Source organism: Bacillus pfraonensis, from assembly GCF_050768835.1.
GTDB classification, from domain to species: Bacteria; Bacillota; Bacilli; order Bacillales; family Bacillaceae_G; genus Bacillus_A; species Bacillus_A pfraonensis.
In genome coordinates this window covers 1-56943 of record NZ_JAHCDO010000023.1, presented here as the reverse complement: position 1 = coordinate 56943, position 56943 = coordinate 1, and the positions used below count along the sequence as shown (strand labels likewise).

Genomic DNA, 56943 nt, shown 5'->3' with positions numbered 1-56943 from the left:
TGATGTTTGGAAGATTTACAGAACGAGCACAGAAAGTATTAGCTTTATCTCAAGAAGAGGCAATTCGCATTGGACATAATAATATTGGGACAGAACATATTTTACTTGGGCTTGTACGCGAAGGAGAAGGAATTGCAGCTAAAGCGCTAATTGCCCTTGGATTAAGTCCAGAGAAGGTACAAAAAGAGGTAGAGGGATTAATTGGTCGTGGAACAGAGATGTCTCAAACTGTTCATTATACGCCACGTGCAAAAAAAGTAATTGAGTTATCGATGGATGAGGCTCGTAAGCTTGGTCATTCTTATGTCGGAACGGAACACATTTTACTAGGGTTAATCCGTGAAGGAGAAGGTGTTGCAGCGCGTGTTTTAAATAATTTAGGTGTAAGTTTAAATAAAGCAAGACAACAAGTATTGCAGCTCCTTGGAAGCAATGAAGCTACATCAGGCCATCAAGGTGGTGCATCAGCCAATGCAAATACACCAACACTTGATAGTTTAGCGCGAGATTTGACAGTTGTTGCACGTGAAGGACGTTTAGATCCTGTTATTGGCCGTAGTAAAGAGATTCAACGTGTTATTGAAGTATTGAGCCGCAGAACGAAGAATAACCCAGTATTAATTGGAGAACCTGGAGTCGGTAAAACAGCAATTGCTGAGGGCTTAGCACAACAAATTGTAAATAATGAAGTTCCGGAAACGTTACGTGATAAGCGTGTTATGACATTAGATATGGGTACAGTGGTTGCTGGTACAAAGTATCGTGGTGAATTTGAAGATCGCTTAAAGAAAGTGATGGATGAAATTCGACAAGCGGGTAATATTATCTTGTTTATCGATGAACTTCATACATTAATTGGTGCAGGTGGTGCAGAAGGTGCGATTGACGCATCTAATATTTTGAAACCGTCATTAGCACGTGGTGAATTGCAATGTATTGGAGCGACAACATTAGATGAGTATCGTAAATACATTGAAAAAGATGCAGCGCTAGAAAGACGGTTCCAACCAATTCATGTTGACGAACCAAGCTTAGAAGAGTCCATTCAAATTTTAAAAGGGCTACGTGATCGTTACGAGGCGCATCACCGAGTTTCCATTACAGATGATGCAATTGATGCATCTGTAAAACTTTCTGATCGTTATATTACAGATCGTTTCTTACCTGATAAAGCGATTGACTTAATTGATGAAGCTGCTTCAAAAGTACGCCTACGTTCTTATACAACACCACCAAATTTAAAAGAGCTTGAAGTGAAGCTTGAAGAAATTCGAAAAGAAAAGGATGCGGCGGTACAGAGCCAAGAGTTTGAAAAGGCAGCTTCTTTACGAGATATGGAACAGCGCTTACGTGAAAAGTTAGAAGATACAAAACGTCAATGGAAAGAGCAGCAAGGAAAAGAAAACTCAGAAGTAACAGTAGAAGATATTGCAAATGTTGTTTCTACATGGACGCGTATTCCAGTTTCTAAACTTGCACAAACAGAAACAAATAAGCTATTGAATCTAGAATCTATTTTACATGACCGTGTAATTGGCCAAGAGGAAGCTGTTGTCGCGGTAGCGAAAGCAGTACGACGTGCACGAGCGGGTTTAAAAGATCCAAAACGTCCAATTGGTTCATTTATTTTCTTAGGACCAACTGGTGTAGGTAAAACAGAATTGGCAAGAGCGTTGGCGGAATCTATGTTCGGTGATGAAGATGCAATGATTCGTATTGATATGTCTGAGTATATGGAGAAACATTCTACTTCTCGCTTAGTGGGATCTCCTCCAGGATATGTGGGATATGAAGAAGGTGGTCAATTGACTGAAAAGGTTCGCCGTAAACCATATTCTGTTGTTCTATTAGATGAAGTAGAGAAAGCTCATCCAGATGTATTTAATATTTTATTGCAAGTACTAGAAGATGGACGCTTAACAGATTCTAAAGGGCGTACTGTTGATTTCCGTAATACAATTGTTATTATGACATCTAATGTTGGTGCGGAAGCGCTAAAACGCAATAAACATCTTGGCTTTAACGTACAAGATGAAGGCCGTGATTACTCGGATATGAAGAGTAAAGTAATGGATGAATTGAAAAAAGCATTTCGTCCAGAATTCTTAAACCGTATTGATGAAATTATTGTGTTCCATATGCTTGAGAAAAAACATATTCAAGAGATTGTAACGCTTATGGTTAATCAACTAGTGAATCGATTAAAAGAACAAGAGATTGAATTAGAGTTAACAAGCAAAGCGATTGAAGCAATTGCTGATAAAGGATTTGATCGTGAGTATGGTGCTCGTCCACTTCGCCGAGCAATTCAAAAACATGTGGAAGATCGATTATCAGAAGAGCTTCTAAAAGGAGCAATTGAGAAAGGTCAAAAAGTTGTCTTTGATGCTGAAGGAGAATCATTTGTCATTCGCAGTGCAGAAAAGGTAAAATAAGTATAGACAAACGAAGAGGGCTAAATAATAGCCCTCTTTCTTGTACAAGAAGGATACATGTTTACATATGAAAGTGAAGTGAAGTAAAAAATAAAATGGCTAAAAAGAAAACGAAATTTATATGTCAAGAATGTGGGTATCAGTCACCAAAATATATGGGAAAGTGCCCTGGATGTGGGCAATGGAATACGCTTGTTGAAGAGATGGAACAAGTTGTATCATCAAGACGTATTAATTATGCAAATGCGATTCAAACGGAAGTAACAAAGCCAAGGCGTCTTACAGAAGTAGAAACAAAATCAGAGGCACGGATTGAAACGAAATTTCAAGAATTTAATCGTGTACTCGGTGGAGGAATTGTTGATGGGTCCCTCGTACTTATTGGGGGAGACCCTGGAATTGGAAAATCAACATTATTACTACAAATATCATCGCAATTAGCAGATTCTTCGTATGATGTATTGTATATATCTGGTGAAGAATCAGCAAAACAAATTAAACTTCGTGCAGATCGTCTACATGTAAATGGGAGCAATTTATTTGTTGTTTCGGAGACGGATTTACAGAGAATTGCGGCACATATTGATGAAATGAACCCTTCCTTTGTTGTTATTGATTCCATTCAAACAATTTATTTACCGGAAGTAACCTCAGCGCCAGGGAGCGTTTCACAAGTCCGTGAATGTACAGCGGAACTGATGAAACTTGCAAAAACGAAAGGGATTCCGATTTTTATCGTAGGACATGTAACGAAAGAAGGCGCAATTGCAGGACCACGTATGTTAGAACATATGGTGGATGCGGTTCTTTATTTTGAAGGAGACCGTCATCATACATATCGTATTTTGCGAGCTGTTAAAAATCGTTTTGGATCTACAAATGAAATGGGTATATTTGAAATGAAGGAATTAGGTCTTGCAGAAGTATTAAATCCTTCTGAGATTTTTTTAGAAGAGAGACCTGTTGGAGTTGCTGGCTCTACAGTTGTTGCTTCTATGGAAGGAACAAGACCGGTTTTAGTAGAAATACAAGCATTAATTTCTCCTACTAGTTTTGGAAATCCACGAAGAATGGCTACGGGGATTGATCATAATCGTGTATCGCTTATTATGGCGGTGTTAGAAAAAAGAGCAGGCTTATTATTACAAAATCAAGATGCTTATTTAAAGGTTGCTGGAGGATTACGATTGGATGAACCTGCAATTGATTTGGCAGTTGCTTTAAGTATTGCATCGAGTTTTAGAGATAAGTCCACGGCACCAACCGATGCTGTAATAGGAGAAGTTGGGTTAACTGGAGAAGTAAGAAGGGTATCGAGGATTGAACAACGAGTACAAGAAGCGGCTAAATTAGGATTTCAGCGCGCCATCATCCCACGAAAAAATTTAGGGGGTTGGACAATTCCTGACGGGATTGAAGTAGTCGGTGTCTCTAATTTAGGAGAGGCGCTTCGTTTGACATTAGGAGGCTAGGCTATGGAAGAAAACAAGCAACGTGTCAAAAGTATGATTAATATTTTACAGCTTGTTGCACCAGGGACACCTTTGCGAGAAGGAATAGATAATGTACTTCGCGCGCAAACAGGTGGCTTAATTGTCCTTGGATATAACGATCAGATTAAAAGCATTGTTGATGGAGGATTTCATATTAATTGCGCATTCTCTCCTGCTAGTTTATACGAACTAGCAAAAATGGATGGAGCTCTTATTTTAAATGAGACGGGTAGTAAAATTTTAATTGCAAATGCACAATTGGTTCCTGAGTCATCTATTGATTCCATTGAAACAGGAATGCGCCATCGTACAGCAGAGCGTGTAGCGAAGCAAACGGGAAGTCTTGTTGTGGCTATTTCACAAAGACGTAACGTAATTACGCTATATCAGGGAAGTTTACGTTATACCTTAAAAGACATAGGTGTTATTTTGACAAAGGCAAATCAAGCGATTCAAACTTTAGAAAAATACAAGGCAGTATGGAATGATGGTATTACGAACTTGGGTATTCTAGAGTTTGAGGAAGTTGTTACGATGTCTGAAGTAGTCCATGTCTTGCATAGCGTCGAGATGGTTCTTCGTATTAAGAATGAAATCCTAAGTTATATTCATGAATTAGGGACGGAAGGTAGACTCATTCGGTTACAACTTACTGAGCTATTGGCAGATTTGGAAGCAGAGGCAGCATTATTAATTAAAGATTACTATCAAGAGAAGACACAGGATCACTATCAAATTTTGAAAAAATTGCAGGAACTTGCAAATACACAGCTTTTAGAAGATAGTGATTTAGTGAAATTGCTTGGTTACCCAGGGCAAATGAGCTTAGAGGAAAGTGTTACACCAAGGGGATATAGGATTACAAGTAAAATTTCTAGGGTACCTCCTCTTATTATTGAAAACTTAATTAATCGATTTAAAACATTGCAAGGTGTTTGTCGTGCGAGTATTAACGATTTAGATGATGTAGAAGGAATTGGAGAAGTTCGGGCGAAAAAAATACGAGAAGGTTTAAAACGAATCCAAGAGCATTTATATATGAGTAGACACAATTAAGAATATTACATTGATTTCATAATATAACGACACTAGCACATTTTTGGTATATGATATGATATATTGGTAAATAAAGCAATTTATGAAAAGACACGTCCGCTTTTGCATTCGGCGTTTTGATTAGCAAAACAATGGTTAATAATGAGTAGGAGGTGGTTGGATGTTAAAACGGATCGTACAGCTCTTCTTTTTAGTAATCGGGGGAGCATTAGGGATTTATTTAATCCCGAAATTTATTAATGTATTGGACATTGGAGCGGTTCCTTTACTTGAAGGTTCATATGTTCGTGCAATTATTGGTGCAATTATTTTATTCTTAACAACATTTTGGCTCGTAGATTATATTGTTCAGCTTATTAAACATATTGAAGAAGCCCTTGTAAAGGCACCTGTAACAGATGTGTTATTTGGTACGCTAGGATTAATTTCGGGTCTTATTGTTGCATATTTAATTTTGATACCAATTCGTGAATTTACAATTCCAGTCATTAGCACTGTATTACAAATCTTCTTTACACTTTTACTCGGTTACTTAGGATTCCAAGTAGGATTTAAAAAGAGAAATGAATTGCTAGGGTTATTTACATTACCACAACGCGGAGGTAAAAAGAAAAATAATAATAGCGAAAATGAAGAGGCTGAAGCGGTAGTAGAAGAAACTTCTTCACATTGGAAAATTCTCGATACAAGTGTAATTATTGATGGACGTATTGCTGATATTTGTCAAACAAAGTTTCTAGAAGGAACAATTGTGATTCCTCAGTTTGTATTAGAAGAGTTGCAGCATATTGCTGATTCTTCAGATGCATTAAAGCGTAATAGAGGACGTAGAGGATTAGATATTTTAAACCGTATTCAAAAAGAGATGCCAATTCCAGTAGAGATTTATGAAGGCGATTTCGAAGACATTCAAGAAGTGGACAGCAAGCTTGTGAAATTAGCAAAGATAACTGGTGGTACTGTTGTCACGAATGATTTTAATTTAAATAAGGTTTCTGAACTACAAGGAGTAACGGTTCTGAACATTAATGATTTAGCAAATGCGATTAAACCAGTTGTGCTCCCTGGTGAAGAACTAAGTGTCTATGTTGTCAAAGATGGAAAAGAACAAAATCAAGGTGTTGCTTATTTAGATGATGGTACGATGATTGTAGTAGAAGACGGTAGGGAATATGTTGGTTCACAACTTGATGTACTCGTTACGAGTGTACTACAAACATCTGCTGGTCGAATGATTTTTGCGAAGCGTAAGTTATTAGAAAAAGCATTATAAGTAGAGGATTATTAGCATGTATACATTAATTATTCCGGCTGCAGGCCAAGGGAAGCGAATGGGTGCTGGTAAAAATAAATTATTTTTGCTTATTAATGAAGTTCCTATTATTGTGCATACATTACGCGCCTTTGAAAAAGATAAAGCATGTAAAAATATTGTTATGGCAATTAATAAAGAAGAACGCCCTTATTTTGAAGAGTTAATACAGAAGTATCATATTCTGAAGGATGTGCAGTTTATTCAAGGCGGAGCTGAAAGACAAGATAGTGTGTATAACGCTGTTCAACATGTGAAGGATGTTGATTACGTTCTTGTACACGATGGAGCCCGTCCGTTTGTAACGAATAAAATGATTCATGCCGTATTAACTACAGCGAAGCAGAAGGGTGCTTCTATTTGCGCAGTACCTGTTAAAGATACGGTAAAAAAAGTAGAACAGAATACAGTTGTTGAAACGGTTGAACGTTCTCAATTGAGAGCGGTACAAACACCACAAGGGTTTTCGGTTCCTCTTTTACTAGAGGCGCATAGGAGTGCGAAGCAAGGGTGCTTCATCGGTACAGATGACGCAAGTCTTGTAGAACGCATAGGGAAAGAAGTAGGGGTAGTAGATGGTAGTTATTACAATATTAAAGTGACAACACCAGAAGATTTATTAATTGCTGAAAGTTTCCTGCGTGTTCAGAAGGAACAATAGTGATGGTATAATGTTAAGAAAAGCTCGGTAATTACCGAGCTTTTCTTAATAGATTCATCGACACAAGGTCATGAGTTTCAGTAGTTTAGCTTAAGGAGGATGTAAAATGTTTCGAATTGGACAAGGTTTTGATGTACACGAATTTGCAGAAGGTAGACCGTTAATTATCGGTGGAATTACGATTCCACATGAGAAAGGTTTATTAGGTCACTCAGATGCAGATGTACTTTTACATACAATTGCTGATGCATGTTTAGGGGCAATTGCTGCAGGCGACATCGGAAAACATTTTCCAGATACAGATCCTGCCTTTAAGGATGCAGATTCAGCTGTGTTATTGCAGAAAGTTTGGGAGTTTGTGCGTAAGCAAGGATATGAATTAGGTAATTTAGATTGTACAATTATTGCGCAGAAGCCAAAAATGGCCCCACATATTGAAAGTATGCGTAAGCGTATTAGTGAACTATTAGAAACTTCTATAGACAATGTGAATGTGAAGGCGACAACCACTGAAAAATTAGGATTTACAGGGAGAGAAGAAGGGATTGCTTCTCAAGCTGTTGTATTATTACAGAAAAAATAGTTGTTTTTGATTCGCAAGATGGATAATCATATTTTTTTGGTGTACAATTATAGAATGTGTTGACATTAAGAATGGAAGGTGTACCAATTATGGAAAAGCAAGTGAGAGTGCGCTATGCGCCAAGTCCAACAGGACACTTACATATCGGAAATGCGCGTACGGCATTATTTAATTATTTATTCGCTCGTCATCAAGATGGTAAGTTTATTATTCGTATTGAAGATACTGATGTAAAACGTAACGTTGCTGGTGGTGAAGAAAGCCAATTAAAATACTTGAAATGGCTTGGCATGGACTGGGATGAAGGTGTTGATGTTGGTGGTGAATATGGACCATATCGCCAAACAGAACGTTTAGATATTTATAAAAAGTTATACGAAGATTTACTAGAGCGTGGTTTAGCTTATAAATGTTATATGACAGAAGAAGAGTTAGAAGCAGAGCGTGAAGGACAAATCGCTCGTGGTGAAACACCTCGTTATGCTGGTAATCACCGTGATTTAACGGAAGAACAAATCAAGCAATTTGAAGCGGAAGGCCGCATTCCAAGTATTCGTTTCCGTGTACCAGCTGACCGCGACTACACATTTAAGGATATCGTAAAAGATGAAGTTGCTTTCCACTCAAATGACTTTGGTGATTTTGTTATTGTGAAAAAAGATGGTATTCCAACTTACAACTTTGCGGTAGCAGTAGACGATCATTTAATGGAAATCACACACGTTCTTCGTGGTGATGATCATATTTCTAACACGCCGAAACAAATGATGATTTATGAAGCATTTGGTTGGGATATCCCTCAGTTCGGTCATATGACATTAATCGTAAATGAGAGTCGTAAAAAATTAAGTAAACGCGATGAATCTATTATTCAATTTATTGAGCAATATAAAGAGCTTGGATATCTTCCAGAAGCAATCTTTAACTTTATCGCATTACTAGGTTGGTCACCAGTTGGTGAAGAAGAAATCTTCTCTAAAGATGAATTTATTGAAATGTTTGATGCAGCTCGCTTATCAAAATCACCTGCATTATTCGATTCTCAGAAACTTAAATGGATGAACAACCAATATATGAAAAAGCAAGATCTAGATGCTGTTGTTGCATTAAGCTTACCGCATTTAGTGAAAGCTGGTCGTGTAAGTGAAAACTTAAATGAACAAGAACAAGCTTGGGTTCGTGATGTAATTGCTTTATACCATGAACAGATGAGTTTTGGGGCTGAAATTGTAGAGCTTTCTGAAATGTTCTTTAAAGATCATGTAGATTATGAAGAAGAAGGACAAGAAGTATTGAAAGGTGAACAAGTACCTGAAGTACTTCGCGCATTTGCAGCAGGATTAGAAGCTTTAGAGGAAGTAGAGCCGGCGGCAATTAAGAAAGCGATTAAAGCTGTTCAAAAAGAAACGGGTCATAAAGGTAAAAACTTATTTATGCCAATTCGTGTTGCAACTACTGGCCAAACACATGGACCAGAACTTCCAAATGCAATTGCACTTCTTGGAAAAGAAAAAGTTTTAAATCGTATTCGTAAAGTAATTGGTTAACATTTAGCGAATTTAGAAATATAATAAGAATACTTTAAAATCTAATAAAGGAAAGCGACGAGAAGGAGAAGTAGAAAATCAGGCTTTTTACAGAGAGAACCACCTTTTGGCTGGAAGTGGTTTATAAGCGGTTTTTTGAAATGCCCCTTCGAGTCTTCTGCTGAACAACGAAGAGTTTCGGGAAACGTCATAAGGACGCAAAGTAAGCAGAAGCGGTATAAACCGTTATCATGATGAGTTTGAGGCTGTATGTAAGCCTAAACAGAGTGGAACCGCGCTTATAAGGCGTCTCTGTCAATTTGACAGGGGCGTCTTTTTTTATACCATGTAAATAAGGTGAGGGTATAAGTTTTTGTACAGATGGATAAAGCCTAGGTAACAAGTAAGATTTTAATTGGTGGTTATTTTCTTTATTTCTCACTAATTATGAACGTTCACTAATCGGACCTTTACGGATGGTCTATCTCTAACTTAACTCTTTTGTTGTTGTTAAATGTTGAGGTGGAAGTACGATTGTCCGCGAATAGCGAGGTAAATCGGTTCACTCAGAAAAGTAGCCCATAAAGGGGAGGGGACATCGATGTTTAAGAGGCTTCGAGAAGATATTGAAGTCGTTTTTGAACAAGATCCAGCGGCGCGAAGTTATTTCGAGGTCATTTTAACTTACTCTGGATTACATGCAGTTTGGGCACACCGAATTGCACATGCCTTTTATAAACGGAATTTTTTCTTTATTGCACGTTGGATTTCACAAGTTAGTCGTTTCTTTACCGGTATTGAGATTCATCCGGGAGCTACAATTGGTCGTCGTTTTTTTATTGATCATGGTATGGGGGTTGTTATTGGGGAGACGTGTGAAATCGGAGACAATGTAACAATTTATCAAGGAGTTACATTAGGTGGTACAGGGAAAGAAAAAGGAAAAAGGCATCCAACAATCCAAGATAACGTACTTATTGCGACTGGCGCAAAAGTACTCGGATCCATTACAGTTGGGGAGAATTCTAAAATTGGTGCAGGATCTGTTGTATTGAAAGAAGTTCCTGCGCATTCGACAGTTGTAGGTATACCTGGTCGAGTCGTAATTCAAAATGGAGTAAAGATAGGTCAGGAATTGAACCATTCAGATCTGCCAGATCCAATTTTTGATAAATTAAAAGTGATGGAAGCTGAACTTGAGAAATTAAAAAAGCAACTGGGAGTAAAAGTGGAAAGGAAGGATGAAAATGACTATTCACATTTATAATACGTTAACACGTGAGAAAGAGGAGTTTGTTCCTTTAGAAGAAAATAAAGTGAAGATGTATGTATGCGGACCGACAGTATACAACTATATTCATATCGGAAACGCAAGACCGCCTATGGTATTTGATACAGTACGTCGCTACCTGGAGTATAAAGGCTATGAAGTGCAGTATGTTTCCAATTTTACGGATGTAGACGATAAGTTAATTAAAGCAGCAAATGAATTAGGAGAAGATGTTCCGACAATTGCAGATCGCTTTGTTGAAGCGTACTTTGAAGATGTAACTGCATTAGGTTGCAAGCACGCTACGGTTCATCCTCGTGTAACAGAAAATATGGATATCATTATTGAGTTTATTGAGGAACTTGTGAAAAAAGGATATGCATATGAGTCTGAAGGCGATGTTTATTACAAAACAAAGGAATTTGAAGGTTACGGTAAATTATCACATCAGCCAATTGCAGACCTGCGCCATGGTGCACGTATTGAAGTTGGGGAAAAGAAACAAGATCCGCTTGATTTTGCCTTATGGAAGGCAGCGAAAGAGGGAGAAATCTTCTGGGAGAGCCCTTGGGGCAAAGGTCGTCCAGGATGGCACATTGAATGCTCTGCAATGGCGCGTAAATATTTAGGTGATACAATTGATATTCATGCTGGTGGGCAAGATTTAGCATTCCCTCACCATGAAAATGAGATTGCACAATCAGAAGCATTAACTGGAAAAACATTTGCACGTTACTGGATGCATAATGGATATATTAATATTAACAATGAGAAAATGTCTAAATCATTAGGGAACTTCATTTTAGTTCATGACATTATTAAGGAATATGACCCGCAGTTAATTCGTTTCTTTATGTTATCTGTACATTATCGTCATCCAATCAACTTTAGTGAAGAGTTATTACAGAGTACAAATAATGGATTAGAGCGCATTAAAACAGCTTATGGTAACTTAAAGCACCGTATGGAAAGTAGCACAGATTTAACAGACCATAATGAAAAATGGTTAGCTGAAATAGAGAAATTCCAGTTAGCATTTGAAGAAGCGATGAACGATGATTTCAATACAGCAAATGCAATAACTGAGTTATATAATTTAGCAAACCATGCAAATCAATATCTATTGGAAGAACACACATCAATAGCTGTAATTGAAGCGTATGTAAAACAGTTTGAAACGTTATTCGGTATTTTAGGATTAGAATTAACGAAAGAAGAATTGCTTGATGAAGAGATTGAGGCACTAATTCAAAAACGTATTGAGGCTCGTAAAAATCGTGACTTTGCATTGTCTGATCAAATTCGTGATGATTTGAAAGAGCGTAATATTATTTTAGAAGATACCGCCCAAGGTACAAGATGGAAAAGAGGATAAGCATGATTGATGCAAAGCAATTAAACAGCTTAGCGTTAGCATATATGGGTGATGCGGTATATGAACAATATATCCGCTATCACCTTCTTCAAAAAGGAACGGTTCGTCCTAACCAATTACATCGTTTAGGGACAAGCTTTGTTTCGGCGAAAGCACAAGCGAAAGTTGTTTATCATTTACTAGAAACAGCATTTTTAACAGAGGAAGAAGAAGCAGTCTTAAGAAGAGGACGTAATGCGAATTCGGGTTCTGTTCCTAAAAATACGGATGTACAAACATATCGCTATAGTACTGCTTTTGAGGCATTGCTTGGTTATCATTATTTATTGAACAATAGCGACAGATTAGAAGAACTTGTATATAAAGCAATTGATGTTTTAGAAGCGAAGGAAGGGGGCACATCAATATGAGTAGTGAATATATTATCGGACGTAACCCTGTAATTGAAGCGTTACGATCAGGAAGAGATATTAATAAAATCTGGATTGCAGAAGGTGCAGCTAAAGGACAAGTGCAAATTGTATTAGCGTTAGCGAAAGAAAATAAAATTATTTTGCAGCATGCACCAAAGAAAAAGTTAGACCAACTCGTTGAGGGGAATCACCAAGGGGTAATTGCACAGGTAGCGGCCTATCAATATGCAGAATTAGAAGATTTATTTGAAGCGGCTGCTAAACGTAATGAAGATCCATTCTTCTTAATTCTAGATGAAATTGAAGATCCGCATAATTTAGGTTCTATTATGCGTACGGCAGATGCAACAGGCGCACATGGAATTATTATCCCGAAAAGAAGGGCTGTCGGTCTGACAGCATCAGTTGCAAAAGCTTCAACAGGAGCAATTGAATATATTCCTGTTGCTCGTGTGACAAACTTATCACGAACAATCGATGATTTAAAAGAGCGCGGTCTTTGGATTGCGGGTACAGATGCAAGAGGGAAAACGGATTATCGTAATTTAGATGGTAATATGCCGATTGGATTAGTAATTGGTAGTGAAGGAAAAGGTATGAGCCGTATTATTGGTGAAAAATGTGATTTCTTAATCAACTTGCCGATGGTTGGTAAAGTTACATCCTTAAATGCTTCAGTAGCTGCAAGTCTGTTAATGTATGAGGTATATCGTAAACGTCACCAAATTGGTGAGTGAAAATGAATGATATCTTAATCGTTGATGGTTATAACATTATTGGGGCTTGGAGAGATTTAAAAAAATTAAGGGATGTAGATTTACAAGCATCAAGAGACGCGCTAATTGATAAAATGGCGGATTATCAAGGTTACACAGGAACAAGAGTAATGATTGTATTTGATGCTTATACAGTTCAAGGTATTGAAAAGAAAATGAAGCAATCGCGTGTTGAAGTTATTTTCACAAGAAAGAATCAAACCGCTGATGAAAAAATTGAACAGCTCGCGATTGAACTTCGTAATATTAATACACAAATTTATGTTGCTACTTCTGATTATACGGAACAGTGGGTTATTTTTGCACAAGGAGCGCTTAGGAAGTCAGCCCGTGAACTAGAAATAGAAGTGCAGGCTATGGAACAACAAGTGCGCCATCAAACGCAAGAGGTAAAAGAGAAACAACCAGCTATGCGAACAATATTTAGTAAAGATATTACAGAAAAATTAGAAAAATTAAGGCGAGGAGAGCGTTGAAGCATTGACGCTCTTCAAGCGCTTACTGTATAATATTTCTAAATAAATAGCGGTCGGAGGGATCAAAGTGGAAACAGGCTTCGTAAGTACCAACAACGTTACGTTTCGCGATTTAGAGGATGAGGCAATAGTTGAGTTAGTTCGAAAAGGTAATATTGATGCTCTTGAATATTTAATTCACAAGTACAAAAACTTTGTTCGCGCAAAATCAAGATCATATTTTTTAGTAGGGGCAGATCGGGAAGATATTGTTCAAGAAGGTATGATTGGATTATTTAAAGCCATTCGTGATTATAAAGAGGACAAGCTATCTTCTTTTAAAGCATTTGCTGAATTATGTATTACTCGTCAAATTATTACTGCTATTAAGACAGCAACGAGACAAAAACATATTCCTTTAAATTCGTATGTTTCTTTAGACAAACCGATTTACGATGAGGAATCTGATCGTACGCTATTAGATGTTATTTCAGAAGCAAAGGTGACTGATCCTGAAGAGATGATTATTAGTCAGGAAGAATATACCGACATAGAACTAAAAATTTCTGAATTATTAAGCGATTTAGAGAGGAAAGTTCTTTCTTTATACTTAGATGGTCGTTCTTATCAAGAAATCTCAGAGCAGTTAAATAGACATGTGAAGTCTATTGATAATGCCCTGCAGCGTGTAAAAAGAAAGCTCGAACGATATATGGAAATGAGAGAAAATACAACTTTAAATTCATAGTATATGTCGCAGGGGAGAAAATGATTCTCCTGCTTTCTTTTTGTAATGTAGTAAGTGGCATGTCATTGACATTGTCTTTTATTGTATGATACATTTTTAGGGACATAATGTTACAAGGTTGGTGTAACAAATGAGAAAAAAAGTTGTACTCTCATGTGAAGAGTGTAAGAACCGAAACTACTCCACAATGAAAGATACGAGCTCGGTAGAGCGACTTGAGATAAAGAAATTTTGTAAAACATGCAATATGCATACAGTTCATAAGGAAACAAAATAAATAATCGAAACAATACACTGGAGGTCCCGTAAATGCGTTTGACGAACTTTTTCGGCGATGTAGGTCGCGAAATGAAAAAAGTAAGTTGGCCTAAGAAAGATGAATTACTTCGTTCGACAGCTACTGTTATTGCGACAGTTGTGTTTTTTGCAGTTTTCTTTGCAGTAGTTGACATGGGTATTTCTTCTTTAATTCGGTTAATTCTTGGTTAATTCTTGAATAAGAAGCACTTATCCATGATATAATGTTATTTATACGAACTGTGTAAAAGCCCGATGAACGGGTTTTTTCATTTGCACAAAAAAATGTACGTCAGGGAGGGAAGGACGCTCGTCCTAAATGAATGGAAAAAAGTTGGTATGTTGTCCATACTTATTCTGGATATGAAAATAAAGTAAAAGCAAACCTAGAGAAACGTGTAGAATCAATGGGAATGCAAGATAAAATTTTCCGTGTTGTTGTTCCGGAAGAAGTAGAAGTAGAAATGAAAAACGGAAAAGAAAAATTAACAAAAAGAAAAGTATTCCCAGGTTATGTATTAGTGGAACTAATTATGACTGATGACTCTTGGTATGTTGTTCGTAATACACCGGGTGTAACAGGTTTTGTTGGATCTTCTGGATCAGGCTCAAAACCATCTCCTTTATTAGAGGAGGAAGTTGTTACCATTATGAAGCATATGGGAATGGACAATGAAGTGGTTGATTTTGACTTTGAACTTCATGAAACAGTACGTGTAAATGAAGGGCCATTCGCGAACTATACAGGCGCAATCGAAGAGATTGACATGGAAAAACAAAAGATAAGAGTGCTTGTAGATATGTTTGGTCGTGAAACACCGGTCGAGCTGGATTTCCACCAAATTGAAAAATTATAAAATGAAACTTGAAATGAATTGTAAAAAGTGATAATATCTTTTAAGTCAGTACGTCTTCGGTAACGGAGACGTTTTTTGAAAAAGATTTTATCGTTACAGATAAAATATGAAGTGGGAGGGCAAATCACTGCCCAATTGACCACATCACGGACTTAAGGAGGTGTGTCTCGTGGCTAAAAAGGTAATTAAAATGGTAAAACTTCAAATTCCTGCAGGTAAAGCTAACCCAGCTCCACCAGTTGGTCCAGCATTAGGACAAGCGGGTGTTAACATCATGGGCTTCTGTAAAGAGTTCAACGCTCGTACAGCAGATCAAGCTGGTCTTATCATTCCTGTTGAAATTACGGTATTCGAAGACCGTTCATTCACTTTCATTACTAAAACTCCTCCTGCTGCTGTTCTTCTTAAGAAAGTAGCTGGTATCGAGTCTGGTTCTGGTGAACCAAACCGTAATAAAGTGGCAACTGTTAAGCGTGATAAAGTACGCGAAATCGCTGAAACTAAAATGCCTGACCTAAACGCTGCTAGCGTAGAAGCTGCAATGCGTATGGTTGAAGGTACTGCACGCAGTATGGGTATCGTTATCGAAGACTAATTCGATTTGTTTTTTTTGTAAAAAAGGTTGCGGGTCTGGAATTCCAATTCGCAACCTTTATTATCGTAAATGAGTATCGTTTTTAAATAAATGGATGGGCGCACATCCTCGGGGTTTCCCGGAATGAAGGCGTAAACGTGGGAGGTTATTCCGCTAAAACCACATTCAAGGAGGAAATAAACATGGCTAAAAGAGGTAAAAAGTACGTAGAAGCTGCAAAGCTTGTTGATCGTGCAACTGCTTACTCTGCAACAGAAGCAGTAGAATTAGTAAAGAAAACAAACACAGCTAAATTTGATGCAACTGTAGAAGCTGCATTTCGTTTAGGTGTTGACCCTAAGAAAGCTGACCAACAAATTCGTGGTGCAGTTGTTCTTCCACACGGTACTGGTAAAGTACAACGTGTATTAGTATTCGCTAAAGGCGAAAAAGCAAAAGAAGCTGAAGCTGCTGGCGCTGACTTCGTGGGCGATGCTGATTACATCGGTAAAATCCAACAAGGTTGGTTCGATTTCGATGTAGTAGTAGCAACTCCTGACATGATGGGTGAAGTTGGTAAATTAGGTCGCGTATTAGGACCTAAAGGTTTAATGCCAAACCCTAAAACTGGAACAGTTACTTTCGATGTAACAAAAGCTGTTAACGAAATCAAAGCTGGTAAAGTTGAATACCGCGTTGATAAAGCTGGTAACATCCACGTTCCAATCGGTAAAGTATCTTTCGAAGATGCTAAACTAGTAGAAAACTTCAAAACAATTGCTGATACGCTATTAAAAGCTAAACCAGCTGCTGCAAAAGGTACTTACATGAAGAACGTAACTGTTGCCTCTACAATGGGACCTGGCGTACGTGTAGACGTTTCTACAATCGCGTAAAAATTGGAAGTTGACTTCATAAAGAAGTTTTAATATAATCATTTATGTTGTGAATTTAAATAGTGTACCGTAGACAGTAGGTGCCAATATGGCTTAATTTCCTACCTAGGTGTTAATATACGAAGCGGAATTTTTTTCTGTGACTATATGCCTCCATGTCTACAATTGGGCATGGAGGTTTTTTAGTGCACTTTCGGTACATCTTCTATATAATCTACAGGAGGTGTAATAACATGAGCAAAGCAATCGAAACTAAACAACAAGTTGTGACTGAAATCGCTGATAAACTTCGCGAAAGTAAATCTACAATCGTTGTTGACTACCGTGGTTTAACGGTATCTGAAGCAACTGAATTACGTAAAAACTTACGTGAGGCTGGCGTTGAGTTCAAAGTTTACAAAAACTCTTTAACTCGTCGTGCTGCAGAATCTGTTGAAATGGCTGAGTTGAACGAATTCTTAACAGGACCAAACGCAATCGCGTTCAGTAACGAGGATGTAGTTGCTCCTGCGAAAGTATTAAACGACTTCGCTAAAGATCATGAAGCTTTAGAAATTAAAGCGGGCGTAATCGAAGGTAAACTTGTAACACTTGATGAGGTTAAAGCTATCGCTACTCTTCCATCACGTGAAGGCTTACTTTCTATGCTTCTTAGCGTTCTTCAAGCTCCAATCCGTAACCTTGCACTTGCTACTAAAGCAGTTGCAGATCAAAAGGAAGAGCAAGGCGCTTAATTTTTTAAAAGATAATTACGTGTTATCGATAAAACAATACAAACCTATTTAAGGGAGGATATTTACAATGACTAAAGAACAAATCATTGAAGCAGTTAAATCTATGACTGTATTAGAACTTAACGACTTAGTAAAAGCTATCGAGGAAGAATTCGGCGTAACTGCTGCTGCTCCTGTAGCTGTTGTTGGTGGCGCTGGTGAAGCTGCTGCTGAGAAAACTGAATTTGATGTTGAACTAGCTAGCGCTGGTGGACAAAAAATCAAAGTTATCAAAGTTGTTCGTGAAATCACTGGTCTTGGCTTAAAAGAAGCTAAAGAATTAGTTGACAACACTCCAAAAGTAATCAAAGAAGGCGCTTCTAAAGAAGAAGCTGAAGAAATCAAAGCTAAACTTGAAGAAGTTGGCGCTGCTGTAGAAGTTAAGTAATTAACTTTTGAGGCTTTAAAAAAGCTCGCTCTCATGCGAGCTTTTTTTTTAACTGTAAAGAAAAGAGGTGGCCATATGGCAGACCATTATTTTTCTAACGACCCTTCGAGCAAAAGTGATCGTAAACGATGGGAATATACATTGCGAGGATCTCGATTTGTTTTTTTATCTGACCATGGGGTGTTTTCGAAAAACGAGGTAGACTTTGGTTCTCGTCTTTTAATTGAATCGTTTCAAATGCCAGATGTTAAAGGTGATATATTAGATGTTGGGTGTGGATACGGACCAATCGGGTTGTCGTTAGCGAAAGAGTTTCAAGGGTGTAGTGTTCATATGGTGGATGTGAATGAAAGGGCGCTTGGGCTTGCAAAGGAAAATGCCGCTAATAATAAAATAGATAACGTTCGTATTTTTCAAAGTAGCGTCTATGAAAATGTAGATGGCAAGTATGCTGCTATTCTATCTAATCCTCCAATTCGTGCTGGTAAACATATCGTGCATGAAATTTTAGAAAAAGCTGTGGATCATCTAGTGCCGGGTGGGGAGCTTTGGATTGTTATTCAGAAGAAGCAAGGTGCACCATCAGCGCTTAAAAAACTAGAAGAATCATTTTCTGAAGTTGAGGTTGTAGAAAAGAAAAAAGGATATTATATCATAAAATCAAAAAAACGTTGACGGTTATTTTTGGCTATGTTAACATTATACAATGCCAATATATGATTTTCTGCGTTGAGAAAGATGTATATTTTTGTTTCTCTTGGAAAAGATAGTAAAATCAGCAGATTATGAAACAGAATGATGGTTTTCTTATAGAAGCCATTTTTCTTTTTTGAGCAGGTAGAAAGACTCAACGTATCTATCTTTGAGAGAAAAAGCTACGCTACTAGCGTTAGCTGTATTTATTTGTGATTTTGCACAAATTTTTTTGTGCATTTATAATACTCATGATTTGAGGGGTGAAGCAGTTGACAGGTCAACTAGTTCAATACGGACGCCACCGCCAACGAAGAAGTTATGCCCGTATTAGTGAAGTATTAGAGTTACCAAATCTTATCGAAATTCAAACCTCTTCTTATCAGTGGTTTCTTGATGAGGGTTTGCGAGAAATGTTCCAAGACATTTCTCCGATTGAAGACTTTACGGGAAATCTATCGCTTGAATTTATCGACTACAGCTTAGGTGAACCTAAATACTCTGTGGAAGAATGTAAAGAGCGTGATGTGACGTATGCAGCACCACTTCGTGTGAAAGTTCGTCTAATCAATAAGGAAACTGGTGAAGTAAAAGAACAAGATGTGTTCATGGGAGATTTCCCACTCATGACAGAGACAGGAACATTCGTAATTAACGGTGCAGAACGTGTTATCGTTTCCCAGTTAGTTCGCTCTCCAAGCGTATACTATAGTGGCAAAGTGGATAAAAACGGAAAACGTGGTTTTACTGCTACTGTAATTCCAAACCGCGGAGCTTGGTTAGAGTATGAAACAGATGCTAAGGATGTTGTCTATGTGCGTATCGACCGTACGCGTAAACTTCCTGTAACTGTTTTGTTACGCGCATTAGGGTTTGGCTCTGATCAAGAAATCACCGAGCTTTTAGGTGATAACGAATACTTAAGCAATACGCTAGAAAAAGACAACACAGATAGTACAGAAAAAGCATTGCTTGAAATTTATGAGCGTCTACGCCCGGGTGAACCACCAACAGTAGAAAATGCGAAAAGCTTGCTTGTTTCTCGCTTCTTTGATCCAAAGCGCTACGATTTAGCAAATGTAGGTCGCTACAAGATCAACAAAAAATTACACATTAAAAACAGATTGTTTAACCAACGCTTAGCTGAAACATTAGTAGATCCAGAAACTGGAGAGATTTTAGCGGCAGAAGGAACAGTCTTAGACCGTCGTACATTAGATCGCATTTTACCTTACTTAGAGAAAAACATTGGATTCAAGACAGCGAAACCAATGGGTGGAGTGGTAGAAGGCGATGTTGAGCTGCAATCTATTAAGATTTATGCTCCAGAGTCAGACGGTGAACGTTCTATCAATGTAATTGGGAATGCAAACATCACTCGTGACGTAAAACACATCACGCCAGGTGATATCCTTGCGTCTATTAGCTACTTCTTTAACTTACTATACAAAGTAGGGGATACAGATGATATTGACCATTTAGGAAATCGTCGTCTGCGTTCTGTAGGAGAGTTATTACAAAACCAATTCCGTATCGGTCTTTCTCGTATGGAACGTGTTGTTCGTGAGAGAATGTCGATTCAAGATACAAATGCAATTACGCCGCAAGCGTTAATTAACATTCGTCCGGTGATTGCATCTATTAAAGAGTTCTTCGGAAGTTCTCAGTTATCTCAGTTCATGGACCAAACAAACCCATTAGCAGAGTTAACGCACAAACGAAGACTATCTGCATTAGGACCTGGTGGTTTAACGCGTGAGCGCGCAGGATTTGAAGTACGTGACGTTCACTATTCTCACTATGGTCGTATGTGTCCAATCGAAACGCCAGAGGGACCAAACATCGGTTTGATCAACTCACTATCTTCGTTCGCGAAAGTAAATGAGTTTGGTTTCATCGAAACACCATACCGTCGTGTTGATCCAGAGACTGGTCGTGTAACGGGCCATGTTGATTACTTAACAGCAGATGAAGAAGATAATTATGTTGTAGCCCAAGCGAATATGAAATTATCTGAAGAAGGGGAATTCCTTGATGAAGATATCGTAGCTCGTTTCCGTGGTGAAAACATTGTTACAAATAGAGAGCGCATCGACTACATGGATGTATCTCCAAAGCAAGTAGTGTCTGCAGCGACAGCTTGTATTCCGTTCTTAGAAAACGATGACTCCAACCGTGCACTTATGGGTGCAAACATGCAACGTCAGGCGGTTCCATTAATGAATCCGGAATCTCCAATTGTAGGTACAGGTATGGAGTACGTATCAGCAAAAGACTCAGGTGCTGCAGTAATCTGTAAACACCCTGGTGTTGTTGAACGCGTAGAAGCACGTGAAGTTTGGGTACGCCGTTATGTAGAAGTTGACGGTCAAAAAGTAAAAGGCGATTTAGATCGCTACAAAATGTTGAAATTCATTCGTTCTAACCAAGGAACTTGTTACAACCAACGCCCAATCGTAAGTGTTGGAGATCAAGTTGTAAAAGGTGAAATCCTTGCGGATGGTCCTTCTATGGAAAAAGGTGAGCTAGCACTTGGACGTAACGTGCTTGTTGGCTTTATGACATGGGACGGTTATAACTACGAGGATGCGATCATTATGAGTGAGCGCCTTGTAAAAGATGATGTGTACACTTCTATCCATATTGAAGAATATGAATCAGAAGCTCGTGATACGAAGCTTGGACCAGAAGAAATTACACGTGATATCCCGAACGTTGGGGAAGATGCACTTCGCAACCTTGACGAGCGCGGTATTATTCGCATCGGTGCTGAAGTAAAAGACGGAGACCTACTTGTTGGTAAAGTAACGCCAAAAGGTGTAACAGAATTAACAGCAGAAGAACGTTTATTACACGCAATCTTCGGTGAGAAAGCGCGTGAAGTACGTGATACATCACTACGTGTACCACACGGTGGTGGCGGTATTATCTTAGACGTAAAAGTATTCAACCGTGAAGATGGCGATGAATTGCCACCAGGTGTGAACCAACTTGTACGTGCATATATCGTTCAAAAACGTAAAATTTCTGAAGGTGACAAGATGGCCGGTCGTCACGGTAACAAAGGTGTTATCTCTCGTATTTTACCGGAAGAAGATATGCCATACTTACCAGACGGTACACCAATCGATATCATGTTGAACCCATTAGGGGTACCATCTCGTATGAATATCGGTCAGGTACTAGAGCTTCATCTTGGTATGGCAGCAAGATACCTTGGTATCCATGTTGCAACACCAGTATTCGATGGTGCTCGTGAGGAAGATGTATGGGGCACAATTGAGGAAGCTGGTATGGCGAATGACGCGAAAACAATCCTGTATGATGGACGTACTGGTGAACCATTCGACAACCGTGTATCTGTTGGTGTCATGTATATGATTAAACTTGCGCACATGGTTGACGATAAACTTCATGCTCGTTCTACTGGACCATACTCACTTGTAACGCAACAACCTCTTGGAGGTAAAGCACAATTCGGTGGACAACGTTTCGGTGAGATGGAGGTTTGGGCACTTGAAGCTTATGGTGCTGCTTATACTCTTCAAGAAATCTTAACTGTGAAGTCGGATGATGTTGTTGGCCGTGTTAAGACGTACGAAGCGATTGTTAAAGGCGAAAATGTTCCAGAACCAGGCGTTCCAGAGTCATTCAAAGTATTGATTAAAGAACTACAAAGCTTAGGTATGGACGTTAAAATGATGTCTAGCGACGATACAGAAATTGAAATGCGTGATACGGAAGATGATGATGATCATCAATCAGCAGACAAATTAAGTATCGAAGTTGAGACAACTAAGGAATAATTGGGATAACCTGTAGACTAAAAGGGAGGTAGGCCCCTTGATAGATGTAAATAACTTTGAATATATGAAGATTGGACTTGCTTCGCCTGACAAGATTCGTTCTTGGTCATACGGTGAAGTTAAGAAACCAGAAACAATTAACTATCGTACGTTAAAGCCTGAAAAAGATGGCTTGTTCTGTGAGCGTATTTTCGGACCACAAAAGGACTGGGAATGTCATTGCGGAAAATATAAACGTGTACGTTATAAAGGTGTAGTTTGTGATCGATGTGGCGTTGAAGTAACGCGTGCGAAAGTACGTCGTGAACGTATGGGTCATATCGAATTAGCTGCTCCTGTATCTCATATTTGGTATTTCAAAGGTATCCCGAGCCGCATGGGACTTGTCTTAGACATGTCCCCTCGCGCGCTTGAAGAAGTAATTTATTTCGCTTCTTATGTTGTAACAGAAAGTGGAGATACACCACTTGATAAGAAGCAATTGCTTTCTGAAAAAGAATACCGTGCATATCGTGACCGATATGGCAGCACATTCCAAGCTGCTATGGGCGCAGAAGCGATTAAGAAGCTATTACAAGACATCGATTTAGATAAAGAAGTAGACTTCTTAAAAGAAGAATTAAAAACAGCACAAGGACAACGTCGTACTCGTGCTATTAAACGTCTAGAGGTATTAGAAGCATTCCGTAACTCTGGAAATGAGCCATCTTGGATGATCTTAGATGTTCTTCCAGTTATTCCACCAGAACTACGCCCAATGGTACAGTTGGATGGTGGACGTTTTGCGACTTCTGACTTAAACGATTTATATCGTCGTGTAATTAACCGTAACAACCGTTTAAAACGTCTATTGGACTTAGGTGCACCAAGTATCATCGTTCAAAACGAAAAACGTATGTTACAAGAAGCTGTAGACGCATTAATCGATAATGGTCGTCGTGGCCGTCCAGTTACTGGACCGGGTAACCGTCCGTTAAAATCACTATCTCACATGCTAAAAGGTAAACAAGGACGTTTCCGTCAAAACTTATTAGGTAAACGTGTTGACTACTCTGGTCGTTCCGTTATCGTTGTAGGACCGAACTTAAAAATGTACCAATGTGGATTACCAAAAGAGATGGCACTTGAATTGTTCAAACCTTTCGTTATGAAAGATTTAGTGGAAAAAGGATTAGCACACAACATTAAGAGTGCGAAACGTAAAATCGAGCGTGTACAACCTGAAGTTTGGGATGTTTTAGAATCTGTAATTAAAGAACACCCAGTACTTCTAAACCGCGCTCCAACGCTTCACCGTCTTGGTATCCAAGCGTTCGAACCTACATTAGTAGAAGGACGCGCAATCCGTCTTCATCCACTTGTATGTACTGCATACAACGCGGACTTTGATGGTGACCAAATGGCGGTTCACGTTCCGTTATCATCAGAAGCGCAAGCAGAAGCTCGTCTTCTTATGTTAGCAGCACAAAACATCTTGAACCCGAAAGATGGAAAACCAGTTGTTACACCATCTCAGGATATGGTATTAGGTAACTATTACTTAACACTTGAGCGTGAGGGCGCAATTGGTGAAGGTATGGTGTTCAAAGATGCAAATGAAGCATTGCTTGCATATCAAAATGGATATGTACATCTTCATACTCGTGTCGCTGTTGCTGCAAATTCAGTGAACAACAACGAAACATTTACTGAAGAGCAAAAAGGTAAGCTTCTATTAACAACAGTTGGTAAATTAATATTTAACGAAATCTTACCGAAGTCGTTCCCATATATTAACGAACCAACAAATTCAAACCTTGAAAAAGAAACACCAGCGAAATACTTCGTTGAAAAAGGTGCGAACATTAAAGAAATTATTGCTAGTCGCGAAGAAGTGGCACCATTTAGCAAGAAAATCCTTGGTAACATCATTGCGGAAGTGTTTAAACGTTTCCAAATTACAGAAACGTCTCGCATGCTTGACCGTATGAAGAACTTAGGATTCAAATATTCTACAAAAGCTGGTATTACAGTTGGGGTAGCAGATATTCTTGTATTAGGTGAAAAGGATGAGATTCTCCACGAAGCACAAGCAAAAGTAGATAAAGTAATTAAACAATTCCGTCGCGGTTTAATCACGGAAGAAGAACGTTACGATCGCGTTATCTCTATTTGGAGTAATGCAAAAGATGTTATCCAAGGAAAACTGATGAAATCCTTGAATAAACGCAACCCAATCTTCATGATGAGTGACTCTGGTGCCCGTGGTAACGCATCGAACTTCACTCAGCTTGCTGGTATGCGTGGTCTGATGGCCAACCCATCTGGTCGTATCATTGAACTTCCAATCAAGTCAAGTTTCCGTGAAGGTTTAACAGTACTTGAATACTTCATCTCTACGCATGGTGCGCGTAAAGGTCTTGCTGATACAGCGCTTAAGACAGCCGATTCTGGTTACTTAACACGTCGTCTTGTAGACGTTGCACAAGATGTTATCGTTCGTGAAGACGATTGTGGAACAGATCGTGGCTTATTAATCGGTGCGATTAAAGAGGGTAATGAAGTAATCGAGTCATTATATGATCGTCTTGTAGGACGTTTTGCAAGAAAGACTGTAAAACACCCTGAAACAGGTGAAGTATTAGTTCGTGAAAATGAATTAATTACGGAAGATATCGCTCATGTCGTTGAAAACTCAGGTGTGGAAACAGTACACATCCGTTCAGCGTTCACATGTAACACGCGCCACGGCGTATGTAAGAAATGTTACGGTCGTAACTTAGCTACTGGTACAGACGTAGAAGTAGGGGAAGCGGTAGGAATTATCGCAGCTCAATCTATCGGTGAGCCAGGTACACAGTTAACGATGCGTACGTTCCATACAGGTGGGGTTGCCGGAGACGATATTACGCAAGGTTTACCTCGTATCCAAGAGATCTTCGAAGCTCGTAATCCGAAAGGTCAGGCAGTTATCAGTGAAATCGACGGTGTTATCGCGGCGATTAACGATGTTAAAGATCGCCAAGAGGTAGTTGTACAGAATGAGGTTGAAACTCGTACTTACGCAATTCCTTACGGTGCTCGTCTGAAAGTAGTTCCAGGACAGTCAATTGGTCACGGAAAAGAGTTAACAGAAGGTTCTATTGATCCGAAAGAATTACTAAAAGTAACGGACATTACAGCAGTTCAAGAATACTTACTACGTGAAGTTCAAAAAGTATACCGTATGCAAGGGGTAGAAATTGGCGACAAACACGTAGAGGTAATGGTTCGCCAAATGCTTCGTAAAGTTCGTGTAATTGATGCTGGTGAAACAGATGTATTACCAGGAACATTATTGGATATCCATCAGTTTACTGATGCGAATGCAAAAGTGTTGTTAACAGGTAAACAACCTGCAACAGCAAGACCAGTACTTCTTGGTATTACAAAAGCTTCACTTGAAACAGATTCATTCTTATCTGCAGCGTCGTTCCAAGAAACAACTCGCGTTCTAACAGATGCAGCAATTAAAGGCAAACGCGATGAACTTCTAGGATTGAAAGAAAATGTTATTATCGGTAAACTTGTTCCAGCTGGAACAGGTATGAATCGTTATCGCAAAGTGGATCTTGTTAAAACAGCGCAAGATGGCATGAATGTGGAAAACGATGAAGTTTACGTGGAACAGTAAAATTTTCCGTCGTAAAATTTGTATAAAAACAGATAATCCTAGTTGACATTGTGCGAGTCAAAATGTTACTATAAGCAAGGTTGCTCCTGAACGATGCTTTGGAGGATATGTATATGTCTTATCAAAAAGTATCAAATGCTGAAAATGTGGTCGTTGGTCATAAACGAACATTGGAAGCAATCAAAAATGGTACAGTTAAAGAAGTTGTCATTGCAGAAGATGCTGACATGCGCTTAACCCATGTTATCACTCGCACTGCTTTGCAACATAACGTGCCCATAACCAAAGTTGAGTCGATTCGTAAGCTTGGAAAAGTTTCGGGGATTCAAGTGGGAGCTTCAGCAATAGGAATAATAAGTTAAAACTGTTTTTGTGAGGAGAGAGCACCTGCTCTCCCTTGCAAAAACTTTGTTTTCAACTAATAATGAACCACCTGGATATGTGGTCATACAAACATGCGAAGGGAGGATAACTCAAATGCCTACTATTAACCAATTAGTGAGAAAAGGTCGTACTGATAAAGTATGGAAATCTAAATCACCTGCGTTAAACAAAGGTTTCAACTCTTTAAAGAAAAAATCAACTGATATCTCTGCACCTCAAAAACGTGGTGTATGTACTCGTGTTGGTACAATGACTCCAAAGAAACCAAACTCAGCTTTACGTAAATATGCTCGTGTACGTTTAACAAATGGTATCGAGGTAACTGCATACATCCCAGGTATCGGTCATAACTTACAAGAACACAGCGTAGTATTAATTCGCGGTGGTCGTGTAAAAGACTTACCAGGGGTACGTTACCACATCGTTCGTGGTGCGCTTGACACAGCTGGTGTTGACAAGCGTATGCAAGGCCGTTCTAAATACGGTACTAAAAAACCAAAAGCAGCTAAGAAATAATAAAACTGAACTGAAAGGAGGAACTCAATATGCCTCGTAAAGGACCTGTTGCGAAACGTGACGTGTTACCAGATCCAATGTACAATTCTAAACTAGTAACACGCCTAATCAACAAAATGATGGTTGACGGTAAAAAAGGTAAATCTCAAACAATTCTTTATAATGCGTTCGATATCGTTAGCGAACGTACTGGTAAAGAACCAATGGAAGTATTCGAGCAAGCTCTTAAGAACATCATGCCTGTTCTTGAAGTACGCGCTCGTCGTGTTGGTGGTGCTAACTACCAAGTTCCAGTTGAGGTTCGTCCAGAACGCCGTACAACTTTAGGTCTTCGTTGGTTAGTAAACTATGCTCGTCTTCGTGGTGAAAAAACTATGGAAGAGCGTCTTGCTAACGAAATCTTAGATGCAGCTAACAACGCTGGTGCATCTGTTAAGAAACGCGAAGACACTCATAAAATGGCAGAAGCTAACAAAGCATTTGCTCATTACCGTTGGTAGGATTCAACGTAAAATAAATGTAAGCATAAACCGCTTTATTTGTCGCTTATGGAAGTGTGGAGAGGGAGAATGCCTCTCCCTTTCAATGGGCGCTCGTTTTACATAATGAGGGTACTGGACATACTGACATATGTAACAAAATAAAGTGGCTTTTTTGCTACTTAAAATAAAAAATCCAATCCATATATGGAAGGAGCAAGACACCAAATGGCAAGAGAGTTCTCTTTAGAAAACACTCGTAATATTGGTATCATGGCTCACATCGATGCTGGTAAAACAACAGCAACTGAGCGTATCTTGTACTACACAGGGCGTATTCATAAAATCGGTGAAACTCACGAAGGTGCATCACAGATGGACTGGATGGAGCAAGAGCAAGAGCGTGGTATCACAATTACTTCTGCTGCAACTACAGCACAATGGAAAGGTCACCGTGTAAACATCATTGACACTCCAGGACACGTAGACTTCACAGTAGAAGTAGAACGTTCTCTACGCGTACTTGATGGCGCGGTAGCAGTACTTGACGCACAATCTGGTGTAGAACCACAAACAGAAACTGTTTGGCGTCAGGCTACTACTTACGGCGTACCTCGTATCGTATTCGTTAATAAAATGGATAAAATCGGTGCAGACTTCTTATACTCTGTAGGAACAATCCACGATCGTTTACAAGCAAACGCACATCCAATTCAGTTACCAATCGGTGCTGAAGATGAGTTCAATGGTATCATTGACCTTGTTGAAGAATGTGCTTACATGTACGGTAACGATTTAGGAACAGATATTCAACGTATCGAAATTCCTGAAGAGCATAAAGAACTAGCTGAAGAATACCGTGGAAAACTTATTGAAGCGGTAGCTGAGCTTGATGAAGAAATGATGATGAAGTACCTAGAAGGTGAAGAAATCACTGTAGAAGAGCTTAAAGCTGGTATCCGTAAGGCTACAACTTCTGTAGAATTCTTCCCAGTAATCTGTGGTTCTGCATTCAAAAACAAAGGTGTTCAAATTCTGTTAGATGCAGTTATCGACTACCTACCATCTCCATTAGATGTACCTGCTATTAAAGGTACTCTTCCGGATACAGATGAAGAAGTAGAACGTAAGTCTAGCGATGAAGAGCCATTCTCAGCTCTAGCATTCAAAATCATGACTGACCCTTATGTTGGTAAGTTAACGTTCTTCCGTGTGTACTCTGGTGTGTTAAACTCTGGATCATACGTGAAAAACTCAACTAAAGGTAAGCGTGAGCGTGTAGGACGTATCCTACAAATGCACGCTAACAGCCGTGAAGAGATCTCAACAGTTTACGCTGGTGATATCGCTGCTGCTGTAGGTTTAAAAGATACTACTACTGGTGATACTCTTTGTGACGAGAAGAGCCTTGTTATCCTTGAGTCTATGGAATTCCCAGAGCCAGTTATCTCTGTAGCTATCGAGCCAAAATCTAAAGCTGACCAAGATAAAATGGGTACAGCATTATCTAAGCTTTCTGAAGAAGATCCAACATTCCGTGCTCACACTGACCAAGAAACTGGCCAAACAATCATCGCTGGTATGGGTGAACTTCACCTTGATATCATCGTTGACCGTATGCGCCGTGAATTCAAAGTAGAAGCAAATGTTGGTGCACCTCAGGTAGCATACCGTGAAACTTTCCGCTCTGCTGCGAAAGTTGAAGGTAAGTTCGCACGTCAATCTGGTGGTCGTGGACAATTCGGTCACGTTTGGATTGAGTTCGAGCCTAACGAAGAAGGTAAAGGATTCGAATTCGAAAACAAGATCGTCGGTGGTGTAGTTCCACGTGAATACATCCCAGCTGTAGGAGCAGGTCTTGAAGATGCGCTTAAAAATGGTGTACTTGCTGGATACCCAGTAGTAGACATTAAAGCTGCATTAGTTGACGGATCTTACCATGATGTTGACTCCTCTGAGATGGCGTTCAAAATCGCTGCATCTATGGCACTTAAAGCTGCGGTTTCTAAATGTAACCCAGTAATTCTTGAGCCGATGATGAAAGTTGAAGTTGTAATTCCTGAAGAGTACATGGGTGACATTATGGGTGACGTAACATCTCGTCGTGGACGTGTAGAAGGTATGGAAGCTCGCGGTAACGCACAAGTTGTTCGCGCTATGGTTCCACTTTCTGAAATGTTCGGTTATGCAACGTCATTACGTTCTAACACGCAAGGACGCGGAACATTCTCTATGGTATTTGACCATTATGAAGAAGTACCAAAGTCTGTTTCTGAAGAAATTATCAAAAAAAATAAAGGTGAATAATTGATTTTTATCGATTGTTCAAGTATAACTACTTATGTAAGCTTAGAAAGTGGGACTTAAGTTTCACTTTCTAGTCTAAATATAAAATAACCTATATAACTTAAGGAGGAATTTAGAATGGCTAAAGCTAAATTCGAACGTTCTAAACCCCATGTTAACATCGGTACTATCGGCCACGTTGACCATGGTAAAACTACATTAACTGCTGCGATCACTACAGTTCTTGCAAAAGCTGGTGGTGCTGAAGCACGCGGATACGATCAAATCGATGCTGCTCCAGAAGAAAGAGAGCGCGGTATCACAATCTCAACTGCACACGTTGAGTACGAAACTGAAACTCGTCACTATGCACACGTTGACTGCCCAGGTCACGCTGACTATGTTAAAAACATGATCACTGGTGCTGCTCAAATGGACGGTGGTATCTTAGTAGTATCTGCTGCTGATGGCCCAATGCCTCAAACTCGTGAGCACATCCTTCTTTCTCGTCAAGTAGGTGTACCTTACATCGTTGTATTCTTAAACAAATGCGACATGGTAGACGACGAAGAATTATTAGAATTAGTAGAAATGGAAGTTCGCGATCTATTATCTGAATACGACTTCCCAGGCGATGATATCCCTGTAGTTAAAGGTTCTGCTCTTAAAGCTCTTGAAGGAGAAGCTGAGTGGGAAGAAAAAATCATCGAATTAATGGCTGAAGTTGATTCTTACATCCCAACTCCAGAACGTGACACTGACAAACCATTCTTAATGCCGATCGAGGACGTATTCTCTATCACAGGTCGTGGTACAGTTGCTACTGGTCGTGTAGAGCGTGGAGTAGTTAAAGTTGGTGACGTAGTAGAAATCATCGGTCTTGCTGAAGAGAACGCTTCTACAACTGTAACAGGTGTTGAAATGTTCCGTAAGCTTCTTGACCAAGCTCAAGCTGGTGACAACATCGGTGCTCTACTTCGTGGGGTTTCTCGTGAAGACATCCAACGTGGACAAGTTCTTGCTAAAACTGGCTCTGTAAAAGCTCACGCTAAATTCAAAGCTGAAGTTTACGTTTTATCTAAAGAAGAAGGTGGACGTCACACTCCATTCTTCGCTAACTACCGTCCACAATTCTACTTCCGTACAACTGACGTAACTGGAATCATCCAATTACCAGAAGGTACTGAAATGGTAATGCCTGGCGACAACATCGAAATGACTGTTGAACTTATCGCTCCAATCGCAGTTGAAGAGGGAACTAAGTTCTCTATCCGTGAAGGCGGACGTACTGTAGGTGCTGGTGTAGTTGCTACAATCATCGCTGAGTAATCTTTAAATAGATTATTAAAAACTCAAGGGGTCTTCCCTTGAGTTTTTTGTTTTATAAAAATTGATATTTTATATTTTTGAACGAGTTTCTTCTATAATATATAAATCTGCAAAACAAAACATCCATAAACTGTAAAATCAATTACTACAGATGAAAACTTGAAATTCTTTAAAGTGCCATGTATAATAGCAAAAGTAGAGAAAAGCAGATGCAAACAAAAAGATGCTTGCATCTAGACGAATAACATTGTATAATAGACAATGTTGGTCTTTGACTGCGATGAAGTGGAAGGTTGCTGACACACCCGGCCGCTTTGCCATGGCATGGTGTGAGGAAATTTCCATGGAGAAGGTCTATTTAAGAAATAGGCGAACGAAGGAGGGAAAATAATGGCAAAAGAAAAAATTCGTATCCGTTTAAAAGCTTACGATCACCGTATTCTTGATCAGTCAGCTGAGAAAATTGTAGAAACAGCTAAGCGTTCTGGGGCAACAGTTTCTGGTCCGATCCCATTACCAACTGAAAAAACTGTTTACACAATTCTTCGTGCTGTTCATAAGTACAAAGATTCTCGTGAGCAATTCGAAATGCGCACGCACAAACGTCTAATCGACATCGTGAGCCCTACTCCGCAAACAGTAGACTCATTAATGCGTTTAGATTTACCATCTGGTGTAGATATCGAAATCAAACTATAATTCATATAACTTAAAAAATGTAGGAGGTGTAACTCATGACCAAAGGAATCTTAGGAAGAAAGATCGGTATGACTCAAGTATTTGCTGAAAACGGTGAGCTAATCCCTGTAACAGTAATCGCTGCGACTCCAAACGTTGTTCTTCAAAAGAAAACAACTGAAACTGATGGCTACAATGCAATTCAGTTAGGGTTCGACGACAAACGTGAAAAATTAGCTAACAAACCTGAACAAGGTCACGTTGCTAAAGCATCTACTGCTCCTAAGCGCTTCATTCGCGAAATCCGCGATGCAGACGTGGACGGACTAGAGGTTGGTCAAGAGGTAAAAGTTGAAGTTTTCACTGCAGGTGAAATCGTAGACGTAACAGGAATTTCTAAAGGTAAAGGTTTCCAAGGTGCTATTAAACGCCACGGACAATCTCGCGGACCTATGTCTCACGGTTCTCGTTATCACCGTCGTCCTGGTTCAATGGGCCCAGTTGCTCCGAACCGTGTATTCAAAGGCAAAAAACTTGCTGGACGTATGGGTGGAGACCAAGTTACGGTTCAAAACTTAGAAATCGTTCAAGTTGACGCTGAGCGCAACTTATTATTAGTAAAAGGTAACGTTCCAGGTGCTAAGAAATCTCTTGTAGTTGTTCAAGGCGCTGTGAAGGCTAGCAAATAATTCACAATAGGAAGGAGGAATTCCAATGCCAAAAGTTACTGTATATAACCAAACTGGTTCACAGGTTGGTGAAATCGAATTAGCTGAAGCTATTTTCGGTATCGAACCAAATGAAGCTGTACTTTTTGAAGCTGTAATGATGCAACGTGCATCTTTACGTCAAGGTACACACAAAGTAAAAAATCGCTCTGAAGTGCGCGGTGGAGGTCGTAAACCATGGCGTCAAAAAGGAACTGGACGTGCTCGTCAAGGTTCTATCCGCTCTCCTCAATGGCGTGGTGGTGGTACGGTATTCGGACCTACACCAAGAAGCTATGCTTACAAACTTCCTAAGAAAGTTCGTCGCTTAGCAATCAAATCTGCATTAGCTACTAAAGTAGTTGAGAACAACGTTGTAGTTCTTGAAGACTTAGTGTTAAATGCACCAAAAACAAAAGACATGGTAGCAGTACTTAAAGGATTAGCTGTTGAGAAGAAAGCTCTTATCGTAACTGCTGATGCAAACGAGTCTGTAGAGTTATCTGCTCGCAACATTCCTGGAGTAACAGTAATCACTGCTGATGGCGTAAACGTTTTAGACGTGCTTCATCATGATAAGCTAATCATGACAAAAGCGGCAGTGGAAAAAGTAGAGGAGGTGCTTGCATAATGAGAGATCCTCGTGATATCATTAAGCGCCCAGTTATCACTGAACGTTCTATGGAAATGATGGCTGAAAAAAAATACACGTTCGATGTGGACGTTAAATCTAATAAAACAGAAGTTAAAGATGCTGTAGAAGCGATCTTTGATGTTAAAGTAGAGAAAGTAAACATCATGAACTACAAGCCGAAAGCAAAACGCGTTGGTCGTCACGCTGGTTTTACTAGCCGTCGTCGTAAAGCGATCGTTAAGCTAACTGCTGACAGCAAAGAAATCGAAATCTTCCAAGGTGTTTAATTCTTACTAAAGAAGGAGGGAAATTGAGATGGCAATTAAAAAGTATAATCCAACTACTAATGGTCGTCGTAACATGACTACGAATGATTTCGCTGAAATTACGACTGACAGACCGGAAAAGTCTTTACTTGCACCTTTAAGCAAAAAGGCTGGTCGTAATAACCAAGGTAAAATCACTGTACGTCACCAAGGTGGCGGACATAAGCGTCAATACCGTATCATCGACTTTAAACGTAACAAAGATGGAATTCCAGGACGCGTTGCTACGATCGAATACGATCCAAACCGCTCTGCGAATATCGCATTAATTAACTACGTTGACGGTGAAAAACGTTACATTCTTGCTCCTAAAAACTTAGAAGTAGGTATGGAAATTATGTCTGGCGCTGATGCTGACATTAAAATTGGTAACGCATTACCATTAATCAACATTCCAGTAGGTACTGTTGTTCATAACATCGAACTTAAACCAGGTCGTGGTGGACAATTAGTTCGTTCTGCTGGTACATCTGCTCAAGTACTTGGTAAAGAAGGTAAATACGTACTTGTACGTTTAACTTCTGGTGAAGTTCGCTTAGTATTATCTGCTTGTCGTGCTACTGTAGGTCAAGTTGGTAACGAATCACACGAACTTATCAAGATTGGTAAAGCAGGTCGTTCTCGTTGGTTAGGTAAACGCCCAACAGTTCGTGGTTCTGTAATGAACCCAGTTGATCACCCACACGGTGGTGGTGAAGGTCGTTCACCAATCGGACGTAAGTCTCCAATGTCTCCATGGGGTAAACCAACTCTTGGATTCAAGACTCGTAAGAAAAACAAAGCGTCTGATAAATTCATCGTTCGTCGTCGTAAAAAATAATGGGGTTGTAGTACGGTTCACTTCTGGAACCGTACGGCAATCACGAAGGGAGGCACCAAAATGGCTCGTAGCTTAAAAAAAGGACCATTTGTCGATGATCACTTAATGAGTAAAGTTGCAAAGTTAAACGAAACTGAGCAAAAGCAAGTTGTTAAAACTTGGTCTCGTCGTTCAACAATCTTCCCTCAGTTCATCGGTCACACAATCGCTGTATATGACGGTCGTAAACACGTACCTGTATACATCACTGAGGACATGGTTGGCCACAAGTTAGGTGAATTCGCACCAACTCGTACGTATAAAGGTCATGATGCTGACGATAAGAAAACTAGAAGATAATGAGAGGAGGCACTTCAATGCAAGCTAAAGCAGTAGCGAGAACAGTTCGTATTGCTCCTCGTAAAGTTCGCCTAGTAGTAGACTTAATCCGAGGTAAGCAAGTGGGTGAAGCGATCGCTATCCTTAACCACACGCCAAAAACTGCTTCTCCAGTTGTAGAGAAAGTTTTAAAATCTGCAATCGCAAACGCAGAGCATAACTACGAAATGGATGTAAACAACTTAGTTGTAGAGAAAGTTTTCGTTGACGAAGGTCCAACGTTAAAACGTTTCCGTCCACGTGCAATGGGTCGTGCAAGCCAAATTAACAAACGCACAAGCCACATCACAGTTGTGGTATCAGAAAAGAAGGAGGGATAATCGATGGGTCAAAAGGTTAATCCAGTCGGTCTTCGTGTCGGTGTTATTCGTGATTGGGAATCTCGCTGGTTCGCTGAGAAAGATTACGCTACACTTCTTCATGAAGACATCAAAATTCGTGAATACATCACAGCTCGCTTAAAAGATTCTTCTGTTTCTAAAGTAGAAATCGAGCGTGCAGCAAATCGTGTAAATGTTACAATTCACACTGCAAAACCTGGTATGGTAATTGGTAAAGGTGGTACAGAAGTTGAAGCACTTCGTAAAGCTCTTAACCAATTAACAGGCAAGCGTGTACACATCAACATCTTAGAAGTTAAGAGAGCTGATCTTGACGCTAAATTAGTAGCGGAAAATATCGCTCGTCAATTAGAAAACCGTGTATCTTTCCGTCGTGCACAAAAGCAAGTTATTCAACGTGCTATGCGCGCAGGTGCTAAAGGTATTAAAACACAGGTTTCTGGTCGTCTTGGCGGAGCAGATATCGCTCGTGCAGAATCTTACAGTGAAGGAACTGTTCCACTTCATACACTTCGCGCTGATATTGACTATGCAACAGCTGAAGCTGATACAACATACGGTAAATTAGGCGTAAAAGTATGGATCTACCGTGGAGAAGTCCTTCCTACAAAAAAGAAAGCTTCTGAGGAAGGAGGAAAATAATATGTTAATGCCTAAACGCGTAAAATATCGTAGAGAGCATCGTGGTAAAATGCGTGGTCGTGCAAAAGGTGGTACTGAAGTTGCTTTTGGCGAATTCGGTCTTCAAGCACAAGATGCTTCATGGATCACTAACCGTCAAATCGAAGCAGCTCGTCGTGCAATGACTCGTTACATGAAACGTGGCGGTAAAGTTTGGATTAAAATTTTCCCTTCTAAACCTTACACTGCAAAACCTCTAGAAGTACGTATGGGTTCCGGTAAAGGGGCACCAGAAGGCTGGGTAGCAGTAGTAAAACCTGGGAAAGTTATGTTTGAAATCGCGGGTGTATCTGAAGAGGTAGCACGCGAAGCATTACGTCTTGCAGCTCACAAGTTACCTGTGAAATGTAAATTCGTAAAACGTGAAGAAAATGGTGGTGAATCTAATGAAAACTAATGATATTCGTGAATTAACCACTGCCGAAATCGAAACAAAAGTTAAAGCGTTAAAGGAAGAGTTGTTTAACCTTCGCTTCCAGCTTGCTACAGGACAATTAGAGAATCCAACACGCATCCGTGAAGTGCGTAAAGCGATCGCTCGTATGAAAACTGTAGTTCGTGAAAGAGAGATCGGAATTAATCGATAAATTGAGGGGAGGTTTGCAAAGTGAGCGAACGTAACCAACGCAAAGTTTATACTGGTCGTGTTGTATCTGACAAAATGGACAAAACGATTACAGTTTTAGTTGAAACTTACAAAACTCATTCCTTGTACGGAAAGCGCGTTAAGTATTCTAAGAAGTACAAAGCGCATGATGAGCAAAACCAAGCAAAAGTTGGCGATATCGTAAAAATCATGGAAACTCGCCCGCTTTCTGCTACTAAGCGTTTCCGTTTAGTTGAAATCGTTGAAGAAGCGGTTATTATCTAAATAGACGAATCGGAATTTTAAGTCCGAAGGGAGGTTTCATAACATGATCCAACAAGAATCTCGTTTGAAAGTTGCTGACAACTCTGGTGCACGTGAACTTTTAACAATTAAGGTATTAGGCGGCTCTGGTCGTAAATATGCTAACATCGGTGATATTATCGTTGCTACGGTAAAACAAGCAACACCAGGTGGCGTTGTTAAAAAAGGTGACGTTGTTAAAGCAGTAGTAGTACGTACGAAGAGCGGTGCTCGTCGTCCAGATGGTTCTTACATCCGTTTTGATGAAAACGCAGCTGTTATCATTAAAGATGACAAGAGCCCACGCGGTACTCGTATCTTCGGACCAGTAGCTCGTGAACTACGTGATAGCAACTTCATGAAGATCGTTTCTTTAGCTCCAGAAGTTCTATAATTTAAGGTATTGCCTTGCTAAGGAGGTGCAGAATTAAGATGCATGTAAAAAAAGGTGATAAAGTACAGGTAATCACTGGTAAAGACAAAGGAAAACAAGGTGTTATCCTAGTTGCTTTCCCAAAACAAAACCGTGTTATCGTTGAGGGTGTTAACATCGTTAAGAAGCACTCTAAGCCATCTCAATTAAATCCACAAGGTGGAATTATCACGAAAGAAGCACCTATCCACGTTTCTAATGTTATGCCATTAGATCCGAAAACTGGTGAACCTACTCGTGTAGGCTACAAAGTGGAAGATGGTAAAAAAGTTCGTATTGCAAAAAAATCTGGTGAATTATTAGATAAATAATTTTCTTAAGAAAGGAGGTCACTTCATTGAATCGCCTTAAAGAGAAGTTCCAAAAGGAAATTACTCCTGCTCTAATGAGCAAGTTTAACTATAAATCTGTAATGCAAGTACCGAAGATCGAAAAGATCGTTATCAACACTGGTGTTGGTGATGCGGTAGCAAACTCTAAAGCATTAGACAATGCTGTAGAAGAATTAACTCAAATCGCAGGTCAAAAACCTGTAATCACTCGTGCTAAGAAATCTATCGCTGGTTTCCGTCTACGTGAAGGTATGCCAATCGGAGCGAAAGTTACTTTACGCGGTGAGCAAATGTATGAGTTCTTCGACAAATTAGTATCTGTTTCTTTACCACGTGTACGTGATTTCCGTGGTGTATCTAAGAAATCTTTCGATGGTCGTGGTAACTATACATTAGGTGTTAAAGAGCAACTTATCTTCCCTGAGATTGATTATGATAAAGTAAGCAAAGTCCGCGGTATGGACATCGTAATCGTTACTACAGCGAACACTGATGAAGAAGCTCGTGAACTTTTAACACAATTCGGTATGCCATTCCAAAAATAATGGAAGCCAACGCTAAGTAGAGGAGGCGAAAACGTGGCTAAAAAATCTATGATTGCGAAACAAAAGCGTACTCCTAAGTTTAAAGTACAAGAGTATACACGTTGCGAGCGCTGCGGTCGTCCGCATTCTGTATACCGCAAATTTAAACTTTGCCGTATTTGTTTCCGTGAACTTGCATATAAAGGTCAAATTCCTGGTGTTAAAAAAGCTAGTTGGTAAAACCCACAAATGGGAAGGAGGTAAAACACATGGTGATGACAGATCCAATTGCAGATATGCTTACTCGCATCCGTAATGCGAACATGGTACGTCATGAGAAATTAGAGGTTCCTGCTTCTAAAATCAAAAAAGAGATCGCTGAACTTTTAAAACGTGAAGGTTTCATTCGTGATGTAGAATACATCGAGGATAACAAACAAGGTATCCTTCGTATTTTCCTGAAATATGGTGCAAACAATGAACGTGTAATCACTGGATTAAAACGTATCAGTAAGCCTGGCTTACGCGTTTACGCAAAAGCTGACGAAGTACCACGTGTACTTAACGGATTAGGTATCGCTCTTGTTTCTACATCTAAGGGAGTAATGACGGACAAAGACGCTCGTCAATTACAAACTGGTGGAGAAGTAGTAGCATACGTTTGGTAATTAATATTGAAACGAACGGAGGTGTGACAACATGTCTCGTATTGGTAAAAAGATTCTTGAAATCCCTGCAGGTGTTACTATCACAGTAGCAGAAAACAATACTGTAACAGTAAAAGGACCTAAAGGTGAATTAACTCGTACATTCAATGCTGATATGTCTATCAAAATTGAAGAAAACATCCTAACAGTAGAGCGTCCATCTGAACAGAAGGAACACCGTGCATTACACGGTACAACTCGTGCTTTACTAGGTAACATGGTTGAAGGTGTAACTACAGGTTTCGCTCGCGGACTTGAATTAATCGGGGTTGGTTACCGTGCTCAAAAACAAGGTAACAAACTTGTATTAAACGTAGGTTACTCTCATCCAGTTGAAATGACTCCTGAAGCGGGTCTTGAAGTTGAAGTTCCTGCTCCAACTAAGATCGTGATTAAAGGTATCGATAAGCAACGTGTTGGCGAATTCGCTGCTAACGTTCGTGCTGTACGTGCTCCAGAACCTTACAAAGGTAAAGGAATTCGTTACGAAGGTGAAGTTGTTCGTCGTAAAGAAGGTAAAACTGCTAAGTAAGCCCGTTAGGTGAAAGAAAGGAGTGACAAGAATGATCACTAAAGCTGATAAAAATGCGACTCGTAAGAAAAGACATGCACGTGTACGTGCTAAACTTACTGGTACTGCAGAGCGTCCACGTTTAAACGTGTTCCGTTCTAACCAACACATTTACGCTCAAGTTATTGATGATGTGAATGGTGTAACATTAGTAAGTGCATCTACTCTTGATAAAGACCTTGCTCTTAACGGTACAGGCAACACTGAAGCTGCTACGAAAGTTGGCGAATTAGTTGCTAAGCGTGCTGTAGAGAAGGGTGTTAAAGAAGTAGTATTTGATCGCGGTGGTTACTTATACCATGGCCGTGTTAAAGCTCTAGCTGAAGCTGCTCGTGAGGCTGGATTACAATTTTAATGGTCAAAGGAGGGAAAATTGATGCGTCGCATTGACCCAAGTAAATTAGAACTTGAAGAACGTGTAGTTACGATAAACCGTGTTGCGAAAGTTGTTAAGGGTGGTCGTCGTTTCCGCTTTGCTGCACTAGTTGTAGTTGGTGATAAAAACGGTCATGTTGGATTCGGTACTGGTAAAGCTCAAGAGGTACCAGATGCTATTCGCAAAGCTATCGAAGATGCTAAGAAAAACTTAATCGAAGTACCATTAGTTGGTACATCAATTCCACACGAAATCATCGGACATTTCGGAGCTGGTGAAGTATTCCTAAAACCTGCTGCTGAAGGTACTGGAGTAATCGCTGGTGGACCAGTTCGTGCGGTTCTTGAATTAGCTGGTGTACAAGATATTCTTTCGAAATCTCTTGGTTCTAACACACCAATTAACATGATTCGCGCTACTGTGAACGGATTAAGCGAACTTAAGCGTGCTGAAGATGTTGCAAAATTACGCGGTAAATCTGTAGAAGAGCTACTAGGTTAAGAAGGAGGGAAAACAAATGGCGAAAAAGTTAGAAATTACCCTCACTCGTAGTGTAATTGGTCGTCCGCAAGATCAACGTGCGACTGTAGAAGCTTTAGGTCTTAAAAAGTTGAATTCAACTGTAGTTAAGGAAGAAACTCCTGCTATTCTTGGTATGATCAACAAAGTTTCTCACCTTGTAACTGTAAAAGAAGCTTAAGGATAACTCATTAATATAAGGAGGTGCCTGGGAATGAAACTTCATGAATTAAAACCTGCAGAAGGTTCTCGTAAAGTACGTAACCGTGTCGGTCGCGGTATCGGTTCTGGTAACGGTAAAACTGCTGGTAAAGGTCATAAAGGACAAAACGCTCGTTCTGGCGGTGGTGTTCGTCTTGGCTTCGAAGGTGGTCAAACTCCATTATTCCGTCGTTTACCAAAACGCGGCTTCACAAACATTAACCGCAAAGAGTTTGCTATTGTAAACTTAGCGACGTTAAACCGTTTTGAAGATGGTACAGAAGTAACACCTGAATTATTGCTGGAAACTGGCGTTATCAGCAAGTTAAACGATGGTGTTAAAGTTCTTGCAAGCGGAGCAGTTGAGAAAAAACTAACTGTTAAAGCGCACAAGTTCTCTTCAAGTGCTAAAGAAGCAATTGAAGCAGCTGGCGGAACAGTTGAGGTGATCTAATGTTTCGTACAATCTCCAACTTTATGCGCGTTGCTGAGATAAGACGTAAAATATTATTCACTTTAGCGATGTTAATCGTATTCAGGATTGGCACGTTTATCCCAGTGCCATTTACAAATGGAGACGTACTGAAAGCACAAGATCAGTTAAATGCATTAGGAATCCTAAATACATTTGGCGGTGGCGCTTTGAAAAACTTCTCCATCTTCGCGATGGGAATCATGCCGTATATTACAGCATCCATCATCGTGCAATTATTGCAGATGGATGTTGTTCCTAAATTTTCGGAATGGGCGAAGCAAGGCGAAATGGGCCGTCGTAAATTAACACAATTCACGCGTTACTTTACAATTGTTCTTGCGTTTATTCAGGGGTTTGGTATGTCAATCGGTTTTAACGGTATGGTAGGTGGGCAGTTAATTTTGAATCCAGGTTGGAGCACTTATTTATACATTGCTACGGTACTGACTGCTGGTACTGCATTTTTAATGTGGTTAGGTGAACAGATTACAGCAAAAGGTGTAGGGAATGGTATTTCCATCCTTATCTTTGCTGGCATTGCCGCAGCGATCCCAAGTGTAATATCTCAAGTGTATCAACAACAGTTTCAAAATGTCGGAGATCAACTGTTCATGAGTATCGTTAAAGTTGTATTGATTTTACTAGCTGTGCTAGCAGTTGTTGTTGGAGTTATCTTCATTCAGCAAGCTGTTAGAAAGATCCCAATTCAATATGCGAAGCGTGTAACAGGAGGAAATGGTAGTTATGCTGGAGCACAAAACACACATTTACCGCTTAAGGTAAATAGTGCGGGTGTTATTCCAGTAATTTTTGCTGTTTCATTCTTAATTACACCTCCAACTATTGCACAGTTCTTCCCGAAACATGATGTATCGCAGTGGATTATCCAAAACTTTAACTATTCTCACCCAGTGGGAATGATAATATATGTAGCGCTCATCGTAGCCTTCACATATTTCTATGCATTTGTTCAGGTTAATCCAGAGCAAATGTCAGAGAACTTAAACAAGCAAGGTGGATATGTTCCAGGTATTCGTCCGGGTAAGAATACAGAACAATATCTAACAAAAATCTTGTATCGTTTGACCTTTGTAGGATCTATTTTCCTAGCAGCGATTGCAGTTCTACCAGTTATCTTTACGAAACTGGGGAATCTTCCTCCATCTGCTCAGATCGGTGGAACGAGTATGTTAATCGTTGTCGGCGTTGCTTTAGAAACAATGAAGCAGCTAGAAAGCCAACTGGTAAAACGCCATTACAAAGGGTTTATCAAGCAGTGAGTAAGTGGGAAGATGTGTCTTCCCTACATGCTCATGTATTGAGGGGGAACAAAGATGAACTTAATTTTAATGGGGCTTCCTGGTGCTGGTAAAGGTACACAAGCCGAACAGATTGTTGCCAAGTATAACATCCCTCACATTTCAACAGGAGATATGTTCCGTGCAGCTATGAAAGCTGAAACTGAACTTGGTTTACAAGCGAAATCTTTTATTGATAAAGGTGCCCTTGTTCCAGATGAAGTTACAATTGGAATCGTTCGTGAACGTTTAAGCCAAGAAGACTGTGTGAAAGGCTTCTTATTAGACGGTTTTCCACGAACAGTTGCACAAGCATCCGCTCTTGAAGAGATAATGAAAGATCTTGGCAAAAAAATCGACTATGTTTTAAACATTAATGTGGATTCAGGATTGTTATTAAAACGTCTTACAGGCCGTCGCATTTGTAAAGAGTGCGGTGCGACTTACCACTTAGAATTCAATCCACCAGCAAAAGCTGATGTGTGCGATAAATGTGGTGGCGAATTATATCAACGCTCTGATGACAATGAAGAAACTGTAGCGAATCGTTTAGAGGTAAATATTAAGCAAACAAAACCTTTGCTTGATTTCTATGAAGAGCTTGGTTACTTACAAAGCATTAATGGTGAGCAAGATATCAATAAAGTATTTGCTGATATCGATGTTCTCATCGGAGGCTTAGCGTAATGATCATTTGCAAAACTCCTCGCGAGATAGAGATCATGCGAGAAGCGGGCAAGATCGTTGCTTTAACTCATCAAGAGTTGAAAAAGCATATTGCTCCAGGAATTACAACGAAAGAGCTCGATCAAATAGCGGAAAAGACGATTCGAAAATATGGTGCTACGCCATCTTTTAAAGGATACAACGGATTTCCGGGAAGCATCTGTGCTTCTGTAAATGAAGAGCTTGTACATGGGATTCCAGGAAAGCGCAAGCTCCAAGAAGGCGATATCATCAGTATCGATATTGGTGCGAAATACAATGGGTACCATGGAGATTCTGCATGGACGTATCCAGTAGGAAACATTTCTGAATCTGTTCAAAAGCTACTTGATGTCACAGAAAAATCGTTGTATCTTGGTCTAGAACAAATAAAACCAGGCGAAAGATTATCCAATATCTCACATGCGGTTCAAACGTATGCTGAAGACAATGGATTCTCGATCGTTAGGGAGTATGTTGGTCACGGAATCGGGCAAGACTTACATGAAGACCCTCAAATCCCGCACTATGGTCCACCAAATAAAGGTCCTAGATTAAAGCCGGGCATGGTCATCTGTGTTGAGCCGATGGTGAACCAAGGAAGACGATATGTAAAAACACTATCTGATGACTGGACAGTGGTAACGGTAGATGGTAAATGGTGTGCCCACTTCGAGCACACGATTGCTCTTACAGAAGCAGGATACGAAATCCTTACCACTTTATAAGTAGCTGGCTCTCCGGGATTTCAGAGCAGTGTAAAATGTTACTGAAGAAGGGAGAACTATTGAATGGCTAAAGATGATGTAATTGAAGTCGAAGGTACCGTTCTTGAAACGTTGCCAAATGCTATGTTCAAAGTAGAATTAGAGAATGGGCATGTCGTATTGGCTCACGTTTCTGGTAAAATCCGTATGAACTTCATTCGTATTTTACCAGGAGACAAAGTTACGGTAGAATTATCTCCGTACGATTTAAATCGTGGTCGTATTACGTACCGTTTTAAATAATATAGCACTCCGTAATCTTTAAGGAGGTTCGAGACATGAAAGTAAGACCGTCAGTTAAACCAATCTGCGAAAAATGTAAAGTTATTCGTAGACGTGGAAAAGTAATGGTTATTTGTGAAAACCCTAAACATAAACAAAAACAAGGTTAATCAGAAGGAGGTGCATTCGGAATGGCACGTATCGCAGGTGTAGATATTCCTCGTGACAAACGCGTTGTTATTTCTTTAACTTACGTATTCGGCATTGGTCGCACAACTGCTGAAAAAATTCTTGCTGAAGCTGGTGTTTCTGAAGAAACACGAGTTCGTGATTTAACGGAAGACGAATTAGGACGTATCCGTGATATCATCGATCGTATTAAAGTTGAGGGAGACCTTCGTCGTGAAGTATCTCTTAACATTAAACGTCTAATGGAGATCGGTTCTTACCGTGGTCTTCGTCACCGTCGTGGTTTACCAGTTCGTGGTCAAAACTCTAAAAACAATGCTCGTACACGTAAAGGTCCACGTCGTACAGTAGCAAATAAAAAGAAATAATAAGTAAAGGAGGTTGAACTAACAATGGCACGTAAAACAAACACTCGTAAAAAACGTGTGAAAAAGAATATTGAAGCTGGTGTAGCTCATATTCGTTCTACTTTCAACAACACAATCGTAACACTTACAGACACTCACGGTAACGCGCTTTCTTGGTCTAGTGCTGGTGCACTTGGTTTCCGTGGATCTCGTAAATCTACTCCATTCGCTGCGCAAATGGCTGCTGAAACTGCTGCTAAAGTTGCAATGGAGCACGGTTTAAAAACTTTAGAGGTTACTGTAAAAGGTCCTGGTGCTGGTCGTGAAGCTGCAATTCGTGCTCTTCAAGCTGCAGGTCTAGAAGTAACAGCAATCAGAGATGTTACTCCAGTTCCTCATAATGGATGTCGTCCGCCAAAACGTCGTCGTGTTTAATTTTTCTGTATAGAATTTTCCCTTTTGTCTATAATGGATATGATGCATTATCGAGAAATTTCGTACAGAAACATCGCTTGTTGTGCACAATCGGGAACTGCCTAAGGGGGACTTTCGGTTAGACAGAGGTTTTTCCTTTGTTTAGCCGGGGTTTCGACGTTTTGAAGGAGGGTTTAGTTAATGATTGAAATCGAAAAACCGAAAATCGAAACGGTTGAACTTAACGAAGATGCTAAGTATGGCAAATTCGTGATTGAACCGCTTGAGCGTGGATATGGTACTACTTTGGGTAACTCCCTACGTCGTATTCTTTTATCCTCACTCCCTGGTGCCGCTGTAACTGCCATCCAAATCGATGGCGTATTACACGAGTTTTCAACAGTTGAGGGCGTAGTAGAAGACGTAACAACGATCATCTTAAACTTGAAAAAGTTAGCTCTTAAAATCTACTCTGAGGAAGAGAAGACGTTGGAAATCGATGTACAGGGCGAAGGTATTGTCACAGCTGCAGATATTACTCACGATAGTGATGTTGAAATCTTAAATCCAGATTTATACATTGCGACGTTAGCAAAGGATGCGCATTTCCGCGTGCGTTTAACTGCAAAGCGTGGCCGTGGGTATACGCCAGCTGATGCAAATAAAAGCGAAGATCAACCAATAGGAGTTATTCCTATTGATTCTATTTATACTCCAGTATCACGTGTTACTTACCAAGTGGAAAAGACACGTGTCGGACAAGTGGCAAATTATGATAAGCTTACGCTTGATGTATGGACGGATGGAAGCATCGGGCCAAAAGAAGCTATCTCTTTAGGTGCCAAAATCTTAACTGAGCATTTAAACATCTTCGTTGGTTTAACTGATGAAGCACAAAATGCTGAGATTATGGTCGAGAAGGAAGAAGATCAAAAAGAAAAAGTTCTAGAAATGACTATTGAAGAACTTGATCTTTCTGTTCGTTCTTATAATTGCTTAAAACGTGCAGGAATTAATACTGTACAAGAGCTTGCGAACAAAACAGAAGAAGATATGATGAAAGTTCGTAACTTAGGACGTAAATCCTTAGAAGAAGTTAAGCATAAGCTTGAGGAATTAGGTTTAGGCTTACGTAAAGACGACTGAGGATTTAATCTCATCAACAAAGGAGGGAACTACGAATGGCATACAGAAAATTAGGCCGTACAAGTGCGCAACGTAAAGCTATGTTACGTGACTTAGCTACTGATTTAATTATCAACGAGCGCATCCAAACGACAGAAACTCGTGCAAAAGAACTTCGTTCTGTAGTGGAAAAAATGATCACTTTAGGTAAACGCGGAGATCTTCATGCTCGCCGTCAAGCTGCATCTTTCATCCGCAATGAAGTTGCTAATGCTGAGACTGGTCAAGATGCACTTCAAAAATTATTCGCTGATGTAGCTCCACGCTATGCTGAGCGTCAAGGCGGATACACTCGTATTGCAAAAATTGGTCCACGTCGCGGAGACGCAGCACCAATGGTAATTATCGAGTTAGTATAATGATAATTAAAAGGGCAGGACAGTTCTTTTCAAGTAACTGGTCGTGGCCCTTTTTTTTTAAATATAGAAAATAGGCTAACTTGATGAAGTAGTGAGAGAGGGTGCCTTGCATTGAAAAAAGAGAAACTTCGCACACAAAATATATCATTTCAATATCCCGGGGCAACTTCTTATGCGCTAAAAGACGTATCATTCTCCTTATATGAGGGAGAATGGGTTTCTGTAATTGGACAAAATGGTTCAGGGAAGTCTACACTGGCAAAATTATTAAATGGTTTATTTTTACCGGAATCAGGAACGATTATTGTAAATGATACAATGATTTTATCTGAAGAAACGGTATGGGATATTCGAAAACAAATAGGTATGGTATTTCAAAACCCAGATAATCAATTTGTTGGGACAACGGTGCAAGATGATGTTGTATTTGGTCTTGAAAATATCGGGATGCCTCGGGAACAGATGGTAGAACGGGTGAATCAAGCACTTAAGATGGTCCGAATGGAAGATTTTCTTAATGAGGAGCCTCATTCGTTATCTGGTGGACAAAAGCAACGTGTGGCGATTGCAGGTGTGTTAGCATTGCAACCATCTATTTTAATATTGGATGAAGCAACATCGATGCTAGACCCACAAGGACGACGTGAAGTAATTGAAACGGTTAGGAAGCTTGTGGATACAAAAGGCATTACCGTATTATCGATTACGCATGATTTGGAAGAAGCTGCACAGTCAGATCGTGTTATCATTTTGAATCAGGGAGAAATATTAGAGGCAGGTATGCCAGAGCAAATTTTTAATTCCTCTCATATGCTTAGGGAAATCGGGTTAGATGTACCATTCTCAGTAAAAATAGCAGAATTATTAAAAAGAAATGATATTCCACTGCAAAATACGCATCTTACAATGGAAAGCTTGGTGAACGAACTTTGGAGATTACATTCCAAACAGTAGAGCATCGTTATCAATATAAAACTCCATTTGAAAGACGCGCGCTTTATGATGTAAACGTGTCGTTTCCAAGTGGGGGGTATTATGCCATTATCGGCCATACTGGTTCGGGCAAATCAACGATGATTCAACATTTAAATGGTTTATTGCAACCGACAAATGGTACGGTTCAAATTGGGAAGCATTTGATTTCCTCGCAAAAGAAAGAAAAGAAATTAAAGCCACTGCGAAAAAAAGTAGGGGTTGTCTTTCAATTTCCAGAGCATCAGTTATTTGAAGAAACCGTTGAGAAAGATATTTGTTTTGGGCCCTCAAATTTCGGAGTATCGGAAGAAGAGGCAAGACAAAAGGCAAGGGATGCAATTGAGCTTGTAGGACTAGATCCAGAGCTATTAGCGCGTTCTCCATTTGAGTTAAGTGGTGGACAGATGAGACGTGTTGCAATAGCAGGTGTACTTGCAATGGAACCTGAAGTTCTCGTATTAGATGAACCGACAGCAGGGCTTGACCCTAAGGGACAACAAGAGCTTATGGAGATGTTTTATAAGCTTCATAAGGAGCAGGGTTTGACAGTAATCTTAGTTACTCATAATATGGAGGATGCTGCCAAGTATGCAGATCAAATTGTGGTTATGCATAAAGGAACGGTCTTTTTGCAAGGAACAGCAGAGGAAGTATTCTTACATGCAGATGAGTTAGAACAAATCGGTGTAGACCTTCCAATGTCTTTAAAGTATAAACGTGCAATTGAAGAGAAGTTTGGTATTTCGATTCCAAAGGCTACCTTATCTTTAGAGGATCTTACTCATGAAGTTGTACAGGTGTTACGAAAAGGTGGTCATGAATCATGCAGCAGTTGATTATTGGGAGATATATTCCAGGTAAGTCGCTCATTCATCAACTTGATCCACGTGCGAAGCTGTTGATTGTCTTTTTATATGTATTTGTTGTCTTTTTAGCAAATAATGCGATTTCATATGGACTTTTATTTTTATATGCACTCATTGCTTTATTTTTTGCAAAAGTGCCGATTCGTTATGTACTTTCGGGCTTAAAACCAATCTTATGGATTTTTCTGTTTACATTTTTTCTGCATATTTTTACAAATAAAGAAGGGGATGTACTTCTTCAGCTTGGTTGGTTTTCGATACATGAAAAGGGATTAGAGCAAGGGATATATATTTCTATACGATTCTTTGTCATTATTTTAATGACGACATTATTAACACTAACAACAACACCTATTGAAATTACTGACGGTATGGAAACGTTGTTAAAGCCGTTAAAGCGTATAAAGGTTCCTGTGCATGAAATCGCATTAATGATGTCCATTTCTCTTCGTTTTATCCCCACATTAATGGATGAGACGAGCAAAATTATGAAAGCACAAGCATCCCGTGGTATTGATTTTGCTGGCGGGCCGATAAAAGATCGATTAAAGGCGGTTATTTCTTTACTTGTACCGCTTTTTATTAGTGCATTTAAACGTGCTGAGGACTTAGCGATTGCAATGGAAGCACGTGGGTATCAAAGCGGTGAGGGACGTACTAAATTTAGGCAGCTACGCTGGAAAACAAGTGATACGTTAACAATAGTGAGTTTACTTTGTTTAGCGTGTATTCTAGCATGGGTGCGATCATAATGGAGAATAGAGAAATGGAAAGAATAAAATGTACAGTTGCATATGATGGCATCAACTTTTGCGGTTATCAAATTCAACCGCAGCATCGTACTGTGCAACAAGAAATAGAGAAAGCACTGCAAAAATTGCATAAAGGAGAGCTTGTTCGTGTTCAGGCATCAGGGCGGACAGATTCTACTGTTCATGCAAGAGGACAGGTGATCCATTTTGATACATCGTTATCGCTTGAAGAATGGCAATGGATGAATGCTTTAAATACGATGTTGCCAGATGATATTGTGGTCTTGCAAGTAGAGAAAAAAACAGAAGATTTTCACGCGCGATACGGTGTGGAAAGAAAAGAATATCGTTACCGGGTATTATTATCTAAAACAGCTGATGTATTCCGTAGAAATTACGTATATCAGTATCCATATCCACTCGAGATAGAATCTATTCGTAAGGCAATTCCTTATTTTATTGGTACGCATGATTTTACTTCATTTTGCTCGGCAAAAACTGACAAAAAAGATAAAGTGCGAACAATTTATGAAATAGATTTAATCGAACAAGAAGATGAATTAATTTTTCGTTTTGTAGGCAATGGATTTTTATATAATATGGTGCGAATTATTGTTGGTACGCTACTTAGCGTAGGACAAGGAAAACTTGATCCTGACAGCATTCCAGAGATTTTAAAAAAACAAGATCGTCGTTTTGCTGGGAAGATGGTGCCAGGGCATGGGCTTTATTTATGGCAGGTAAACTATAACAACTAATCCTGGTGTAACATTTGCTTGACATTAGAAACTCAAAAGGATATCATAACATATGGTATTGTTTCTAAAACCACGATTAGCCCCGGAAGGAAATCGTGTTTAAGATAAACAATAGATTTTTTCTATGGAAAAGATAACGAGGAGGGAAACAAATGCGTACGACTTTTATGGCAAAAGCTAACGAAGTTGAGCGTAAATGGTATGTGGTTGACGCTGAAGGTCAAACTTTAGGTCGCCTTGCTAGTGAAGTAGCATCCATTTTACGTGGTAAAAACAAACCTACATTTACACCACACGTTGACACGGGTGATCATGTAATTATTATTAACGCTGAGAAAATTCATTTAACAGGTAATAAATTAAACGATAAAATTTACTACCGTCACACTAACCACCCAGGTGGTCTTAAACAAAGAACAGCTCTAGAAATGCGTACAAACTACCCTGTACAAATGTTAGAGCTTGCAATTAAAGGCATGCTTCCAAAAGGACGTTTAGGACGTCAAGTGTCTAAAAAATTAAATGTGTATGCTGGAGCAGAGCATCCACACCAAGCACAAAAACCAGAAGTTTACGAACTTCGCGGATAATTAATTAAAGGAGGGCTTACTTTGGCACAGGTTCAATACTATGGTACTGGACGTCGTAAGAGTTCAGTAGCGCGCGTACGCCTAGTTCCAGGCGAAGGACGCGTTATCATTAACGGTCGTGATTTTGAAAACTATATCCCATTTGCTGCATTACGTGAAGTAGTGAAACAACCTCTAGTTGCAACAGAAACTTTAGGTAACTACGATGTACTTGTAAACGTAAATGGTGGTGGATACACTGGTCAAGCTGGTGCTATTCGTCACGGTATTTCTCGCGCTTTATTAAAAGCTGACCCAGAATACCGTCTAACATTAAAACGTGCAGGTCTATTAACTCGTGACGCACGTATGAAAGAGCGTAAAAAATACGGTCTTAAAGGCGCACGTCGTGCACCTCAGTTCTCAAAACGTTAATTTTTGCGAACTTCAAACCCCAGCCACTTGGCTGGGGTTTTTATTATGCCTAATGGAACTATATGTTGAGGCTTCCATCATCGATTGTGAGTTTATGGAATAAATCTATTTTGATTTTTAACATATAAATCGCTGCTACGAAGAGTGAAAAGTGACCTGCACTCCTATATTTCTTTTGTTTTAGTTTCTCATAGGACAGGTGACAGTTGCTATTCATGGCTAGATGTTCTCTTCCATCTAAAGAGAAAGATTTTATTCCGCATTAACGGGCACTAAGACCCCTATCTTAATATTGAAAGAGAGATGACAAAGATATAGGTGGGAGTGAGAGAAAAGCCCACTGATTAAAGCTTCACTTTATATTGCCTTTTCCTTATATAATTATCCTCAAGTATTTTTAGTCCTCTTATTTATCCCACATTAGCGGTTAGGAACACTCCCACCTCAAAATTCAGAGAAAGCAATGTCCAGCTCTAGCGGCTAGAATCTCCGGTCGTTTCGCCTCCTCGGACGAGGCAAAAAGCGCCTCTCTGTCGGGGGGTGATTAAAGTTTCACTTTATAGCTTGGAATATTTTAGTGCTACCTTCTCACGTATGCTTCTTCTTCAGAAGCTTAGACTAATACGTATTAGGGAGGTTTATAAGTACTATGAATGTCATTGTTACCTTACAAGAAAAACAAAAAGAAAAGCAGTTGAAATATGAGCGAAAGATGCTTCGCGAATTATCATTAAAAACGTTAAGGTCCAATATTCGTGATGCTTTCGATATGAAAGAATTGCACAGGCAGTATGAGGATTATTGTATTGAACTGGGAATTGAATCGTACTTATTAGGAGCAAGATATAGCAAATTTGGCTATTATGGTGAATCTTTTTTTGATGTGAAATATAGAGCATTAGAAGAGGAACAGCAATTAACGGAGATGTTGTTTCAATTTTTAACAAGCACGACTATGCGGGAGATAGAATCGAACGATGAGGAATTGCTTTATGAATCTTGTGCGCAATTTATTAGTTCATGGTGGCGTGAGGGATACGAAAAGGGTGAAAGAAGATATCGCTTAAAGCTGCATTAAGAAAAGCATAAACTTTCCTCTTGTCCCATATAAGTAATTAGAGGGACTAGCTGGAGGAGGAAAGGTATGAAGAGAATTCGGATTATCTCTTTTATGCTTGCTGCAGTTGTACTGTTTTTCTTGGTAAAACAAGAATTTCAAATTACAAAGTCGTGGCGGGCTTGGAACTTACCCTTATCTGGGAAAGTAATTGTATTAGACGCTGGGCATGGTGGACCAGATGGAGGGGCAGTTGGTGGTCAGGACATAGTGGAAAAAAATATTACGCTTGAAATTACAAAAATGGTACAAGATTATTTGCAGGAGCAAGGAGCTTTAGTTATTTTGACGAGAGAGGGAGATTATGATTTAGCTGACAAAAGTACAAAATCATATAGTAGACGTAAGGCAGAAGATTTAAAAAAGCGTGTAGAAATTATTAATAAGCCCGATGTAGACTTTTTTGCGAGCATTCATTTAAATGCCCTGACGAGTAGTGGATCAAAAGGAGCACAAACGTTTTATTACCGCTCTTTAATCGAAAATGAACGAGCAGCGAAGTTTATACAGGCTGAATTACGAACGAGTTTAGAAAATACAAACCGTTCTGCTAAAACGATCTCTCATGTTTATTTGCTTAAGTATGCAAAAACACCTGGTGCTTTAATTGAAGCTGGTTTTTTATCCAATGTAAATGAACGATATATGTTAAATTCGGAGAAATATCAGCAAAAGGTGGCAGCTGCTATATACCGTGGAATACTACGTTATTTTACGGAGAAAGGGAATCCTCCTGAATAAGGAGGGTTTTTTGAATTCCTCTCGTTAACGAAGTTTTCGGAAAATATGTTATACTGGAAATGAAAACGCATTTATTTTTGGAATGAAAATATACAAACCCAATTCATTTAACATTACTTTACTTTTCATACAGGGGGCTGGGCTGATTATGGTAACGAAAGAGCAAGTAGTGAAAGCACTTGAAGGGATTACTGATCCATTTCTACATAAAACATTGAAAGAAACAAATGCAATTAAAGAGGTAACTGTAAAGCCTGAGAAAGAGCATGTCAGTGTTAAAATTGCGATTGTAAAAACAGGGACTGCTGAACAAATGCAATTGCAGTCAGCTATTGTAAAGCTTGTGAAAGAACTTGGAGCCGCAACGGTTGGTTTGCGTTTTGCTGAATTTACAGAGGACGAGCTAGCTCAATTTGCGCCGCCTCAGGAAGAACAAGGAAGCGAATCTTTACTATCACCGCATTCTAAAACAACATTTTTAGCGGTTGCAAGTGGAAAAGGTGGGGTTGGTAAATCAACGGTTTCTGTAAACCTTGCAATTTCATTAGCTCGTTTAGGAAAGAAAGTTGGTATTATTGACGCTGATATATATGGCTTTAGTGTACCAGATATGATGGGAATCGAAAAACGTCCAATCGTAAGGGGCGATAAAATTATTCCTGTAGAGCGTTTAGGGGTAAAAGTAATTTCAATGGGCTTCTTTGTAGAAGACAATGCTCCTGTTATTTGGAGAGGACCAATGCTTGGTAAAATGTTAAATCACTTTTTCACAGAGGTGGAATGGGGAGATTTAGATTATTTAGTATTAGACTTACCACCAGGTACAGGGGATGTGGCCTTAGATGTGCATTCAATGCTACCATCTTGTAAAGAAATTATTGTAACAACACCTCATCCAACAGCGGCATTTGTAGCAGCTCGTGCAGGTGCTATGGCACTTCGTACTGAACATAGTATTCTTGGGGTTGTTGAAAATATGGCTTACTTCGAAAGTAAAGTAACCGGTGAGAAAGAGTATGTGTTTGGCAAAGGCGGAGGAGATAAATTAGCTGCAGAATTACAAACAGATGTATTAGGGCGAATTCCACTTCAGCAACCAGATTGGAATAAAGATGATTTTGCACCATCAGTATACGAGGATACACATAAAACAGGTGTCATCTACAGGACAATAGCTGAGCAAGTTATTGATAGAACATCAGTTAAACAAAAATAAACCTCTACGAGTAGAAAATTTCCCCGCCTTACATATGTAGAGGTGGGGAAATTCTTATGTGTAGAGATTCGTTTTACTTTTGTTCTTGTTTTTCGTCTTGTGATCCGCCTTCTCCGCCACCTTCTTTTTTCTCAGCTCCGCCACCTTTTTCAGCTTTTTCAATACCTTTACTAATGATATCAATCATCTTAGTTTGGAAGAGTGGGCTTTCAGCAGTCTCTGTTAATACTTGTTGCAAATATTGACGATACTCTTTGCTTTTCATTGTTTGTAGCATCATTTTTTCCACTTCGGGATTTTTCATAATTTCTATAACACCTGCTTGGTATTCAGGGTCTTTTAATAGAGTCTTCATTAAGGTTGTTTGTTCTTTTTCGATACCTTTGGCGAATTTCGTTGAAAACTCAGGGTCCTTAAATAGTTTTTCCCAAAGCTGCTGCCCCTTTTCAGATACCATTGCATCTTCAATCGTTTTTTTGACTACGGCTTCATCTAATATAAGTGCTTGTTTCACTTTCTCATCTGTTAATACATCTTGGATTGCTTTCTTCCCTTGATCAGTTTTTAAAATATCGACAATCATTTTTTTTGTTTGATCGTAATCTAATTCAGGTTTCGCTTCTTCTCCTTGCGCACATGCGGTAAGTGTAGTGAAAAGAAGTGAAGAAACTAAAATGAGCAGCATCCGTTTCATTAGTTGGAGCTCCTTTCAACACAGTTCTCTTTTTTAATATAAATATCTTAGAGGAATTTATACATGTTCATGGCTAGCTTTTTGAAATTGTCATTGATACAATTTAAGTAGAAATATATCAATAATGGGGGATGGGTTGTGAATAGCCGAAAATGGGTACGACTATTTTTAACGACGTTACTGCTTGGGGGAATTAGTACAATCCTTATTGGTTTTATTTTAGGATGGGACAAGTACGCTAAATTTTTTCAAAATTTCGACGGAAAAGAGATTCTAATGATTTCTTTTTGGTTACTTGGGGTTGGATTTATTTTTAGTGTAATTAGTCAAATGGGCTTTTTTGCGTATTTAACAGTTCATCGTTTTGGACTAGGAATGTTTCGGTCGTCTTCTCTTTGGAACGCAGTTCAGCTCTTTTTCATTGCATTTGTACTGTTTGATTTCGTTTATTTAAGGTCGGTACTCGTTGCAAATGGAGAAGTTTCGTTTGGAAATAATATTCTTGTGGCTGGAATATTATTTTTATTTGGGGCAATTGTAGCCTATATAAAGAGTAAAGAGACGAATAAGAAAGCATTTATACCTGCTTTATTCTTTATGGTCGTCGTAACAATTCTTGAATGGGTACCGGCGCTCCGGATTAATGATACCGATTGGTTATATTTAATGGTTATCCCGCTTCTTTTGTGTAATGCATATCAGTTACTCATATTACATCGTTTAATAGGACAACAAAAAAGTAAGTCAGCAAGTTAAGAAGATGAGAGTGAAAAAGAGTACAACGCCTTTTGTGTGAGGTGTTGTACTCTTTTTAGTATAGATTGACTTTTACTCGCTATTGGTAGGTGGGGAATGAAGAACTCCCTAGTGATTAAAGTTTTACTTTATATCATTACTTTTTGCATCTGTATTAGAAATAAGTTGTGATACCGATACTTGCTCATAGCCATCACTTTTTAATTTTTGCAGAAGCAGCGGTAAAGATTTATTTGTTTGAAGTGCCGAATCAGAAGCGTGTAATAAAACGATGTCTCCCCCTCGTAAATTGTTAGCAACGGTTGATACAATTTTATTTACACCAGGATTTTTCCAGTCGTTTGAATTATTACTCCAGTGTACAACAGTATATCCGAGAGATTCTGCAACTTTAAGAACAGTTTTATTAAATTCCCCGCTAGGAGGGCGCAAGAGCTTGACTTGTTTTATGCCGAGCTTTGTAAATACATCTTGCGAACGTAAAAGATCTCTCCGCATTTCGTTTGCTTCCAAAGAAGTGTAGGATGTATAGTTATATCCCATACTGCCAATTTCGTGTCCATCCTGTATAATCCGTTCCACAATGTCAGGGTGTCTCTCTGCCCATGCTGCAGAGAGGAAGAAAGTCGCATTTTTAATTTCTCTTTCTTTTAAAGTGTCCAGAATCGGAAGCGCCTTTTTATCTCCCCAACTAATATCGAATGTTAACGCAACTTGTTTTTTTGCGGTATCGCCTTTGTAAATGACTTTTGGACCAGTTGCAGTTGAAAAAGCAGATTGATGAGAATATGTCTTTAAAAAGAGAAGCCATGCTGTAAATAAGGATAGTACAATAATTAAACTAATGTGCTTAAATTTACGTTTACTTGTTATAAAAAAGAAAAACATAATACTCCGCCCCTTTGTCCAATCCTTTTCAGTTACTTATATGCTCAAAAAGTTGAAAAGAGAACTGAACGATTAATATCGTAGGAAATGGATATAATGGACAATATAGTGTGATTTTTAATTTTAAGGATGATGCATTCGTCCTTAGAGTTGATGAATATATCACGTTACTTCGTATACATATACCCAATTCGGATTTTCTAATATATAAGTTGCTGCTATGAAAATAAAAAGAAATCTCCACTTGTTTTTTCTCTTTATTTTTACTCAGCGTGAGGCAGAAAAAGGATCTGACCGCTTTTGTGTATGATCGGATACCCTCTCCTATCTAAAAGGAAATGGCTTATAGCGGTTTATCAATTTGCATTTACATAGACATATGAGTAATTGTTGAGGTGATAGTTTGCTTGGGATTATGATTACAAAAGAAGAACAGAAAGAAATAGAATATGTATTGAAGAGAGAGTTAGATGAACTTTTATTTGATTTTGCAGATGAGCGAATACATGATGTTGTAAAAAAGACAATGGAAGAACGATATAAAATTATTTTTTGTTTGTTTCGAAGAGTAGCAAATGCAGAAGAGTGCACCCGTTATGTAAGAAAAAGAATTTTTTATTAAAAGTTGTTGACGATAGGATTCAATCTATGATAAATTAATAACCGTCGCTGATGCGAGAAACGCAGAAAGCGAAAAAAGAAATTGAAAAACTTAGTTGACATCGAAAAACGAAGATGTTAACATAAGGAAGTCGCAAATGAGCGACAAACGAGTTCTTTGAAAACTGAACGAAACAAACAACGTGAAACGTCAATTTTTATTTTAGATGCTAGACAAACTTCATTGGAGAGTTTGATCCTGGCTCAGGATGAACGCTGGCGGCGTGCCTAATACATGCAAGTCGAGCGAACTTCATAAGAGCTTGCTCTTATGAAGTTAGCGGCGGACGGGTGAGTAACACGTGGGTAACCTGCCCATAAGACTGGGATAACTCCGGGAAACCGGGGCTAATACCGGATAACATTTTGCGCCTCATGGCGCGAAATTGAAAGGCGGCTTCGGCT

Annotated in this window: 71 protein-coding genes, 1 rRNA gene and 2 other annotated features (1 of these 74 only partly in view); of the genes, 70 read left to right on the top strand and 2 right to left on the bottom strand. The window is 39.3% G+C overall.

The features are described from left to right. The 67 genes from clpC to KFD70_RS20725 all read left to right on the top strand — a co-directional run. A protein-coding gene (gene clpC / locus KFD70_RS21055; protein ID WP_336453913.1) for an ATP-dependent protease ATP-binding subunit ClpC crosses the window boundary here: on the top strand, positions 1-2435 show its 3' portion. The gene continues 1 nt to the left of window position 1, outside the view; the window shows 2435 of its 2436 coding nt (coding positions 2-2436); its start codon straddles the left edge of the window (only 2 of its three bases are visible, at positions 1-2); it ends in the stop codon at positions 2433-2435. Between the two features lie 95 nt (positions 2436-2530). Next, positions 2531-3907: a DNA repair protein RadA gene (gene radA, locus KFD70_RS21050; protein WP_336453914.1), complete on the top strand. Its 1377-nt coding sequence runs from the start codon at positions 2531-2533 to the stop codon at positions 3905-3907. A 3-nt stretch (positions 3908-3910) separates the two neighbouring features. Beyond that, positions 3911-4984 carry a DNA integrity scanning diadenylate cyclase DisA gene (gene disA, locus KFD70_RS21045; protein ID WP_174102806.1) on the top strand — a complete coding sequence of 358 codons (1074 nt, stop codon included), beginning with the start codon at positions 3911-3913 and terminating at the stop codon, positions 4982-4984. A gap of 160 nt (positions 4985-5144) precedes the next feature. Continuing rightward, on the top strand, positions 5145-6257 hold the full coding sequence (locus KFD70_RS21040) for a PIN/TRAM domain-containing protein (RefSeq protein ID WP_336453915.1): 1113 nt from the start codon (positions 5145-5147) through the stop codon (positions 6255-6257). Positions 6258-6273: 16 nt separating this feature from the next. Next, positions 6274-6957 (top strand): 2-C-methyl-D-erythritol 4-phosphate cytidylyltransferase, encoded by a 684-nt coding sequence (gene ispD, locus KFD70_RS21035; protein ID WP_336453916.1) that lies wholly within the window; start codon positions 6274-6276, stop codon positions 6955-6957. 106 nt (positions 6958-7063) lie between these two features. Beyond that, positions 7064-7540, top strand: a complete 477-nt coding sequence (gene ispF, locus KFD70_RS21030; protein ID WP_336453917.1) for a 2-C-methyl-D-erythritol 2,4-cyclodiphosphate synthase — start codon at positions 7064-7066, stop codon at positions 7538-7540. 89 nt (positions 7541-7629) lie between these two features. After that, positions 7630-9087 carry a glutamate--tRNA ligase gene (gene gltX, locus KFD70_RS21025; RefSeq protein WP_336453918.1) on the top strand — a complete coding sequence of 486 codons (1458 nt, stop codon included), beginning with the start codon at positions 7630-7632 and terminating at the stop codon, positions 9085-9087. Positions 9088-9135: 48 nt separating this feature from the next. Next, positions 9136-9383 (top strand) — a binding site (T-box leader). A gap of 284 nt (positions 9384-9667) precedes the next feature. Then, on the top strand, positions 9668-10333 hold the full coding sequence (gene cysE, locus KFD70_RS21020) for a serine O-acetyltransferase (protein ID WP_241818111.1): 666 nt from the start codon (positions 9668-9670) through the stop codon (positions 10331-10333). Further along, the gene (gene cysS / locus KFD70_RS21015) at positions 10314-11711 is read left to right on the top strand and encodes a cysteine--tRNA ligase (RefSeq protein WP_336453919.1); all 1398 of its coding nucleotides are present in this window, start codon (positions 10314-10316) and stop codon (positions 11709-11711) included. Before cysE ends, cysS begins: the two co-directional genes overlap by 20 nt. A 2-nt stretch (positions 11712-11713) precedes the next feature. Beyond that, entirely contained in the window at positions 11714-12121 is a 408-nt protein-coding gene (locus tag KFD70_RS21010) for a Mini-ribonuclease 3 (RefSeq protein ID WP_336453920.1), read from the top strand. After that, on the top strand, positions 12118-12861 hold the full coding sequence (rlmB, locus tag KFD70_RS21005) for a 23S rRNA (guanosine(2251)-2'-O)-methyltransferase RlmB (protein WP_026593154.1): 744 nt from the start codon (positions 12118-12120) through the stop codon (positions 12859-12861). The genes KFD70_RS21010 and rlmB overlap by 4 nt, the downstream gene beginning before the upstream one ends. Positions 12862-12863: 2 nt before the next feature. Continuing rightward, positions 12864-13376, top strand: a complete 513-nt coding sequence (locus KFD70_RS21000) for an NYN domain-containing protein (RefSeq protein ID WP_017150116.1) — start codon at positions 12864-12866, stop codon at positions 13374-13376. Positions 13377-13443: 67 nt separating this feature from the next. Beyond that, the gene (locus tag KFD70_RS20995) at positions 13444-14103 is read left to right on the top strand and encodes an RNA polymerase factor sigma-70 (RefSeq protein WP_003194323.1); all 660 of its coding nucleotides are present in this window, start codon (positions 13444-13446) and stop codon (positions 14101-14103) included. A 130-nt stretch (positions 14104-14233) separates the two neighbouring features. Then, positions 14234-14380: a 50S ribosomal protein L33 gene (gene rpmG / locus KFD70_RS20990; protein WP_002055487.1), complete on the top strand. Its 147-nt coding sequence runs from the start codon at positions 14234-14236 to the stop codon at positions 14378-14380. A gap of 32 nt (positions 14381-14412) precedes the next feature. Then, positions 14413-14592: a preprotein translocase subunit SecE gene (gene secE, locus KFD70_RS20985; protein WP_003194325.1), complete on the top strand. Its 180-nt coding sequence runs from the start codon at positions 14413-14415 to the stop codon at positions 14590-14592. A gap of 131 nt (positions 14593-14723) precedes the next feature. Next, complete coding sequence (gene nusG / locus KFD70_RS20980; RefSeq protein ID WP_174102814.1) at positions 14724-15257, top strand: transcription termination/antitermination protein NusG; 534 nt, start codon at positions 14724-14726, stop codon at positions 15255-15257. A gap of 169 nt (positions 15258-15426) precedes the next feature. Beyond that, positions 15427-15852, top strand: a complete 426-nt coding sequence (rplK, locus tag KFD70_RS20975) for a 50S ribosomal protein L11 (protein ID WP_001085872.1) — start codon at positions 15427-15429, stop codon at positions 15850-15852. Positions 15853-16034: 182 nt separating this feature from the next. After that, positions 16035-16727 (top strand): 50S ribosomal protein L1, encoded by a 693-nt coding sequence (gene rplA, locus KFD70_RS20970; protein ID WP_336453921.1) that lies wholly within the window; start codon positions 16035-16037, stop codon positions 16725-16727. Positions 16728-16776: 49 nt separating this feature from the next. Beyond that, positions 16777-16920 (top strand) — a sequence feature (ribosomal protein L10 leader region). Between the two features lie 40 nt (positions 16921-16960). Beyond that, a complete protein-coding gene (gene rplJ, locus KFD70_RS20965; protein ID WP_017150118.1) occupies positions 16961-17461 on the top strand; it encodes a 50S ribosomal protein L10 in 501 nt (166 codons plus the stop codon). A 67-nt stretch (positions 17462-17528) separates the two neighbouring features. Continuing rightward, complete coding sequence (gene rplL, locus KFD70_RS20960; protein ID WP_336453922.1) at positions 17529-17888, top strand: 50S ribosomal protein L7/L12; 360 nt, start codon at positions 17529-17531, stop codon at positions 17886-17888. Between the two features lie 75 nt (positions 17889-17963). Further along, positions 17964-18563, top strand: coding sequence for a class I SAM-dependent methyltransferase (locus tag KFD70_RS20955; protein ID WP_336453923.1), 600 nt, complete (start codon positions 17964-17966; stop codon positions 18561-18563). 290 nt (positions 18564-18853) lie between these two features. Beyond that, positions 18854-22387: a DNA-directed RNA polymerase subunit beta gene (rpoB, locus tag KFD70_RS20950; RefSeq protein ID WP_336453924.1), complete on the top strand. Its 3534-nt coding sequence runs from the start codon at positions 18854-18856 to the stop codon at positions 22385-22387. Between the two features lie 37 nt (positions 22388-22424). Beyond that, on the top strand, positions 22425-26039 hold the full coding sequence (rpoC, locus tag KFD70_RS20945; protein WP_336453925.1) for a DNA-directed RNA polymerase subunit beta': 3615 nt from the start codon (positions 22425-22427) through the stop codon (positions 26037-26039). Positions 26040-26152: 113 nt separating this feature from the next. Continuing rightward, complete coding sequence (locus tag KFD70_RS20940) at positions 26153-26401, top strand: ribosomal L7Ae/L30e/S12e/Gadd45 family protein (RefSeq protein ID WP_336453926.1); 249 nt, start codon at positions 26153-26155, stop codon at positions 26399-26401. A gap of 115 nt (positions 26402-26516) precedes the next feature. Then, the gene (rpsL, locus tag KFD70_RS20935) at positions 26517-26939 is read left to right on the top strand and encodes a 30S ribosomal protein S12 (protein WP_011983241.1); all 423 of its coding nucleotides are present in this window, start codon (positions 26517-26519) and stop codon (positions 26937-26939) included. Positions 26940-26968: 29 nt separating this feature from the next. Continuing rightward, positions 26969-27439 carry a 30S ribosomal protein S7 gene (gene rpsG / locus KFD70_RS20930; protein ID WP_001137493.1) on the top strand — a complete coding sequence of 157 codons (471 nt, stop codon included), beginning with the start codon at positions 26969-26971 and terminating at the stop codon, positions 27437-27439. Between the two features lie 207 nt (positions 27440-27646). After that, positions 27647-29725, top strand: a complete 2079-nt coding sequence (gene fusA, locus KFD70_RS20925; protein ID WP_336453927.1) for an elongation factor G — start codon at positions 27647-27649, stop codon at positions 29723-29725. Positions 29726-29842: 117 nt separating this feature from the next. Then, positions 29843-31033 carry an elongation factor Tu gene (tuf, locus tag KFD70_RS20920; RefSeq protein ID WP_336453928.1) on the top strand — a complete coding sequence of 397 codons (1191 nt, stop codon included), beginning with the start codon at positions 29843-29845 and terminating at the stop codon, positions 31031-31033. A 390-nt stretch (positions 31034-31423) separates the two neighbouring features. Next, positions 31424-31732: a 30S ribosomal protein S10 gene (gene rpsJ, locus KFD70_RS20915; RefSeq protein WP_001040596.1), complete on the top strand. Its 309-nt coding sequence runs from the start codon at positions 31424-31426 to the stop codon at positions 31730-31732. A 35-nt stretch (positions 31733-31767) separates the two neighbouring features. After that, positions 31768-32400 carry a 50S ribosomal protein L3 gene (gene rplC / locus KFD70_RS20910; RefSeq protein WP_336453929.1) on the top strand — a complete coding sequence of 211 codons (633 nt, stop codon included), beginning with the start codon at positions 31768-31770 and terminating at the stop codon, positions 32398-32400. A 25-nt stretch (positions 32401-32425) separates the two neighbouring features. Beyond that, entirely contained in the window at positions 32426-33049 is a 624-nt protein-coding gene (rplD, locus tag KFD70_RS20905; RefSeq protein WP_336453930.1) for a 50S ribosomal protein L4, read from the top strand. After that, positions 33049-33339, top strand: a complete 291-nt coding sequence (rplW, locus tag KFD70_RS20900; protein WP_174102825.1) for a 50S ribosomal protein L23 — start codon at positions 33049-33051, stop codon at positions 33337-33339. Before rplD ends, rplW begins: the two co-directional genes overlap by 1 nt. A gap of 28 nt (positions 33340-33367) precedes the next feature. Continuing rightward, on the top strand, positions 33368-34198 hold the full coding sequence (gene rplB, locus KFD70_RS20895) for a 50S ribosomal protein L2 (RefSeq protein WP_026593168.1): 831 nt from the start codon (positions 33368-33370) through the stop codon (positions 34196-34198). A gap of 60 nt (positions 34199-34258) precedes the next feature. After that, a complete protein-coding gene (gene rpsS, locus KFD70_RS20890) occupies positions 34259-34537 on the top strand; it encodes a 30S ribosomal protein S19 (RefSeq protein WP_336453931.1) in 279 nt (92 codons plus the stop codon). 17 nt (positions 34538-34554) lie between these two features. Further along, the gene (gene rplV / locus KFD70_RS20885) at positions 34555-34896 is read left to right on the top strand and encodes a 50S ribosomal protein L22 (protein WP_011983250.1); all 342 of its coding nucleotides are present in this window, start codon (positions 34555-34557) and stop codon (positions 34894-34896) included. 3 nt (positions 34897-34899) lie between these two features. After that, the gene (rpsC, locus tag KFD70_RS20880) at positions 34900-35559 is read left to right on the top strand and encodes a 30S ribosomal protein S3 (RefSeq protein WP_336453932.1); all 660 of its coding nucleotides are present in this window, start codon (positions 34900-34902) and stop codon (positions 35557-35559) included. A 1-nt stretch (position 35560) separates the two neighbouring features. Beyond that, positions 35561-35995 carry a 50S ribosomal protein L16 gene (rplP, locus tag KFD70_RS20875; RefSeq protein ID WP_336453933.1) on the top strand — a complete coding sequence of 145 codons (435 nt, stop codon included), beginning with the start codon at positions 35561-35563 and terminating at the stop codon, positions 35993-35995. Further along, positions 35985-36185, top strand: a complete 201-nt coding sequence (gene rpmC, locus KFD70_RS20870) for a 50S ribosomal protein L29 (protein ID WP_000855718.1) — start codon at positions 35985-35987, stop codon at positions 36183-36185. Before rplP ends, rpmC begins: the two co-directional genes overlap by 11 nt. Before the next feature lie 20 nt (positions 36186-36205). Beyond that, on the top strand, positions 36206-36469 hold the full coding sequence (rpsQ, locus tag KFD70_RS20865) for a 30S ribosomal protein S17 (RefSeq protein ID WP_011983253.1): 264 nt from the start codon (positions 36206-36208) through the stop codon (positions 36467-36469). A gap of 43 nt (positions 36470-36512) precedes the next feature. Further along, positions 36513-36881 carry a 50S ribosomal protein L14 gene (rplN, locus tag KFD70_RS20860; protein ID WP_011983254.1) on the top strand — a complete coding sequence of 123 codons (369 nt, stop codon included), beginning with the start codon at positions 36513-36515 and terminating at the stop codon, positions 36879-36881. Positions 36882-36919: 38 nt separating this feature from the next. Next, positions 36920-37231, top strand: a complete 312-nt coding sequence (gene rplX / locus KFD70_RS20855) for a 50S ribosomal protein L24 (protein ID WP_026593170.1) — start codon at positions 36920-36922, stop codon at positions 37229-37231. A 26-nt stretch (positions 37232-37257) separates the two neighbouring features. Continuing rightward, entirely contained in the window at positions 37258-37797 is a 540-nt protein-coding gene (rplE, locus tag KFD70_RS20850; protein ID WP_017150134.1) for a 50S ribosomal protein L5, read from the top strand. 33 nt (positions 37798-37830) lie between these two features. Beyond that, positions 37831-38016 carry a 30S ribosomal protein S14 gene (gene rpsN / locus KFD70_RS20845; RefSeq protein ID WP_001085700.1) on the top strand — a complete coding sequence of 62 codons (186 nt, stop codon included), beginning with the start codon at positions 37831-37833 and terminating at the stop codon, positions 38014-38016. 29 nt (positions 38017-38045) lie between these two features. Next, on the top strand, positions 38046-38444 hold the full coding sequence (gene rpsH, locus KFD70_RS20840) for a 30S ribosomal protein S8 (protein ID WP_000245511.1): 399 nt from the start codon (positions 38046-38048) through the stop codon (positions 38442-38444). Positions 38445-38475: 31 nt separating this feature from the next. Continuing rightward, entirely contained in the window at positions 38476-39015 is a 540-nt protein-coding gene (rplF, locus tag KFD70_RS20835; protein WP_336453934.1) for a 50S ribosomal protein L6, read from the top strand. Positions 39016-39046: 31 nt separating this feature from the next. Then, a complete protein-coding gene (gene rplR, locus KFD70_RS20830; protein WP_017150136.1) occupies positions 39047-39409 on the top strand; it encodes a 50S ribosomal protein L18 in 363 nt (120 codons plus the stop codon). A 21-nt stretch (positions 39410-39430) separates the two neighbouring features. Next, the gene (rpsE, locus tag KFD70_RS20825) at positions 39431-39931 is read left to right on the top strand and encodes a 30S ribosomal protein S5 (protein ID WP_017150137.1); all 501 of its coding nucleotides are present in this window, start codon (positions 39431-39433) and stop codon (positions 39929-39931) included. A 16-nt stretch (positions 39932-39947) separates the two neighbouring features. After that, on the top strand, positions 39948-40130 hold the full coding sequence (gene rpmD, locus KFD70_RS20820; RefSeq protein ID WP_001085234.1) for a 50S ribosomal protein L30: 183 nt from the start codon (positions 39948-39950) through the stop codon (positions 40128-40130). Positions 40131-40163: 33 nt separating this feature from the next. Further along, positions 40164-40604 carry a 50S ribosomal protein L15 gene (gene rplO / locus KFD70_RS20815; protein ID WP_017150138.1) on the top strand — a complete coding sequence of 147 codons (441 nt, stop codon included), beginning with the start codon at positions 40164-40166 and terminating at the stop codon, positions 40602-40604. Further along, positions 40604-41905, top strand: a complete 1302-nt coding sequence (secY, locus tag KFD70_RS20810) for a preprotein translocase subunit SecY (protein ID WP_336453935.1) — start codon at positions 40604-40606, stop codon at positions 41903-41905. The genes rplO and secY overlap by 1 nt, the downstream gene beginning before the upstream one ends. A 54-nt stretch (positions 41906-41959) precedes the next feature. Continuing rightward, positions 41960-42610, top strand: coding sequence for an adenylate kinase (locus KFD70_RS20805; protein WP_097898926.1), 651 nt, complete (start codon positions 41960-41962; stop codon positions 42608-42610). Then, a complete protein-coding gene (gene map / locus KFD70_RS20800) occupies positions 42610-43356 on the top strand; it encodes a type I methionyl aminopeptidase (protein WP_336453936.1) in 747 nt (248 codons plus the stop codon). Before KFD70_RS20805 ends, map begins: the two co-directional genes overlap by 1 nt. A 63-nt stretch (positions 43357-43419) precedes the next feature. Further along, entirely contained in the window at positions 43420-43638 is a 219-nt protein-coding gene (gene infA, locus KFD70_RS20795; protein ID WP_001029884.1) for a translation initiation factor IF-1, read from the top strand. A gap of 35 nt (positions 43639-43673) precedes the next feature. Continuing rightward, positions 43674-43787, top strand: coding sequence for a 50S ribosomal protein L36 (gene rpmJ, locus KFD70_RS20790; protein ID WP_000868344.1), 114 nt, complete (start codon positions 43674-43676; stop codon positions 43785-43787). Positions 43788-43808: 21 nt separating this feature from the next. Then, complete coding sequence (gene rpsM / locus KFD70_RS20785) at positions 43809-44174, top strand: 30S ribosomal protein S13 (protein ID WP_000090789.1); 366 nt, start codon at positions 43809-43811, stop codon at positions 44172-44174. A gap of 24 nt (positions 44175-44198) precedes the next feature. Then, entirely contained in the window at positions 44199-44588 is a 390-nt protein-coding gene (gene rpsK / locus KFD70_RS20780) for a 30S ribosomal protein S11 (protein WP_000101801.1), read from the top strand. Between the two features lie 180 nt (positions 44589-44768). Further along, on the top strand, positions 44769-45713 hold the full coding sequence (locus KFD70_RS20775) for a DNA-directed RNA polymerase subunit alpha (RefSeq protein WP_000569645.1): 945 nt from the start codon (positions 44769-44771) through the stop codon (positions 45711-45713). A 35-nt stretch (positions 45714-45748) separates the two neighbouring features. Then, the gene (gene rplQ, locus KFD70_RS20770) at positions 45749-46111 is read left to right on the top strand and encodes a 50S ribosomal protein L17 (protein WP_000331491.1); all 363 of its coding nucleotides are present in this window, start codon (positions 45749-45751) and stop codon (positions 46109-46111) included. Between the two features lie 111 nt (positions 46112-46222). Next, positions 46223-47065 carry an energy-coupling factor ABC transporter ATP-binding protein gene (locus tag KFD70_RS20765; protein WP_336453937.1) on the top strand — a complete coding sequence of 281 codons (843 nt, stop codon included), beginning with the start codon at positions 46223-46225 and terminating at the stop codon, positions 47063-47065. Next, positions 47041-47922: an energy-coupling factor ABC transporter ATP-binding protein gene (locus KFD70_RS20760; protein ID WP_336453938.1), complete on the top strand. Its 882-nt coding sequence runs from the start codon at positions 47041-47043 to the stop codon at positions 47920-47922. Before KFD70_RS20765 ends, KFD70_RS20760 begins: the two co-directional genes overlap by 25 nt. Continuing rightward, on the top strand, positions 47910-48704 hold the full coding sequence (locus KFD70_RS20755; protein WP_336453939.1) for an energy-coupling factor transporter transmembrane component T family protein: 795 nt from the start codon (positions 47910-47912) through the stop codon (positions 48702-48704). The genes KFD70_RS20760 and KFD70_RS20755 overlap by 13 nt, the downstream gene beginning before the upstream one ends. A gap of 14 nt (positions 48705-48718) precedes the next feature. Further along, a complete protein-coding gene (truA, locus tag KFD70_RS20750) occupies positions 48719-49462 on the top strand; it encodes a tRNA pseudouridine(38-40) synthase TruA (RefSeq protein ID WP_336453940.1) in 744 nt (247 codons plus the stop codon). Positions 49463-49614: 152 nt separating this feature from the next. Beyond that, on the top strand, positions 49615-50052 hold the full coding sequence (gene rplM / locus KFD70_RS20745; protein WP_001260793.1) for a 50S ribosomal protein L13: 438 nt from the start codon (positions 49615-49617) through the stop codon (positions 50050-50052). A gap of 21 nt (positions 50053-50073) precedes the next feature. Beyond that, positions 50074-50466 carry a 30S ribosomal protein S9 gene (gene rpsI, locus KFD70_RS20740; protein WP_000079986.1) on the top strand — a complete coding sequence of 131 codons (393 nt, stop codon included), beginning with the start codon at positions 50074-50076 and terminating at the stop codon, positions 50464-50466. A 649-nt stretch (positions 50467-51115) separates the two neighbouring features. Further along, complete coding sequence (locus tag KFD70_RS20735; RefSeq protein WP_336453941.1) at positions 51116-51544, top strand: DUF2521 family protein; 429 nt, start codon at positions 51116-51118, stop codon at positions 51542-51544. 66 nt (positions 51545-51610) lie between these two features. After that, positions 51611-52324, top strand: coding sequence for an N-acetylmuramoyl-L-alanine amidase CwlD (gene cwlD / locus KFD70_RS20730; protein ID WP_174102836.1), 714 nt, complete (start codon positions 51611-51613; stop codon positions 52322-52324). A 148-nt stretch (positions 52325-52472) separates the two neighbouring features. After that, a complete protein-coding gene (locus KFD70_RS20725; protein WP_336453942.1) occupies positions 52473-53540 on the top strand; it encodes an Mrp/NBP35 family ATP-binding protein in 1068 nt (355 codons plus the stop codon). A gap of 73 nt (positions 53541-53613) precedes the next feature. On the opposite strand, the gene gerD is transcribed toward KFD70_RS20725, so the two are convergent. After that, positions 53614-54234: a spore germination lipoprotein GerD gene (gene gerD, locus KFD70_RS20720; RefSeq protein WP_336453943.1), complete on the bottom strand. Its 621-nt coding sequence runs from the start codon at positions 54232-54234 to the stop codon at positions 53614-53616. 138 nt (positions 54235-54372) lie between these two features. Here gerD and KFD70_RS20715 point away from each other — a divergent pair, with 138 nt between their 5' ends. Then, positions 54373-54990, top strand: a complete 618-nt coding sequence (locus KFD70_RS20715) for a KinB-signaling pathway activation protein (protein ID WP_336453944.1) — start codon at positions 54373-54375, stop codon at positions 54988-54990. A 123-nt stretch (positions 54991-55113) separates the two neighbouring features. Here the strand turns inward: KFD70_RS20715 and pdaB are convergent, their stop codons facing one another. Continuing rightward, positions 55114-55878, bottom strand: coding sequence for a polysaccharide deacetylase family sporulation protein PdaB (gene pdaB, locus KFD70_RS20710; RefSeq protein WP_336453945.1), 765 nt, complete (start codon positions 55876-55878; stop codon positions 55114-55116). A 403-nt stretch (positions 55879-56281) separates the two neighbouring features. Here pdaB and KFD70_RS20705 point away from each other — a divergent pair, with 403 nt between their 5' ends. Both KFD70_RS20705 and KFD70_RS20700 read left to right on the top strand, forming a co-directional pair. Continuing rightward, positions 56282-56500 carry a hypothetical protein gene (locus tag KFD70_RS20705; RefSeq protein WP_241818096.1) on the top strand — a complete coding sequence of 73 codons (219 nt, stop codon included), beginning with the start codon at positions 56282-56284 and terminating at the stop codon, positions 56498-56500. 219 nt (positions 56501-56719) lie between these two features. Next, positions 56720-56943 (top strand): 16S ribosomal RNA (locus KFD70_RS20700); the annotation flags it as partial.

Coding starts and splice junctions, on each gene's coding strand:
- radA (WP_336453914.1), top strand. CDS start 2,531: ATGGCTAAAAAGAAAACGAAATTTATATGTCAAGAATGTGGGTATCAG.
- disA (WP_174102806.1), top strand. CDS start 3,911: ATGGAAGAAAACAAGCAACGTGTCAAAAGTATGATTAATATTTTACAG.
- KFD70_RS21040 (WP_336453915.1), top strand. CDS start 5,145: ATGTTAAAACGGATCGTACAGCTCTTCTTTTTAGTAATCGGGGGAGCA.
- ispD (WP_336453916.1), top strand. CDS start 6,274: ATGTATACATTAATTATTCCGGCTGCAGGCCAAGGGAAGCGAATGGGT.
- ispF (WP_336453917.1), top strand. CDS start 7,064: ATGTTTCGAATTGGACAAGGTTTTGATGTACACGAATTTGCAGAAGGT.
- gltX (WP_336453918.1), top strand. CDS start 7,630: ATGGAAAAGCAAGTGAGAGTGCGCTATGCGCCAAGTCCAACAGGACAC.
- cysE (WP_241818111.1), top strand. CDS start 9,668: ATGTTTAAGAGGCTTCGAGAAGATATTGAAGTCGTTTTTGAACAAGAT.
- cysS (WP_336453919.1), top strand. CDS start 10,314: ATGACTATTCACATTTATAATACGTTAACACGTGAGAAAGAGGAGTTT.
- KFD70_RS21010 (WP_336453920.1), top strand. CDS start 11,714: ATGATTGATGCAAAGCAATTAAACAGCTTAGCGTTAGCATATATGGGT.
- rlmB (WP_026593154.1), top strand. CDS start 12,118: ATGAGTAGTGAATATATTATCGGACGTAACCCTGTAATTGAAGCGTTA.
- KFD70_RS21000 (WP_017150116.1), top strand. CDS start 12,864: ATGAATGATATCTTAATCGTTGATGGTTATAACATTATTGGGGCTTGG.
- rpmG (WP_002055487.1), top strand. CDS start 14,234: ATGAGAAAAAAAGTTGTACTCTCATGTGAAGAGTGTAAGAACCGAAAC.
- secE (WP_003194325.1), top strand. CDS start 14,413: ATGCGTTTGACGAACTTTTTCGGCGATGTAGGTCGCGAAATGAAAAAA.
- nusG (WP_174102814.1), top strand. CDS start 14,724: ATGGAAAAAAGTTGGTATGTTGTCCATACTTATTCTGGATATGAAAAT.
- rplA (WP_336453921.1), top strand. CDS start 16,035: ATGGCTAAAAGAGGTAAAAAGTACGTAGAAGCTGCAAAGCTTGTTGAT.
- rplJ (WP_017150118.1), top strand. CDS start 16,961: ATGAGCAAAGCAATCGAAACTAAACAACAAGTTGTGACTGAAATCGCT.
- rplL (WP_336453922.1), top strand. CDS start 17,529: ATGACTAAAGAACAAATCATTGAAGCAGTTAAATCTATGACTGTATTA.
- KFD70_RS20955 (WP_336453923.1), top strand. CDS start 17,964: ATGGCAGACCATTATTTTTCTAACGACCCTTCGAGCAAAAGTGATCGT.
- KFD70_RS20940 (WP_336453926.1), top strand. CDS start 26,153: ATGTCTTATCAAAAAGTATCAAATGCTGAAAATGTGGTCGTTGGTCAT.
- rpsL (WP_011983241.1), top strand. CDS start 26,517: ATGCCTACTATTAACCAATTAGTGAGAAAAGGTCGTACTGATAAAGTA.
- rpsG (WP_001137493.1), top strand. CDS start 26,969: ATGCCTCGTAAAGGACCTGTTGCGAAACGTGACGTGTTACCAGATCCA.
- fusA (WP_336453927.1), top strand. CDS start 27,647: ATGGCAAGAGAGTTCTCTTTAGAAAACACTCGTAATATTGGTATCATG.
- tuf (WP_336453928.1), top strand. CDS start 29,843: ATGGCTAAAGCTAAATTCGAACGTTCTAAACCCCATGTTAACATCGGT.
- rpsJ (WP_001040596.1), top strand. CDS start 31,424: ATGGCAAAAGAAAAAATTCGTATCCGTTTAAAAGCTTACGATCACCGT.
- rplC (WP_336453929.1), top strand. CDS start 31,768: ATGACCAAAGGAATCTTAGGAAGAAAGATCGGTATGACTCAAGTATTT.
- rplD (WP_336453930.1), top strand. CDS start 32,426: ATGCCAAAAGTTACTGTATATAACCAAACTGGTTCACAGGTTGGTGAA.
- rplW (WP_174102825.1), top strand. CDS start 33,049: ATGAGAGATCCTCGTGATATCATTAAGCGCCCAGTTATCACTGAACGT.
- rplB (WP_026593168.1), top strand. CDS start 33,368: ATGGCAATTAAAAAGTATAATCCAACTACTAATGGTCGTCGTAACATG.
- rpsS (WP_336453931.1), top strand. CDS start 34,259: ATGGCTCGTAGCTTAAAAAAAGGACCATTTGTCGATGATCACTTAATG.
- rplV (WP_011983250.1), top strand. CDS start 34,555: ATGCAAGCTAAAGCAGTAGCGAGAACAGTTCGTATTGCTCCTCGTAAA.
- rpsC (WP_336453932.1), top strand. CDS start 34,900: ATGGGTCAAAAGGTTAATCCAGTCGGTCTTCGTGTCGGTGTTATTCGT.
- rplP (WP_336453933.1), top strand. CDS start 35,561: ATGTTAATGCCTAAACGCGTAAAATATCGTAGAGAGCATCGTGGTAAA.
- rpmC (WP_000855718.1), top strand. CDS start 35,985: ATGAAAACTAATGATATTCGTGAATTAACCACTGCCGAAATCGAAACA.
- rplN (WP_011983254.1), top strand. CDS start 36,513: ATGATCCAACAAGAATCTCGTTTGAAAGTTGCTGACAACTCTGGTGCA.
- rplX (WP_026593170.1), top strand. CDS start 36,920: ATGCATGTAAAAAAAGGTGATAAAGTACAGGTAATCACTGGTAAAGAC.
- rpsH (WP_000245511.1), top strand. CDS start 38,046: ATGGTGATGACAGATCCAATTGCAGATATGCTTACTCGCATCCGTAAT.
- rplF (WP_336453934.1), top strand. CDS start 38,476: ATGTCTCGTATTGGTAAAAAGATTCTTGAAATCCCTGCAGGTGTTACT.
- rplR (WP_017150136.1), top strand. CDS start 39,047: ATGATCACTAAAGCTGATAAAAATGCGACTCGTAAGAAAAGACATGCA.
- rpsE (WP_017150137.1), top strand. CDS start 39,431: ATGCGTCGCATTGACCCAAGTAAATTAGAACTTGAAGAACGTGTAGTT.
- rpmD (WP_001085234.1), top strand. CDS start 39,948: ATGGCGAAAAAGTTAGAAATTACCCTCACTCGTAGTGTAATTGGTCGT.
- rplO (WP_017150138.1), top strand. CDS start 40,164: ATGAAACTTCATGAATTAAAACCTGCAGAAGGTTCTCGTAAAGTACGT.
- secY (WP_336453935.1), top strand. CDS start 40,604: ATGTTTCGTACAATCTCCAACTTTATGCGCGTTGCTGAGATAAGACGT.
- KFD70_RS20805 (WP_097898926.1), top strand. CDS start 41,960: ATGAACTTAATTTTAATGGGGCTTCCTGGTGCTGGTAAAGGTACACAA.
- map (WP_336453936.1), top strand. CDS start 42,610: ATGATCATTTGCAAAACTCCTCGCGAGATAGAGATCATGCGAGAAGCG.
- infA (WP_001029884.1), top strand. CDS start 43,420: ATGGCTAAAGATGATGTAATTGAAGTCGAAGGTACCGTTCTTGAAACG.
- rpmJ (WP_000868344.1), top strand. CDS start 43,674: ATGAAAGTAAGACCGTCAGTTAAACCAATCTGCGAAAAATGTAAAGTT.
- rpsM (WP_000090789.1), top strand. CDS start 43,809: ATGGCACGTATCGCAGGTGTAGATATTCCTCGTGACAAACGCGTTGTT.
- rpsK (WP_000101801.1), top strand. CDS start 44,199: ATGGCACGTAAAACAAACACTCGTAAAAAACGTGTGAAAAAGAATATT.
- KFD70_RS20775 (WP_000569645.1), top strand. CDS start 44,769: ATGATTGAAATCGAAAAACCGAAAATCGAAACGGTTGAACTTAACGAA.
- rplQ (WP_000331491.1), top strand. CDS start 45,749: ATGGCATACAGAAAATTAGGCCGTACAAGTGCGCAACGTAAAGCTATG.
- KFD70_RS20755 (WP_336453939.1), top strand. CDS start 47,910: ATGCAGCAGTTGATTATTGGGAGATATATTCCAGGTAAGTCGCTCATT.
- truA (WP_336453940.1), top strand. CDS start 48,719: ATGGAAAGAATAAAATGTACAGTTGCATATGATGGCATCAACTTTTGC.
- rplM (WP_001260793.1), top strand. CDS start 49,615: ATGCGTACGACTTTTATGGCAAAAGCTAACGAAGTTGAGCGTAAATGG.
- KFD70_RS20735 (WP_336453941.1), top strand. CDS start 51,116: ATGAATGTCATTGTTACCTTACAAGAAAAACAAAAAGAAAAGCAGTTG.
- cwlD (WP_174102836.1), top strand. CDS start 51,611: ATGAAGAGAATTCGGATTATCTCTTTTATGCTTGCTGCAGTTGTACTG.
- KFD70_RS20725 (WP_336453942.1), top strand. CDS start 52,473: ATGGTAACGAAAGAGCAAGTAGTGAAAGCACTTGAAGGGATTACTGAT.
- gerD (WP_336453943.1), bottom strand. CDS start 54,234: ATGAAACGGATGCTGCTCATTTTAGTTTCTTCACTTCTTTTCACTACA.
- pdaB (WP_336453945.1), bottom strand. CDS start 55,878: ATGTTTTTCTTTTTTATAACAAGTAAACGTAAATTTAAGCACATTAGT.